Genomic DNA, 40,690 nt, shown 5'->3' with positions numbered 1-40,690 from the left:
GCCGCCACGGCGACCAGCAGCAGCTCGGTGACGGCGATCTGGTGCGCGAGCGGCGCGATCGGCCCGGCGGCCTCGCGCGGCAGCCTGATCAGCACCTCCGCCCGCGCCGCGAGCGGCGACTCCCCGGCGTCGGTGATCAGCGCCAGCCGCGCCCCGCGGGCGCACGCGGCCTCGGTGAAGCGGGCCGTCGCGGGGGAGTAGCGCCGGAAGTCGTACGCGACCACGGCCGCAGAACCGCCCAGGTCGAGCAGCGTACGGGCACGCGCGGACGCCGAGTCGGGCACCCGATGCGCCCCCGGACGCAGGCCGGCGAGCTGTCTGATCAGGTATTCGGCGGCCAGCTCGCTGAGCGGCCCGCCGAGCGCCCAGACCGACGCGGCTCCGGCCAGCAGGTCGCCGACGGCGTCGAGCAGGGGCTCGGTGACGGCGGCGAGGGTGCTGTCGAGCCCGGCACGCAGGTCTTCGGCGGCCCGCTGGGTGCCGGGCGGACGAGCGACGAACTCGCGTAGGCGCGACCGGTCGCGGACGCCGTCGCGCACGGCCGCCTGGAACCCGGCGAACCCCGCGTACCCGAGCCGGTCGAACAGCCGGGAGGCGGTCGGCGGGCTGACCCCGGCACGCTCGGCGAGCGCGCGCAGCGAGCCGAGCGCGGCGAAGGGGTGGTCGTCGAGCAGCGCCCGCACGACGGCCCGCTCGCCCGGTGGCAGCTCGGGGTAGACCGCGCTGAGCCGGCTCGTCACCGGATCCTCATCCATGCTGACAAATGTTACACGTGGCGGAGTGAATGAAACGAATGTTACGGTCGCCGGTATGAGTACCTGGAACGGACTGATCGACAGCGGCTACCGGCGCTGGCTCCCGGTCACCCCCGACACGCCCGCCGTCTCGCTCAACGAGGGCAACACCCCGCTGCTGCGCTCGGCGCACCTGTCCGCGGTGACCGGCTGCGAGGTCTGGCTGAAGGTCGAGGGCGCCAACCCCACGGGGTCGTTCAAGGACCGCGGGATGACCGTGGCGATCAGCAGCGCCGCCGAGGCCGGCGCCGAGCTTGCCGTGTGCGCCTCCACCGGCAACACCAGCGCCTCGGCCGCCGCCTACGCCGCGCGCGCCGGGCTGACGGCCGCCGTGCTCGTGCCGAAGGGGCGGGTCGCGCTCGCCAAGCTGGGGCAGGCGGTCCGTTACGGCGCGCGGATCGTCGAGATCGACGGCACGTTCGACGACTGCCTGCGCGTCGCCCGCGAGCTCGCCGCCCACCACCCGATCGCGCTGGTCAACTCGGTCGGCAACGAGCTGCGCCTGGCGGGGCAGCGCACGGTCGCCTACGAGATCGTTGACGCGCTCGGCGACGCGCCCGACATCCACTGCCTGCCCGTCGGGAACGGCGGCAACATCACCGCCACCTGGGGCGGCTACCGCGCCTACGAGCAGGAGGGGCTGTCCGGCCGGTCGCCGCGCATGTGGGGCTTCCAGGCGGCGGGGGCCGCGCCGCTCGTCCACGGCACGCCGGTCGCCGATCCCGAGACCGCGGCGAGCGCGATCCGCATCGGCAGCCCGGCCACCTGGGACGGCGCGCTCGACGCCCGCGACCGGTCCGGCGGGCTGATCGCCGCGGTGACAGACGCGCAGATCTTCGAGGCGTACGAGCTGGTCGCCAGGCGCGACGGCGTCTTCGCCGAGCCCGCCTCGGCCGCTGGGATCGCCGGCCTCCTCGACCAGCACGCCCGGGGCAACCTCGCGCCGGGCCGGCGGATCGTGATCACGCTGAGCGGCAACGGCCTGAAGGACCAGGACGCCTCCCTGCGCGGCGGCTACACCGCGACGGAAACCAGTTCGGCCACCTCGGCCGTGGCCCGAGCCCTCGGCCTCGCCGCCTGATCCCGGGCGCGCCGATGGGCGCGGGATTCCTGCGTTACTCCTTCGATCGGTCGCGCACGAGCGGCACGCGGATCCGTCTGCTGGCGTGCTCGATGACGGCCAGGATGTACGCGCTGCCCGTTCAGGTGATGGTGTGGTTCTCCCGAACCAGACGCAGGATGAGGGCACGGATGGAGCGGACCGTGGGTGGGCGGCCAGGCCGCTTCGGCCGACAGGTACGAGCGTGACGACGTCTCATCAGATCGCGATGCCGGCGCGACTCGCGCCGCGCCGCGAAGCCTCCGGAGGGCCATGACCTGGACGGATGTCATCATCGGCAGGCGCAGTGTCCCGTCCCGGAGGGAGGACATCGCGTCCAGCAGTGCGGCCGGTCGTCGGTGGCGAGCTTGCCGCCTACAGGTCCGATTCTCGCCGGATGCATCCTGTCGGGGGCGGACATGATGAGCGCATGATGGCAGAAGCAATGACGAATGACGGTCCGGCTTCGGGGGGCGACGGGGGCAGGAGCTCACTGGCAGTGCTGGAGAGGTTCTACCGGGCGGAAGTCGCCTATATCGCCGCAGGGGGCTTCGGCAAGGCCGACTTCGGCCAGCTTGCCGAGTGCCTGGACCCAGAGGTCGTGATGTACCAGGCGGACTCCCTGCCCTACGGGGGCATCTGGCGCGGACCGAGCGGCATCGAGCAGTTCATGGCCGCCATGAGCGAGGCATGGCAGTCCCTGGAGTTCCTGGAGCAGAAGTATGTGGTCGACGGCGACAGTGTCGTGGTCTGGAACCGCGGCATCCTGCGTGCCCGCGCCACCGGCCGGGCCTTGGAGACCTCGGTGATGCAGTTGATGACGATCAAGGATGATCGCATCACCGAGATACACCCGTTCTACCTGGACACGTCTGCGGTCATGAACGCCCTACGCCCGGACGACGACGTCTAGCTGTCCTTGAGTACGTGACCGGCTGGTGGCAGGCCTGCCAGTGCGATGTGGCCGCGGTGGTGGTTGTAGGTGTGCAGTGGCCCGCACCACCGCCTTGGCGATCACACAGAAGCGCGGGCGGTCGCCGACGCCGGTCACCACCCATGCCCGCCGGCACCGCCGACACAGCCCGGTACCGCTGTTCGACAACGGGCATGTCCACCAGGGCCATTCCCGGCTTCCTGACGCGCGACGCCGCAACAACGCACGACAGACGGGCCGAAGGCAGCACCTGTCACCCATGTCTTGGGATCGACGTGTCCAGCATGTCGCGGGACAGGACACGGATGAAAACATGACACAAGGCGTCGGGTTTCAGGGTGATCATCAATGCACCGGTCGGCGCCGATGTGGGTGTGGACCGGGGCCTCATGGATAAGGGGCCCGGTCTTGATCTGCGGCACGGGCCGAATCCGGACCGGCCACGTGCTGAGGGGTCTGATCAAACGGCCGCGTAGTGGCGGAATCGACTTGTTCGACATGGGGGGAGTCCGTCCGCCTGTGTTCTGGTGTGTTGCGAGAGGGTGGATCAAGGTTGACTGCGTTCGTACGGGACGTCGCCAGTATGGGGCGAGAGGCCATCGAGGTGGTGGGGGCTCGTACCAACAATCTGCGGGACGTGTCGGTGAGCATCCCCAAGGGGTGGCTCACCGCCTTCACCGGGGTGAGCGGCAGCGGCAAGACCTCGCTGGCCATCGACACCCTGCACAACGAGGCCCAGCTGCGCTACCTGGAGGGGCTTTCGCCGTTCGTACGGCAGTACATCACCCAGCGCAATCGGCCGAAGGTCGACCGCATCCTGGGACTCGGCGCGACGCTCGCGGTCGACCAGCGCCGCCTGAACCGCAACCCCCGGTCCACGGTCGCGACGATCACCGGCATCGACGGGCATCTGGGACTGCTGTACTCGCGCCTTCCGGGGATCGGCGCGGACCCGGCGGCGCAGAGCGTCAACGGGCATCTGACGACCGCTCATTTCGACCGCAACACCCCGGAAGGCAGCTGCGCGGACTGTCACGGCGTGGGCGGGCGCTGGCAGGCGCAGGAGGACCTCATCATCACCCGTCCGGAGCTTCCCCTCTTCGAGGGGGCCTCGCCCTGGTACGCCAGGTGGCGGTCGGGGGAGCACGCGTTCGTGCCGGCGCTCGCCGACAAGCGCGGCGTGGACCTCGGCCTGCCATGGCGGTCGCTGCCGGAGGAGTTCCGCCACTGCGTGCTGTACGGCACAGGTGAGGAGAAGGTCGAGGCGACCGTCGACATGACCAGCAAGAAGGAGACGGTCTCGGTGACCTACACCTCCAGCCAGCCGCTGCGGGGGGCGCTGGCCGAGGTGGAGCGGGTGTTCCTGAACGCCCAGACCGCCAGCGCCAAGCAGCGCTACCTGCCGTACATGCGCATGCAGCCGTGCGGCACCTGCGGCGGCAGCGGGTACGACCAGGTGGCCCGGTCCGTGCGGCTCGGCGGGCTGACCTTTCCCGACCTGCTCCAGGTGGACGTACGGGAGGTACGCGGCTGGGCCGAGCGGGTGGCCGGCGACCTGGACGTCCGGCAGCGCGAGGTGGGTGAGCCGCTGCTGCAGGACCTGGGCCGCAGACTCGGGATCCTCGACCGCCTCGGCCTGGCCCATCTCCAGCTGTCCCGGAGCGCGGCGACACTGTCCGGGGGCGAGTTGCAGCGAACCCGGCTCGCCGCACAGCTCAGCACCGAGCTCAGCGGCATCGTCTTCGTCCTGGACGAGCCCGGGACCGGGCTGCATCCGGCGGACAAGGCGCACCTGCTCGACATCGCCCTGGAGCTGCGCGAGGCCGGCAACACGGTGCTCCTGGTCGAGCACGACCCCGAACTGATCGCCCGGGCCGACTGGGTGATCGACATGGGGCCGGGCGCGGGCCGTCTCGGCGGTGAGATCCTGGTGTCGGGGCTTCCCGCCGACGCGGCCGCCCACCCCACGTCACTGACCGGACGCTACCTGGCCGGTGAGGGGCCACGGCTGCGCCGGACCCGCCGTCCGGCCGGGGATGACACCGGCTGGGTGGAGCTGCACGGCCTGCGTGCGCACAACGTGACCGCAGACGTGGTGCGTTTCCCCGCCGGCCGGCTCACCTGCCTGACCGGGGTGAGCGGCAGCGGCAAGAGCAGCCTGCTCGGCGCGCTCGCGGTGAGCGTGGAGGCCGCTCTGAACGGGACGACGACCGACGCCGTGCGCCAGGTGACCGGCCTGGAGGGGTTCGACTGGGTCGCCGTCGTCGATCAGGAACCGCTCGGGCGCACGCCGCGATCCAACCCGGCCACCTACAGCAAGGCGTTCGACGTCGTCCGTAAGCTGTTCGCCGAGACCGACATGGCACGCGCCCGTGGGGTCAACGCGTCCTGGTTCAGCTTCAACACCGCGGGCGGTGGCCGCTGCGAACCCTGCACCGGTTATGGCCGCAAGCTGGTCGACATGCACTTCCTGCCGGATGTGTGGGTGGTCTGCGACGCATGCCAGGGGCGGCGCTACACGCCGGAGGCCTTGGAGATCAAGTACCGGGGACTGGCCATCGATCAGGTGCTGGAGCTGACCGTCGCCGAGGCGGTGGAGCAGTTCTCCGAACCCCGGCAACTCGCCGAGACCCTGGGAGCCTTGAACCAGGTCGGGCTCGGCTATCTGCAGCTCGGCCAGAGCGCCACGGAGCTGTCCGGCGGCGAGGCGCAGCGGCTGAAGCTGGCCTCCGCCATCCAGCGCGGGGCCGCGGGCCGCAAGGCCGGTCTTGTCGTTCTCGACGAACCCGTCTCGGGCCTGCACCCCTCTGACGTCCAGCGGGTGGTGGACGCGTTCGACGTGTTGCTCGACTCGGGCAACACCGTCGTCGTTGCCGAACATGACATCCCCGTCGCCGCGTCCGCGGACTGGGTGATCGACCTGGGGCCGGGAGCCGGTCCGGACGGGGGCGCGGTGGTCGCGGAGGGCACCCCGGACGCCGTCGCAACCGCGAACACCCCGACCGCCGGCTTCCTCCGGCGGTACGCGGCGGGCCTGCCGCTCCTGGAAGGGCCGTGGCTCGCTGGAACAGGTCGTCGAGGACGATGAGGCCCTTCCGGCCGGGACGGCTGGTGGTGGGGCGCGAACGTGTCAGACGGCCGGGCGGCCGCAGGTGACGTCCTCACCGGGCAGGACACCGTCGACCAGGTAGCTGGTGACCTTGGTGTCGACGCAGGCGTTGCCTGCCGCGAGGTAGACGCCGTGGCGGAAGGCGTCGTTCAAGGTGATCATGCGGGAGCCGGTCAGCGCCCGGTGCATGGCCTGCTGGCCCGGATAGGGCGTCGCGGGGTCGCCGGCCGCGCCGACGATCAACGCCGGTACGGAGTTGCCGACCCTCGTGGGCGCTTCAATCGGCTTGACCGGCCAGAACGCGCACGGGGAGATGTTGCGGGCGAGCGGCCCGAACAGTGGTTCTGCGGTGCGGTGCCGCTGGATGTCGCGGTAGTAGGTCGCCGGGTCGCGGGGTGCGGCCCGGTCACCGCACAGGATCGCCGTGCCCGCCCGGTCCGAGGCCTCTCCGGAACCGGTGAACAGGCCGTCCAGGAATTCCTTCAGCGAGGCGGGCGGCGGCGTCTCGCCGCCGCGGCTCAGCGCCCGCGCCTCCTCGGCGAGGACGGCATAGGACTGCGGGCCGTCACTGTAGAGGCGTGCGAACAGCCAGTACGGCACGACATGGGCATCGACGCGGTATGCGCCGATCTTCACGGGATGCCGGTTGATCTTCTCCACGGTCGCCAGGACGGCGTCAGGGGTCCCGCCCAGCCCGTACTCCTTGTCATGTGACGCGGCCCAGGACGCCCAGCGGCGCAGCGCGGCGTCCATCGCGGGGGCGGCGCGTGTGAACATGCGCGGGCCGTACACCTGCGGGTCGACGGCGCTGTCGAGCACCACCCGGTCGGCCCGCGAGCCGAACATCTGCAGGTAGGTCGCACCCAGGTAGGTGCCGTAGGAGTAACCGAGGTAGGACAGCTTCTGCTCGCCGAGCGCGGCCCGGATCACGTCCATGTCGCGTGCGGTGTTCCTGGTCGTGGCGTACGGCAGGGTCTGGAGGTTGCCCTTGGCGCAGCCCGCCGCCAACTGTTCGGCCAGGCGCACCCCCTCGTCGAAGGTACGCCGGTCTGGTCCCGCGGAGCGGAGGAAGGTGTCGGTCTGCCACCGGCAGCTGATCGGTGTGCTGCGGCCGACGAATCGGGGGTCCATGCCCACCAGGTCGTAACGGGCCGCGACCTCGGGCATCGCCTTGCCCAGGAGCGTCATCGAGAGGCCGGCGCCGCCCGGGCCGCCGGGGTTGAGCAGCAAGACGCCGCGGCGCCGGGCGGAATCGGTGGCCTTGATCCGGGAGAGCGCGATGGTGAGGGTCCGCCCCTGCGGTCTGCGGTAGTCCATCGGGACCAGGACGGTGGCGCATCGAGCACCGGCGGCGTCCATCTGTTCGCCCAGCTGATCGCCGGGTCCGGTTGCGCAGGAACGCCAGGTGATCGTCTGATGGTGGAAGCGGTCCAGGGGGGTGGCCGCCTGCGCCGGTCCGGCGGCGCCCAATCCGATTCCGGCCGTGAGTGCCACTGCGGCAGCCGTTCCACTCTTGATGAGGAGCATGCGTCGTTCCTTGGTGAAGGGGTTGTTTCCTGCGGATCCGGCGCGCGTCGGATTTCGACGCTCCGGTAGTGATGTGTCCGGTCTCAGGGGCGCCCCCTGTTGATCACTGATCACCGGCTGTATCCAAACTAGGGGCCTGAGCAGCCCCTGGACATCGTGCGGAAGGTCGATCCGGGCCCTGCCACCGGCACACCAACCGCCCGCTTCTCTGCGACCGCTGCCCTAACGACGACTCCTCCCAAAGGAGGACAAAGCGGGTCATGCTGGCGGCTACCTTCGTCTCATGAACGTGGTGCGACGATGGGGCCGCTGGTGGCGCGGCTTGCCGGTGATGGTCGCCGACAGCCTGCTGGCCGGTGTGTCGACCGTGCTGGCGGTGACGCAGGCCGCCTTGTCCGCCCATGACCCGGTCGTGCTGGCGTACCTGCTGGCGGTGCTCACCAGCGCGCCGCTGGTGCTGCGCAGGCGCCACCCCATCGCCGTCCTCGCGGTGATCACGGCGGGCCTGATCGGCTGCGGCCTGGCCGGCTACCCCAACGGATTCCAGGCCCCGCCGGTGCTGGTCAGCCTCTACACCGTCGCGGCCTACCGCCGGGAGGGCTATCGCGACGGCGTCGTGGCCCTGGTGTTGATGGCGGGCATCCTCGTGCCCGACCTCCTCAGGTCCGGGCTGACCTTCACGATCGTCAAGAGCCTGGTCGAGAACGCGCTTCAGCTCGGCGCGGCCTGGGCCATCGGGGAGGGGGTGCGCAGCCGCCGGCTGCGCCACCAGGACCTCGTCGAGCACGCCCGCCACCTGGAGATCGAACGCGAGGAGAAAGCGCTGCGAGCGGTCGCCGAAGAACGCGTGCGCATCGCCAGGGAACTGCACGACGTGGTCGCCCACCACCTGTCGGTCGTCTCGATCCAGTCCGGCGCCGGCGGCCGCCTGATCGACACCGAGCCCGACGCCGCACGTGAGGCATTCACCGCGATCGCCGCCACCACCCGCGAGGCACTGGCCGAACTCCGGAACATGCTGTCGGTCCTGCGCCTCACGTCCGACACCGGCGAGGACTCCTACGCCCCGCAGCCGGGGCTGGCCCAGCTGGACACGCTGCTGGAACGCTCACGCCTGTCCGGCCTGTCGATCCGGCGGGAAACCTCCGGTCAGGTACGCCCGCTGCCGCCCGGCGTGGACCGGTGCCTGTACCGCATCACCCAGGAATCATTGACCAACGTGCTCAAACACGCCCCACACGCCGACGTGACCCTCACCCTGACCTACCAGCCCGCCGCGGTCACGCTGCAGGTCGGCAACAGCGGCCCGGCCACCACCGGGCACAGCGCCGACGGGCACGGCCTGATCGGCATGCGCGAACGAGCCACCCTCTACGGCGGCACCCTCACCGCCGGCCCACGTACGGACGGCGGCTTCACCGTGACCGCGCACCTGCCCGCCTCCCCGCTCGCCGACCCCGCTCTCGCCACGGCCCACCCGCGGCAGAGCGCACCACGACCCGGGGCGCCCCGATGACCGGCCCCGACACCGGCCGCGGGACCATCCGCGTCCTCGTCGTCGACGACCAGGCCCTGGTCCGCGCGGGCCTGGTCGCCCTCCTCCGCACCGACGCCGCTCTCGCGGTCGTCGGCGAGGCCGCCGACGGCCACGAAGCCATCGCCCAGGCCGCGGCGACCGCCCCGGATGTCATCTTGATGGACATCCGCATGCCCGACCTGGACGGCGTCGCCGCCACGCGCCACATCCTCGCCCACGCCGCCGGCCCGGCACCGAAGATCCTCATCCTGACCACCTTCGACCTGGACGAACACGTCTTCGCCGCCCTGCGCGCCGGCGCCTCGGGATTTCTGCTCAAGGACACCCCCGCCGACCAGATGCTGGCCGCGATCGCCACGGTCGCCCGCGGCGAGGTGCTGCTGGCGCCCAGCGTCACCCGGCGCCTGGTCCACCATTTCGTCACCGCGCCCGAACCCGACCGGCGCCGGCCCGCGGAACTCGCCCGGCTCACCAGCCAGGAAACCGCCGTGCTCCACCTGGTCGGCCAGGGCCTGACCAACCAGCAGATCGCCACCCGCCTGAACATCGCCGAGGCCACCGTCAAATCCCACCTGGGCCGCCTCATGACCAAGCTCAAGCTGTCCAGCCGCGCCCAAGCCGTGGTCGTCGCATACGAGACCGGCTTGATCGTCCCTGGAGCCGGAGACCGCCCCTGATGCCCGGCAACTCACCGGTTCGGGAGCACCGGCGACACCGACATCGTTCTATGTCAGTTCTACGAAGGTGGGGTTGGTGTAGCACCAGAGGTCGTGCCAGGGGTTCTCATTGCGGCCTGTGTCCGCCGCCGGCTCCATCCCGCCGGGAGCGCTGCGCCTGCCGTCGGTGCCACGCAGCCGGAAGTAGAACGGCTCGCGCACGTCGCGGAACTTGTAGTGGAACTGGGCGACCCGGCCCTTGCCCTTCGGCATGAACGACTCGACCACACTCACGTCCGGTGCGGTGAAGACGTCGGGGTCGGCGGCCGGCCCGGTGATCGCACCGCGGATCAGATCCAGGCGGGCGAGCCGGGGGATCTCTTCATTGGCGTTGGGACGGCCGGCGAGATCGACGGAGATGGTGATGGTGACGTCGTCGCCGCGCCGCACCGACAGCCGTCCGCCGAACGTGGCCGGGGCGTTGCCGGGGGCGTGCGCGTCGACGTGCAGCCCGTCGATGAGGCCGCCCATCGACACCCAGGATCGCCCGGCCTTGATCGCCTCCATGACCGCGCCATAGCTGCGTGAGGTCGCCCCCACAACCGTGCGGCTGAACTGACCGGGCCAGAAGTCGGCGTGCCGCAGCGGGACGCCGCCGTCGATGGGATCGGGGTATCTACCGTGCTGGTCGTACCAGTCAGCAGGTCGGGAGGGCTCGACGGTCGTGTCACCGTTGTAGAAGTGGCCGTCGGAGTTGGCAGTGATCCACCAGCCCTTGCCCTCGGCGAGCATCGAGTCCCACATGCCGCCCAGGATGCCGGTCATGGAGTCGAAGCCGCCGTACGTCGGGTAGTGTTCCGGCCGCCAGCCGGCCCAGGAGTCGGCGTCGGCGGTGTTGTTGAAGTCGCCGCGGGCCCTGGGCTCGTTCTGGGCGCCAGGCGCGCCCTCCATGCCGACTGCGATGTTCGGCGCCTTGTCGCGATAGGTGCGCAGGTCACGCGGGGAGTACCTGCCGCGCCGCATCACGTGGTTGATCAGGAACAGCGCGGAACTCGCCGAACCCGTGCGCAGCGCGGTCTCCAGCCAGGCGAGCGCCTCCAGCGCCTTGGCCTCGTTCGCCGGGTTGCCCGCGCCGGTGCCGTTGATCCTGGAGTCGAAGAGCCGCTCGAACGCGCGCAGCAGTTGGATCTCATCGCGAGCACCGTCGAAGAACACCGTGGCGTGCTCGCCTCCGGGAACGTTCCATTCCAGCCCCTGCCACAACAGCAGCTCAGGGTGCTTGGCCCGGGAGGTGACGATGTCGGCATAGGTGGACTCGACCGCGAACTTCTCGTGCGCGGCGTGCCCGTGGTCGGTGATGACCAGCCAGTCCAGGCCGTGCTTGAGGGCGCCCGCAGCCTGCTGCTCAATGGTGTACATGCCGTCGTAGCTGTACTGCGTATGAACGTGATGGTCGCCGGCCAGCCAGTTGAGCGCGCGGGAGCCGCCGCTGGTCGCGGCGGCGGGACGCGTGGTCAGCCCTCCCAGAGCGGTGACGGCGAGACTGCTGATGCCGAGCAGCCCACTGTTCAGCAGAAAGCGGCGCCGACCGAGGTCGGCGGGCGACAGTTCGGTCTCTGAGACGGACAGGTCGGCGAACGCAGCCGTTCCTTCCGGTGCGCTGTGGGAGTGTGCATGGGTGCGGCACATGGGACATACCTTTCATCTGGAATACCTGGTGCGTCGTTCTCGGGTGGCCCATGAGCTTGCGCACGAAGTGGGGCGGAGCAGGTGAACCTGCGGCCCTTCGTCACGTTCGCAGAGGAGCGTGACGGCTTGCATGGGGAGGAAGCGAATGCTGGGCGACTTCTTGCCGAACGGCGGAAGGCTCCGGCGAGCCATCCGACCTCCGTGTGTGACGTGCGGCGGTTCGCGCAATGGTCACCCGTGCCTGGTCGCGGTGATATTCGCATGACGGTCTGCGCAATGACCCGATAGAGAGGATCCATGTCGATTCGTGTGCGCCTTGACGACCTGTGCCAGGAGACCTGGGAAGCGGTGGCCGAGCTGAGGGTGGCTGACGACCAGGCTGATCTCATCGCGTCGAACCTGTACTCGATTGCGGAGAGCCGGTTCTTGCCGGGCTTCGTCACCCGTGCGGTGATGCACGATGAGCGCGCCGTGGGCTTCGCGATGTACGGCCCCGATCCCGATGACGGCCGGATCTGGCTCTATCGCTTGATGATCGACAAGGATCACCAGGGGAAGGGGCTGGGCCGAGCGGCCCTCCAACAGGTCATCGCCCATGTGCGGGACGCGTTCGACGCACCGGTGCTGCGGTTGGGAGTGCGTGGCGACAACATCGCGGCCAGGGCGCTCTACACCTCTGCCGGGTTCGTTCCCACCGGGCAGGTCTTCGGCCGGGAGGACGTCCTGGAGCTCCGTCTGCGAACGGGGCACGAGACGGAGCCGGTCCAGTCGCCGTAGGGCGACATCTGTCATGCGGGTGTGGTGCGGCCCCGCCGCCGTGGTGGGCGGAGGGGCCATGAGCCGCTGGGAACCGAGCTATCCGAGCACCGGGTAGTTCGCGCGGAACACGTTGTGCGGGTCACGGGCCCGCTTGATCTCTCGCAGTCGCGCGAGCGCGTCGCCGGAGAAGGACTGCGCCGCCGTGTCACCGGGGGACAGCAGGGTGTACGGCTTGCGGCCGCTGATGTACGCCTCCAGGTCGGCCACGACCTCGGCCTGCTTGGCGCGCGTCGCGTCGGCCGCGTGCGGCAGGCCGAGACCCACCAGTCCGAGCAGGTACGGCTCAGCCACCGCGCCGCTCGCACCGGCCCCGCGGCCCGGCTCGGCGAGCGCCCCGCCCAGGTGCCTGATCTGCACGTTGATGAGCGGTTCGATCGGCTTGGCCAGCAGGAGCTCCACCGTGTCCGCGTTCAGGCCGGTGAGCAGCTCCGCACGAGCGATGGACGGGACCGGATCGGTGGGCTCGGCGGCGATCCTGCCCAGGTCAGCGACCGGGACGACGCCGCGGCTGTCGGAGATCGCGCCCTCGATCTTGTCGATGCGTGCCAGCAGGTCCGCCCCCTGCGCCGCCTCACCCAGGTAGGCCAGATCCAGCGTCACCATCGGCGGCGCGCCGGGGGGCTGGAGCCGGTTGATCCAGAGGCTGAGCTCACGCGGCGCCTCGGCGGTGATCTCCAGGAACGCGTCGTACACCTCCCCGGTCCGGTGCTCCGGCCAGATCACGCGCCCGCCGTACAGGACCGGAGCGGGATACAGGTCGAGTTCGAGGGCGGTCACCACCGCGAAGTCCCCGCCACCGCCGCGCAGCGCCCAGAACAGGTCGGGGTCGGACTCGGCGGTCACCCGGCCCGGCTCGCCGTCGGCGTCCACGATGTCGATGGCCCGCACGCTGTCGGAGGCCAAGCCGTGCTTGCGGCTGAACCAGCCGACCCCACCGCCCAGGGTGTAGCCGGTCACGCTGACCCCCGGCGCGCTGCCGGACAGGCCGGTCAGACCCAGCGGACCGGCCGCCGCCAGCACCTGCCCCCACTTCGCGCCCGCGCCCACCCGGACCACGCGCTCCTGCGGGCGTACCTCCACGTCGTTCAGCAGGCCGGTGCGCAACAGGATCACGCCTTCCACGTCACCCGAGGCGCCATGCCCGCTCGGCTGCGCGGTCACCGTCATGCCCGCCCGCCGCGCGTAACGCACGAGCGCCGCCACGTCATCGGCGTCCGCGGCCTCCGCCACGGCAGCCACCGGCTGCCTGACGGTCAGATTCCACGCGGTGGCCGCCTGTTCGAAGCCGTCGTCGCCGGGCAGGAGCACGCGCCCCTTCAGGACACCGCGCAAATCGTTGATCGTCATTGTCGTCTCCCTTGTCGAGTTGTCAGAAAATGCGACGTCAGGCGGACTGCGCGGCGGTCGCCGGGGTGGCTCCGGCCTCGCGGAGGATCAGCAACCCCGTGACCGCGATCAGCGCCGCGGTCAGGCCGTGGATGCCGAGCGCGGCGGCCGTGGATCCGTGGTGGGCCAGGACGTTGACCATGTCGCCGAACGGCGTGACGGCCGTCATCAGCAGGACCCAGCCCAACGGGCGACGGTGGCCTGTCACCAGCAGGACGCCCATGGCCAGGCCCATCCCGATCTCGCGGCTGCCCTTCACGATGGAGAAGCCGCTGCCGTCGGAGGGCCAGTCCGCCAGCCCCGGGAAGGTCGTCCCGAGGGGCAGGACGAAGGACAACCCGAGGTAGAGGGTGAACAGGACGACGACGGCGGCCAGGACGGTGTTGAGCTTCTTCAGCGACATGGTCGTACTCCTTGTTTGCACGGACGGGCAGGGGTTCAGCCGCGGACACGGCGGATGTGGCGGGCGTAGCGGGGGCGGCCGATGACGTGCCAGATGACGCGGACCGGGACGGGAAGGCCGCCGAGGACGACGGCGCGCTCGGCCGGGTTCGCGTCCTCCAGGACGGCGCCGAAGAGCGTGAGCAGGGTGAGCTTGGGCGTGTTGTTCACCAGGTGGTCGCCCAGGGAGGCCCACTCCTGTCGGGTGATGTGCTCGGCCGCGAGCGGGAGGAGGGTGGCCTCCTCGTCGTGGAGGTGTTCCAGCAGGACCGCGCGGTGCTCGCAGAGGGCGGCCGCCAGGGCGTCGCGTTCGTCGGCGCCCGCGGTGGCCTCCCAGGCGGGAAGCGCGGCGTCCAGCCTGCTCAGGGTGGCCGCGACGCGCTCGTGCTGGGCCTGCATGCGCAGGACGATGTCGGCCTCCAGGTCCACCCGGGACAGCAGCGGCGGCCACAGCAGCTCGTCCTCGCCCTCGTGGTGGTTGTGCAGGCCCAGCCGGTAGACGCGGAAGTGGCCGGCGATCACCCTGGCGCGAGCGGTGTCACCCGGGGCGACGGCCGCGACGAGCTTCACCAGCAGCCGCGACTCACGGCGGAGCGCGCGGTGGACGATCTCCATGTCCCGGGTGTTGACGCTCATCTGTTGCCGCTCCTTCGTCGGTTGCGATGTGTTCAGGCTGCTCCTGGGTGTTTGGAAGGGATTTGGAAGGCATTTGGAACGTCCACCTAGCAGTGCGGATCATGGTCTTCATCCGGGCGCTGGGCTCTTTCGGGGCCGAGGTCGGCGGCGAGCCCGTTCCCCCAGGCAGGCCGCGGCAGCGGGGCGTGCCGGCGTTGCTGGTGGCGGCCTCGGCCTCGGACGCTGATCACCGCTAGAGTGGGTGATCATGACGACTGGACGATGGGCGTTGGGCGGCGACCTGAGCGTCGCCAGGGTCGGGTACGGCGCGATGAAGCTGACCGGCTGGCCGAAAGGCGACCGTCCCAGCAGGGACACCGCACTCGCCGTCCTGCGCCGGGCCGTCGACCTGGGCGTGAACCACATCGACACCTCGCACTACTACGCTCGCGACGGCGTGGCGGCCAACGAGCTGATCCGGGAGGCGCTGCATCCCTACCCGGACGACCTGGTGATCGTGACGAAGGTGGGCGCGCTCGTCGAGGGCTCTGACCTCGCCCTGCCCGCCGAGGGCAAGACCGGCCTCACCCCCGACGGCCTGCGCCGCGGCGTCGAGGCGAACCTGCGCTCGCTCGGCGTGGACCGCCTCGATGTCGTCAACCTGCGCATGGGCGACCTCGACCGCGCCGGGACGCCGCTCGCCGGTCCGCTGGAGACGTTGCTCGCGCTGCGCGAGGAGGGGCTGATCCGCCACCTCGGCGTCTCGAACGTGACACCCGCCGAGTTCGCCGAGGCCCAGAAGATCGCGCCGATCGTCTGCGTCCAGAACCTCTACAACCTGGCCAGGCGCGAGGACGACCCGCTGGTGGACGCCTGCGCCGAGGCGGGCATCGCGTACGTGCCGTTCTTCCCGGTCGGTGGGTTCCGGCCGCTCACGGCCGAGCGCCTGGACGCCGTCGCCGCCCGCCACGGCGCGACCGTGCCGCAGGTGGCGCTGGCCTGGCTGCTGGCCCGGTCGCCGAACATCCTGCTCATCCCCGGCACCGGCTCGCTCGCCCACCTGGAGGAGAACGTCGCCGCCACGTCCCTGCAGCTGACCGAGGAGGACCTGGCCGACCTCGCCGACCAGGCGCACTGACCGCGGAGTCCGAAGCACCACGACAGGTGTCGGCCGCGCTCAGCAGGTGTGTCGTGGGCCCCTCGCCGCCCCGGCGCCTGGCGAACGAGAGCTTCCCGCGCACGAGGTCGGTCCTGGCCCGTTGCCGCATGGGAACTGGTCGCCGGGGCGCCGGCGGGTGAGGCGGCCGTGAGAAGCGTGCCCGCGAGAACCGGTCAGCGCGGGATGGTGTCCCGGTGGGCGGCCAGCCAGGCGTCGAACGTCTGCAGCCGCGGATTGAGTGCACGCAGCAGCTCGAAGTCGATGAGCTCGGCGATGTCGGGGGCGGCCGCGACCAGGTACTGGAGCATGTTGCCGACCTCGCCCGCGCCCGGGAACCCCGCGGCCCGGATCATGTCGGGGCTGACCGCCTGGTACGTGACGGGCTCGCCGAGCGCCTGGCTCAGCGCGGCGGCGTACTGCGCGCCGGTGAGCAGGGCCCCGGCGACGCTCACCCGCCTGCCGGCCATCCCGTTCCCCTGGCGGAAGATCCCCAGCGCGGTCCTGCCGACGTCCTCCGCGGCCTGCGCGGCCACCCTCGCCTCGCCGAACCCGAGCGGCAGCACCAGCGCGCCCGTCTCGTCACGCCGGGGCGCGAACATGTCGCGAAATGCCTCGTAGTACACGTTCGCCTGCAGGAAGGTGGTGGGCACGCCCGACTCCAGGAAGAACCGGTCGGCCTCGGCCTTGCCGTCGGCGTGCGGCACCTTGTACGTGCCCTCGAAGCTCGGCGTCCCGTCGTCCGGACGGAAGTAGCCGCGAGTGTCGGACAGCGTGGACCAGACGAGATGCCGGACGCCGGCCTCCCGGCCCGCCCGCGCGGCGTTGCCGGCCTGCTCCCGCTCCTTGGTGGTCGCGGGCCGTGCCCGCTCCTCCTCGGGCGTGCGCGGCTCCCAGAAGTTCGTCACCACGAAGGCGCCGTGCGCGCCGTCGAAGGCCCTGCGCAGGCTGCCCGCGTCGTCGAGATCGGCCTCCACGACCTCGGCCCCCAGGGCGGCCAGCTCCCTGGCCCGCGCCGAACCCGGGTCCCGGGTCAGGGCAGTCTGGGACTTCGACAGTTGGTCGGTGCTCTCCGCGAGACTGGTCGATCTGGCACGCGAGGCGGGCGCCCTGTCGGTGCTGCCCTCAGCCCTCCACATGCTCGTGTCGAACAGGGTCCTCGCCGGTGAGTTCGCCCTGGCCGACGCGCTGGTCGCCGAGGCGGCGACGATCGGCGAGGTGGGAAGGACTCCAGGGCCCGCAGCACCATCGGCACGCCCGCGGCGGAACCCTCGGTGAGCGCCACGCCCACGCCGTTCAGGAGCAGGTCGTTGCGCTCCGGCGGCGGCCCCGGCGGTGCGGCGAGCAGCGCCTCGGCGATGTCCGCCACCTGGGCGCCGCTCGGCAGCCGGCCCGCGTTCATGGCCGCGTTCAACGTGTCGCGGTAGGTCTCGCGGGCCAGCCCGGCGTCCAGCGGCGCCAGGCGCTCACCGGCTCTGAGCAGCAGCGGGAAGGCGGAACCTGCGCTCCTGGAGGCGAACGCGATCTGACCGCGCAGCAGGTCCGCCTGGGCGCGTTCGCGTTCGTCCAGAGTGCTGAGTTCGGCTGCGTCCAGCAGTTCGAGCGCGGCGTCGTACCCGCCGGCCTGGTACTTGGCCCGTGCCGCCGCCAAGGCCCTGGCGCCGCGGCGCGCGGGATCGGGGGTCAGCTCGGCTGCCCGCTCGTGGAACGCCGCCGCCGCGGCGACTCCGCCGCGCGCCTGCGCCCGATCGGCCGAGCGCTCCAACTCGGCGGCCACCGTCTCGTCAGGGCCGGCCGCCGCGTTGGCGAGGTGCCACGCCCGGCGATCGGGGTCCGCTCGGGGATCGGTCGCGTCGGCCAGCGCCCGGTGGACGTCCTGCCGGTCCTGCGGGGACGCGACGCGGTAGGCCGCCGATCGCATGAGGGGATGGCGGAAACGCACCCGCGTACCGATGGTGATCAGCCCCGCCGCCTCGGCCGGCGACGCGGCGGACACCTCGATGCCCAGCAACTCCGCCGCGCGAGTCAGCAGGGTCACGTCCCCGACCGGCTCGGCCGCCGCGATGAGCAGCAGCCGCTGCGTCTCGGCCGGCAACGACCGGACCCGCCGCAGGAAGCCCTGCTCGATCTGACCGGCCAGCGGTCGCGCGTCGGGCCGCCCGAATCCACCCGCCAGCTCCGCCGGCGCCAGCCCCCGGGGCAGTTCGAGCAGGGCCAGCGGGTTTCCCTGCGTCTCGACGACGATCCGGTCCCGGACCTGCTCGTCGAGCCGTCCGGGAGTCACGGAGTCCAGCAGGGCGCGGGCGTCGCTGTCGCTCAGCCGTCCCACGTCGAGCTGGGGCAGCCCCTTCAGCTCCGGTCCGAGGTGGTGCTCGCGCACCGCGAACACCAGCCCGATCGGCTCCGCGAGCAGGCGCCGCGCGACGAAGGCGAGGGTCTGCGCGGAGACCTGGTCGAGCCACTGCGCGTCATCGACGAGGCAGACCAGCGGCCCTTTCCCGGCCACGTCGGCGAGCAGGCTGAGCACCGCGAGCCCGACCAGGAAGCGGTCCGGAGGAGTTCCCGCGCTCAGGCCGAACGCCGTCCCGAGCGCGTCGCGTTGCGGGCCCGGCAGGCGACCCAGATGCTCCAGGAACGGGGAGCACAGCTGATGCAGCCCGCCGAAGGCCAGCTCCATCTCGGATTCCACGCCGGTCGCCTTGATGATCCGGCAGCCGGACGCGCTGTCCCGCGCGTACTCCAGCAGCGCCGTCTTGCCGATGCCGGCCTCGCCGCGCAGAACCAGGACCGAGCTGTGGCCGTCCTGCACCGTCGCCACGAGCTGATCCAGCGTCTCGCACTCCAGTTGCCGCCCGAGAAGTCGCGACCCGGGACCCCCGCTTGCCATGGCACTGCCCCCGACGATCATCTGTTCGTGGCCCCATGACCGCTGAACATGGGGAGAAACCGGCGCTACATCCTCGATGGAGACGTAACCTACCGTTCTGCCATCAAGCCCAGCAATCTGCTGGTGACACCGGCCGCAGGGTGAGCCGGGCGGTCGCGGAGCATCCCACCGCCCGAGGCGCCTCCGCTGCCCCGACGCCCGCCACGGTGCGGGCCAGGGTACCGACCACGGTGTTCCCAGGGCGCGATGGAGCAGCCCGGACGGCGACCGTGATCGCACTGGCATCACCGGATGCCAGCTGTCGAACGGAGCCGCCATCGTGACCATGAGCCTGTTGGAGTCGTACGAAGACCACGCAGAGCAGACCCGTGACCGGTCGATCACCCATGGGGACGGAGACGATCCGGCGTTCGTCAGCGCCGCGCCCCGGCTTCTCACGATCGGTCTGCGCGTCCTGCAGGACGTGGGCGAAGCCGAGGACGTGGTGCAGGAGACGTGGCTGCGTTGGGCCCGTGCCGATCGGTCGGTCGTCATCAGCCCGCCGGCGTTCCTCGCGCTGACCACCGCGAGGCTCGCCATCAACGTCGCCCGGTCCGCCCGCAGGCGCCGAGAGACCTCCGCCGGCTCCTGGCTCCCGGAGACGGCGGACCTCGCCGCCGGGCCCGAGACGGCAGCCGAACGACGAGAGGCGGTCGACACTGCGATCCGGCTGCTGCTGGAGAGGCTGACGCCCGCCGAACGAGCCGTCTATCTCCTGCGCACGGCCTTCGACTACCCCTACCGCCAGATCTCCGAGCTCCTCCACCTCGGCGAAGACCACGCGCGGCAACTCCAGCGACGCGCGCGCAACCACCTCGCCACCGAGCGACGCCACCAGGTGAGCACCACCGCGCACCGGCGCCTCGTGCGGACGTTCGTCGCCGCCGCCCAGTCCGGCGACCTCGCCGCCCTGGAAGAGGTGCTCACCGCCGACATCGTCCGCTGAGTTCGATCGCTGGTGCGGCGATCTGTCACAGATCACGACGCCGTCCGGTCTTTCGGGTGAATCGGACGCCGAAAGAGCGACAGGAGCGTGAGCGTGCCCTCGACCATGACCACCATCCGGATCCGGGTCAGGATGAGCTCCCGGCCCGTCGACGAGCCGCATCGCGCGTCGAGCCAGCTCGAACTGCTCTTCGATCTCACCTTCGTGGTCGCGGTCGCGGCCGTCACGGCGCAGTTCGCGCACGTCATCGCCGAAGGTCATGGCCTGACCGGGCTGGTCCCGTTCCTCCAGGTGTTCTTCGCCATCTGGTGGGCGTGGATGAACTTCACCTGGTTCGCCTCGTCCTACGACACCGACGACGTTCCCTACCGGCTGCTGACCATGGTGCAGATGGCGGGGGTGCTGGTCCTGGCCGTCGGCGTGCCCGCCGCGGCCGGCCGCTCCGACTACGGGATCATCACCCTGGGCTACCTCATCATGAGGATCGGGCTCGTCGCCCAATGGCTGAGGGCCGCGGTCGAAGACCCGGCGAGCCGCCGTACGGGGCTCCGCTACGCCGCGGGCATCGGTCTGGTCGAGCTGGGCTGGTTGCTCCGGCTCGCCCTCCTGGACGCCGGCCTCCTGCCGGCGTCGCTCCAGCTGCCGTTCTTCGCCTGCCTGGTCGTCCTGGAGCTGGCGGTGCCGTGGTGGGCGGAGCGGGCCAGGGCGACCACCTGGCACCCGCGGCACATCGCCGAGCGCTACGGCCTGTTCACGATCATTCTGCTGGGCGAGAGCGTCCTGGCCGCGAGCAGAGGGGTTGAAGGGGCGCTCGAAGCGGCTCCCCTCGTCGTCATCGCCGGATCCGGTCTCGTCCTGCTGTTCGCCCTGTGGTGGCTGTACTTCCTGGTCGAGGCGGGGGAGGGGCTCAGCGAGCGGCGTCACCGGTCGTACTGGTGGGGGTACGGCCACTTCGGCGTCTTCGCCGCGCTGGCGGCCCTCGGCGCCGGGCTCGAGGTCGCGGTGGAGCAGAGCGGGCGCCAGGTGGCGGCATCGCCGACGGCGATCGGCTACGCGGTCGCCGTCCCGGTCGGGGTGTATCTCATCCTGCTCCGGGCGGTGCACGCGCTGGTCGACGCGGACTCCGTCGTCCCCCGCGCCGCCGTGGCAGGGTGCGTCGGCGCCGTCATGTCGTCGCCGCTCGCGGCGCCGTGGATCGGGGTGGCCGCCGTGGTCGCGCTGATCGCGGCCGCCTGCGTCGCGCTGGTCGCCGTCGCCATCTGGGCGGCACGCGGCCGACACTCTCAAGGAGAGTCACCTGCCGGCCAACCCTGAGACGGTGCGCATCGTCACCGAGGGGATGCGCGACGTCTCAACCGTGGGAAAGCTCGCCGAACAGCCGGATCTTGTCACAAATGCCGAGGCTGCCCTGTCTTAGCTGGCGATCGGACCACATGGGCGCGGGAGTCGGCGGGCTGAGGCCGGATCGCCGGCCGACTGGAGATCCCTTGGAGGAGACATGAGCACCCCGAACGGTGAGAACGAGTTCCTGTACGAGCTCCACGTCGAGATCGAGGAGGAGCTGATCATCGCCGAGGCCAGCCACCCGGAGGACGAGGTGGGGCAGCCGGTCACCGAGTGGCTGTACGACCCGACGGACGTCGAGCGCGAGAAGATCGCTCTGCGGGGGCTGCGCGACGCGGTCGAGGTGCTGGAGGACGGCTGGCGGCCGGGTGACGACGTTGCCTGAGCCGCGGATCGGCACGCTCGGCAGCCTGCGTGAGCATCTGCAGTGGGCGATCGAGCTGGAGCACGCGACGTTGCCGCCGTACCTGACGGCGCTGTACTCGTTGGATCCGGAGCGTAATCCGGTGGCTGTGGAGGTGGTGAGCGGCGTCTTCGTGGAGGAGATGCTGCATCTGGCGCTGGCGGCGAATCTGCTGAACGCGGTTGGTGGCACGCCGCGTCTGGATATGCCGGGGATGTTGCCGCCGTATCCGCGCAGGCTGCCTCATGGTGATCTGGAGGTGTCGCTGGTGCCGTTCGGCGTGCAGGCGCTGGAGATGTTCCTGCGCCTGGAGCGGCCGGCGCCGCCCGGCGCGCCGCCGGAGGACGACGGCTACGAGACGATCGGGCAGTTCTACGCCGCGATCGAGCAGGGGTTGCGCCATCTGTGCGGAACGCTCGGCGAGAAGGAGGTGTTCTGCGGCGACCCGGCCCGGCAGGTGAGCGGCGCCCACTTCCGCCACACCGGCGGCAGACTAGTCGCCGTCACCGACCTCGCCTCCGCGCTGGACGCGCTTGAGGAGATCGTCGAGCAGGGGGAGGGCACCGCCCGCGGCGAGGTCTGGGACGGTGACCAGGACGAGGTCGCCCATTACTACCGTTTCATGGAGCTGAAGCTCGGCCGCCGCTACCGGCGCGGGGACACCCCTGAGTCCGGGCCCACCGGTGAAAGGCTCTCGGTGGATCTCACCGGGGTGTTCCCCATGACGCCCGGCCCTGCCGACCGCGCCGCGCAGGAGGAGTTCGACCACGCCTACTGCGCCATCCTCCATCTGCTGGAGCTGGCCTTCAACGGCAACCCCAGGATGCTCGCCGTCGCCACCGGCGAGATGTACGCGCTCAAGGCCCAGGCGCAGGAGCTGATGCGGCGGGGCGGCCTCACCTTCCAGTACGTCCCGCCTGAGCTGCGCCGCTGGAGCGCGGGCGACCACCAGCGGATCGTCGTGCTCCGGGACGGGCCGTACGTCGTGTACGGTCGCGTCCCCCTGCGGCGCAAGCGGAAGATCGTCTCCGCCGAGCAGAAGAACGCGCTCACCTGGAAGACCGGCGAGCCGCTGGAGACCGAGGAAACCTACGCGCTGTGCCGCTGCGGCCGTTCGGGCGCCAAGCCGTTCTGCGACGGCACCCACGCCGTGATCGGCTTCGACGGCACGGAGGCCGCGCCGATGCGGCCTTACCAGGAGTTGCAGCACGTGCACGACGGCGTCGGCATCTCCGCGCGGCGGGTGGGCGAGCTGTGCGTGCACGCCGCCTTCTGCATCGGCCGGACCAGGCCCATCGCCAAGATGCTCGACGACACCGCCGACAGCGACGTGCGCTCGGACGTCATGGGCCGCATCGATCACTGCCCCTCCGGCTCCTACAGCTATGCCCTCGAACGCGGCGGCGAGACGATCGAGGCCGACCTCCCGCACGCCGTCTCGGTGCTGGAGGAGGAGGACGGCCTCGCCGGCGCGCTGTGGGTGACCGGCGGAATCCCCGTCACCCGATCGGACGGCCTGCCGCTGGAGACCAGGAACCGGATGACGCTGTGCCGTTGCGGTCACTCCGGCAACAAACCGCTCTGCGACGGCACCCATCGCGAGATCGGCTTTCACGAGTGAACAACCAGAGAGGCAATCCCATGAACCGACCAGTCGTTCTCCTCGTCCACGGCGCCTTCGCCGAGTCGGCCAGTTGGAACCGCGTCATCCGGCGCCTGCGCGACAGCCGGCTCACCGCGGTCGCCGTGGCCAACCCGCTGCGCGGCGTGGAGGGCGACGCCACCTACCTGCGGGACGTGATCGACGGCATCGGCGGCCCCGTCGTCCTGGTCGGCCATTCCTACGGCGGCATGGTGATCAGCCAGGCGGCGGCGGGCAACCCGGCCGTGCGTGCCCTGGTCTACGTCGCCGCCTTCGCCCCCGAGCCGGGCGAGAGCGCGCTGCTGCTGTCGAGCAAGTTCGAGGGCAGCACGCTGGGCCAGGCGCTGCAGGCCTACCCGGTGGCCTCCGGCGGCGACGAGTTCCGCATCGACCCCGCCAAGTTCCACCGCCAGTTCTGTGCCGACCTCGACAGCGAGGAGGCCGCGCTGATGGCCGCGACCCAGCGGCCGGTGACCGAGCGCGCCCTGTCCGACGGGCTCGCCGTCGACGAGGCGCCCTGGCGCACCGTCCCGTCCTGGTTCGTCCACGGTGACAAGGACCGCAACATCCCGGCCGCCGCACTGCGCTTCATGGCCGAGCGCGCGGACTCGCGCGGCACCCGCGAGGTCGCCGGCGCCTCCCACGCGCTCGCGGCCTCCCAGCCCGACGCCGTGACAGCGACTATCCTCGACGCCGCGGACCACGCGCGAGGCTGACGAACCCCTGTTCAGGCCGATGGGCGAATCGATGTGGGGCACATGAACACGGAATCCCTTGAACAGGCGGACGCTCTCGATCGGGCGGCGTCCGCCTTCATCGAGCTGCGCCCGCGGCTGTTCGGCATCGCCTACCGGATGCTGGGCAGCGCGGCCGAGGCCGAGGACATCGTCCAGGAGGTGTGGCTGCGCTGGCAGGACACCGACCGCGAGACCATCGAGAACCCGCCGGCCTTCCTGGCGCTGGTCACCACCCGGCTGGCCATCAACCTGGCGCAGTCGGCGCGCGTGCGGCGGGAGTCCTACATCGGCCCCTGGCTGCCGGAGCCCGTGGACACCAGTCTCGACCCCACTGTCGGCGCCGAACGCGGCGAAGCGCTGGAGCTGGCCCTTCTGCTCCTGCTGGAGAGGCTCAATCCCACGGAGCGCGCCGCCTACGTCCTGCGCGAGGCCTTCGACTATCCCTATCCGCAGATAGCGGAGATCCTGCGGCTCACCCCGGTCAACGTCCGGCAGATCGTGAGCCGCGCCCGCAGGCGCGTGACGGCCGTCCGCCACGAGCCCGTCGACAGGCTCCAGCACCGGCGCCTCCTGGAGACGTTCCTCGACGCCGCCCGGACGGGAAACGTCGGCGCCCTGGAGAAGCTCTTCGCCGCCGACGTCGTCAGCTCCTCCGACGGCGACGGCATCAGGGGATCGGCCAAGTTCCCCGTGCTGGGCAACGAGCGGGTGGCCAGGTTCGTGGCCGCGTTCTCGCCGCGGTTCTGGCCGGGCACCGCCGTCACGTGGGTCGAGATGAACGGACTGCCAGGCGTGCTCGTCACCCGGGACGGCACCGGCGTCGCCCTGCTCGCCATGGAGGCCTCCAAGGAGGGGATCCACCACCTGTTGTGGATCCTCAACCCGGCCAAGATCGAGGCCTTCGAGCGCTCTCGCAGCCGCTCTGTCACAACGTAACGGGCTGTCCGGTCTTATCTGCCAACGATGAAGGAGGCGGCAGACCATGACCGAGGCGGGCGCCGAGTCGCTGGCGGAGATGCTCGACGAACGGCAGCACCTGCTCGGGATCGCTCTGTCCATGTTCGGCTCGGACACCACGGCCGAGCACGTCGTCCAGGAGACCTATCGCCGCTGGTACGCCCTCGACGAGGAGGAGCGCGCCGCCATCGCGGTGCCGCGCGCCTGGCTGACGCGGACAGCGGGAAGCATCTGCCTGGAGCTCGTCGCCGACCCCGACCCCGACCCCGACTCCGTGCCCGGCGGCCGGGTGACGCGGGCCCGGCCCGTGCCGTACCCGGCCTCGCACCAGGCCGGGTACGGCCCGGAGGTGCGCGCCGGGCACGAGCGGGTGGCCCGCCGGTTCGCCGCGGCCTGCCAGGCGGGCGACACCGAGGCGCTGCGGGAGGTCCTGGCCGCCGACGCGATCGTCGTCAGCGATGGCGGCGGCAAGGTGCGCGTCGCCGTACGGCCGGCCCACGGTGCGGACGCGGTCGCGCGGGTCGTCACGGCGTTGCTGATCGACCAGCCGGGAACCGAGCCGGCCATCGGATCGGTGAACGGCAGGACGGGGCTCGTGCTGCGGCGGGCGGGCAAGGTCGTGGCGGTGGTCAGCGTGAGCGTGGCCGGAGCCGAGGTCACGGCGGTGTGGATCATCCTGAACCCCGACAAGCTCCAGCGTTGGCACTGAACGGTATACCGGTGCACCACCAGATCCCCCCGGGTACTTCTTCGGGTCGAGCATGGTCTGCGTGCTCTCGCCCTGGCCCAGGCGGCGCGGGATCAGCACGCTCCTCCTCGGACACGAGGCCGCCTGTCACAACCGAGGGGGGCTGCCTTGTCTTAGCTGACGACAAGGGCGCACCACAGCGCCCGGAAAGCCAGAAGGGTGCCAGCAATGAAAATCGTGGTGATCGGCGGGACCGGGCTCATCGGGTCGAAGCTGGTGAGGAAGCTGGGCGAGCACGGCCACGAGGCCGTGGCCGCGTCGCCGAACACCGGCGTCGACACGCTGACCGGGGAGGGCCTGGCCGAGGTGCTGAAGGGCGCCGAGGTGGTGATCGACGTGTCGAACTCGCCCTCGTTCGAGCGCGAGGCCGTCATGAAGTTCTTCCAGACCTCCACCGGCAACCTGCTGGCGGCCGAGGCGGCCGCCGGGGTGGGCCATCACGTGGCGGTGTCGATCGTGGGGACCGAACGGATGCCGGAGAACGGCTACTTCGCGGCGAAGATCGCCCAGGAGCAGCTGATCGAGAAGTCCGGCATCCCGTTCTCGCTGGTGCACTCCACGCAGTTCTTCGAGTTCGCCCGCGGCATCGCCGACGAGGGCACCGTCGACGGCAAGGTGCACATCGCGCCGGTGCTGTTCCAGCCGATCGCGGGCGACGACGTGGCCCAGGCGGTCGGCAGGACCGCGGTGGGGACGCCGCTGAACGGCCGGATCGAGATCGCCGGACCGACCCGGTACAAGATGGACGAGTTCTTCCGCAAGGCGTTGGCCGCCTGGGGCGACACCCGCGAGGTCGTCACCGACCCGCAGGCGCGCTACTTCGGCAGCGTGCTCGGCGAGCGGTCGCTGGTGCCCGCCGACGGCGCGCGGCTCGGCACCATCACCTACAGAGACTGGCTCGACCAGTCCGACGCGAAGTAGGGCGGGCGATGGACAAGCCGCGATCGACCGCGTGGCAGACGGCGCTGACCGTGCTGCAGGAGGCGCAGCCTCCGTTCATCCCCGAGGGCGCGCACGCGATGACCGTGGTCATCGAGTACCCGCCCGGAGACCCTGGCGCGCCGCCGCATCGCCACCCGGGTCCCGCCTTCGGCGTCGTCCTTGAGGGCGAGATGCTGATGGAGCTGGAAGGGGAGCCGGAGCGGGTGATCCGCGCCGGCGAGGCGTTCTGGGAGCCGGGTGGCGACGTCATCCACTACCAGGACGGCAACAATCGCGCCGATGTCCCGGTACGGTTCACGGTCACCATGCTGTGCGAGCCGGGCAAGCCGATGTTCACGCTGGTGGAAGAGGCCGAGCTGGCCCGGCGCAAGGACCGTCGCGCGCCACGCCCGTCCTGAACCCCGGCGAGGTGTCCGCAGCGTGACGGCACGGGCTGCCGTCATCGCCGCCTGATCCCAGGATCGAACCAGGCCGCCGGCCCATCGGCCGGCGGTCCGATCCGCCATGCCGACAACCCGAGGTATGACACGAATGAAGCACGAACGACCGGTCCGGATCGGCACGCTCGGCAGCCTGCGTGAGCATCTGCAGTGGGCGATCGAGCTGGAGCACGCGACGTTGCCGCCGTACCTGACGGCGCTGTACTCGTTGGATCCGGAGCGTAATCCGGTGGCTGTGGAGGTGGTGAGCGGCGTCTTCGTGGAGGAGATGCTGCATCTGGCGCTGGCGGCGAATCTGCTGAACGCGGTCGGTGGCACGCCGCGTCTGGATGTGCCGGGGATGTTGCCGCCGTATCCGCGCAGGCTGCCTCATGGTGATCTGGAGGTGTCGCTGGTGCCGTTCGGCGTGCAGGCGCTGGAGATGTTCCTGCGCCTGGAGCGGCCGGCGCCGCCCGGCGCGCCGCCGGAGGACGACGGCTACGAGACGATCGGGCAGTTCTACGCCGCGATCGAGCAGGGGTTGCGTCATCTGTGCGGAACGCTCGGCGAGAAGGAGGTGTTCTGCGGCGACCGGGCCCGGCAGGTGAGCGGCGCCCACTTCCGCCACACTGCCGGATCGCTGTTCGCCGTCGAGGATCTGGAGTCCGCGCTCGGCGCGCTGAAGGAGATCGTCGAGCAGGGGGAGGGTACCGCCCGCGGCGAGGTCTGGGACGGTGACCAGGACGTCCTCCACCCCGAGCGGAAAGAGGTCGCCCACTACTACCGCTTTCAGGAGCTCAAGCTCGGCCGCCGTTACCAGCGGGGCGACACCCCGAGGACCGGCCCGACCGGCGAGAAGGTCGGCGTCGACCCGGACGGCGTGCTGCCGATGACACCCAACCCGCGGCCCGCCGAGCCGGGCAGTGCCGTACGGGCGGCGCAGGATCTGTTCGACACCACCTACAGCACCCTGCTGAACCTGCTGGAACAGGCGTTCAACGGCGACCCGAAGCGGCTCACGGACGCCACCCGCACCATGTTCGCGCTCAGGGCCCAGGCGCAGGCCCTGATGGCGCTGCCCGGCGGCGCCGGTCCCACCTTCGCCTACGTGCCGCCCGCAGCACGCAGCTGATCGATCCGCTTCTCGTCCACGTCCGGCTTGCCGATCGGGGCGGCCTGCGCGGGCGTGCCGCCGTGATCGAAGTCGTCCTCTCCGCTGCCGCGTGGGCGGCGGAGAGGACGGGAGTCACCGGGTTCGCGTCACCAGCTCGCCGATCTCGGGGAGGACGGCGTCCGCGACCGTGACCTTCCGCTCGATGAGCCCGTTGGCGTGGAACAGGTCGGCGGCGTGCTGCTGCTCGGCGACGAACTCCGGGCTGACCGGGTGCAGCCCCCACGGGCGGGTGCGCAGCGCGTGCTCCCACGCGTCGAGATCGCCGTCGAACAGGGCCGCGGCCTCGCGCGGGTGCTGCTCCGTCCAGCTGTCCGCCCGCTGCAGCGCGGTGACGATCCTGGCCAGCTCCTCCGGCCGTTCCTGGGCGAAGTCGCGGCGGGTGAACCACAGCGAGCGGTGGCTGAACAGGCCCTCGGTCTCCACCAGCGTCCGGGTGCGCGACTCGACCGGCGTCAGGTACGGGTAGGAGCCCACCCAGGCGTCCACGTCGCCGTTCACCAGCAGCTCGGCGGCGTTGCCGTAGGCGTCCACCGGGACGATGTCGCCCCACCCGAGCCCGGCCCGCTCCAGCGCCAGCAGCAGCAGGGTGGTCTGCCAGGAGCCGTGCCCGAGCGCCACCCGCCTGCCCTTCAGCTCGGCCACCGAGCCGATCGGGGAGTCGTCCCGCACCACCAGGCGGCCGTTCTCGACCCGCGGCCCCGAGATCGCCGCGTACACGATGTCGTGCCCCTTGGCCTGGGCGGTGACCGGGGGCGTGGAGCCGGTGCCGATGAAGTCGTATCCGCCGTCGAACAGGTGGTCGCCGTGGGCGGACGGCAGGGCCCGGGTGGGATCGACCCGCCCGTCCCGGCCGAGGGCGTTCAGGTCCACCCATTCGACGCCGGGCAGCAGGTCGCGGTGGCGGGCCACCCAGAGCGTGTTGTTCTGCGGGAAGAAGCCGACCTTGGTGGTCATCAGGAGCGTCCTTTCAGTAGCGGCAGAACGTGGCGGCCCACGCGGCGGGCCTCTTCGAGATGGGGGATCCCGGCCAGGATGAGGGCGTCCACCCCGAGATCCAGCAGCCGGTCGAGGCGGTCGGCGACCTGGTGGTAGTCGCCGACCAGGCCGAAGGCCGGGCCGTCGCGCAGCTGGCTGAACCCGCCCCACACGTGGGGGGCGACCTCCAGGGCGCGGGGGTCGTCACCGGCTCCGGCGAGGAAGGCGCGGCTGCGGCGCACGCCGACGGAGTCGCCCTCGCCGGCGTCGCGCTCGCGCGGCCGGGCCCGCCAGCCGGCCTCGATCTCCGCCCACGCCTCCTCCTCGCTCTCCCGGGCCAGCAGGTCCACCCGCACGGCGAACCGGGGCGGCGTGGCACTGTGCGCGCGCACCGCGTCGAACTTCTCCTCCAGCGCCTCGAACGGCTCCAGCCAGGACAGGTAGTAGTCGGCGTGCCGGCCGGCGGCGTCGATGGCGGCGGGGGAGGAGCCGGAGAAGAAGATCTCGGGGAACGGCTGCCCGGCCAGCTCCTCCGGCAGCCCGGCGTTCTCCACCTGGTAGAAGCGGCCCCGGTGGGTGTGCCCGCCCTGCCAGACGCCCTTGAGCACGTCCAGGAACTCCGAGGTGCGCGCGTAGCGGTCGTCGTGGTCCACCTTGTCGCCCCACCACAGCTGCGCCGGGCCGCCGCCGCCGGAGATGACGTTGTAGACCATCCGGCCGCCGGTGGCCCGTTGCAGCGTGGCCGTCATCCGGGCGGCCTGGACGGGGTGCAGGAAGCCGGGCTGGAAGGCCACCATGAAGCGGTACGACGTGGTCTCGCGGGCCAGCGTCGCGGCGGCGGCCCACGGGTCGTCGGTGTGCGGGAAGTTCGGCAGCAGCCCGCCGGTGAAGCCGCTGTCCTCGGCGGCCCTGGCGACCTCGGCCATGTAGTCGGCGTGGCTGTAGCCGTCGTCCCGGCCGTCCCTGGTGCCGGGGGCGGTGCCGCCGGGGGCGAAACCGCCTCGGCTGCGGACGCGGCGGCGCAGCGAGGGCTGGTCGCCCTCCATGTGGATGCGCCAGTAGATGTCAACGGTCAACAGACCGCTCCTTCACGTGCTCGCCGAGGCGGTAGACGTCCTCGGTCTGGAGGAAGAACTCGGTGACGCCGAGCGCGGCGTACTCGTCGGCGGCCTCGATCGAGGGCAGGTGCACGCCGTAGCGCAGGCCGGGCAGCTCGGGGATGAGGGCCGCCAGGTCGTCGCCGGCCGCGAAGACGTGCACGTCGGCGTGCCGGCGCGACAGCTCCAGGGCCTCGGGCGAGGCGCCCGACAGGTGCACCTCGGGGAAGGGCGGGGACGACAGCGGCGCGCCGAAGCCGCCCTTGACCACCTCGTAGGAGTCCCCGGCGAAGTCGAACGGGCCGCCGCCCCAGACGCCCTTGGCCACGGTGAGGAACTCGTCGGCGCGGGCGAACCGGGCGGCGCCGGTCAGGAAGTCGCCCTGCGCCCTGGCCACGGCCGGGTCCAGCTCCACCGCGAGCCGCCAGCCGAGCCGTCCGGCGGAGAAACGCTGCAGGGACGCCGAGAGCTTGGCCGCGTAGACCGGGGTGGCCACGGCCGGGTGGAACTCGGCGACGACCCGCAGGTGGCGGGTGCGGCGCAGGGCGTTGGCGGCGACGGTGAGGGATTCCTGGCCGGCGGGGTCGAAGGGCGAGAGCGCGCCCGCCCACCCGGACAGGTCCGCGGCCACGGCGGCCCGCCCGGCGGGGTCGGTGAGCGCCGGCCGCACGTCGGTGACGAAGCGCGGCAACGGGACGGGGTCGGGGCTCCGGGTGGGCAGGGCCAGGTGGAAGCGGCCGGTGCGGTGCGCCGTCATGCCGCCGCCCCCAGCGGGACCTCTTCCAGCAGGGCGTCGATGCGCGGGAGCAGCTCCCCGGCCAGCGGCTCGATCTGGCTGTCCAGGACGAACAGGCCGCGCGTGACGTGCCGCGCGCCGAGCACGCTCAGCACCGGGCGCAGGGCGTAGTCCACGGCCAGCAGGTGGGCCGGGGTGCCGCCGGTGGCGATCGGCACCACCGTCTTGCCGGCGAACGCGCCCTGCGGCAGGACGTCCAGGAACGCCTTCAGCAGCCCGGTGTAGGACGCCTTGTAGATCGGGGTGGCGACGACGATCGTGTCGGCCGCGGCCACCTGCGCGGTGGCGCGGGCCAGCTCGGGATGGGCGGTGTCGCCGCGCAGCAGGGCCTCGGCGGGCAGGTCACGAAGGCGCAGTACGGTGGCGGGCCGGCCCAGCCGCCCGGCCAGGTGGTCGAGCAGGCGTACGGTGCGCGAGGCGGCCGATGGGCTGCCGGAGATGAGCAGGACGGACATGTCAGATCTTTCCTAGGGGTTCAGCGGAAACGGGCGGCGTCCGGGTCGGCCGCGGCGATTGCCCCGTCTCGTCGAGGAAGCCGGGCGGCGGCAGGTGGTACGGCGGCTCGGCGGCGGCCGGCAGGAGCGCGGGCTCCCGTTCGCGGGAGTCGAACTCCGCGCTGACCGCGGCCAGCGTCTCGGGCTGCTCGACCAGCGTGACCGCCGCCGTGGCCAGGTAGCGGGCGGCGGCCAGCAGCCCGGCGTGTGCGATCGGGGTGCCGGTCGCCGCGGTGGCCGCCCACGAGTGCAGGGGCACCCCGAGCGGCACCACGGCCGCGACCAGGCTGAGATGCGGCGCCGTCCAGCTCACCTCGGAGGTGTCGCTGGACGGGCCGCCGAGGTCGGGACCGGCGGGCGGGCGCAGCGGCAGCACCTCGCCGGCCAGGCCGGCGGGCGGCCGGCCGATCGCCGCCTGCAGCCGCCGCGCGAACGACTGGTCGGCGTCGGTGAACGCCGGCGGCCCCAGCTCGCTCATCGTGTGGTGCAGCAGCTCGGCTCCCGCCCGGTTGCCGAGCCCCTGCCTGATGGCGGTGACCAGGCGGTGCTCCAGCCGGGTCCCGCTGCCGGCGGCGGCGGCGTGGGCGCAGGTCACGACCTGGTCGTAGAGGGTCCTGGCGGCGGCGGCCGTGGACTCGCGGACGTAGACCCAGACCGTTTGCAGGTCGGGGGTGACGTTGGGGGCGCCGCCGCCGCTGATCGTGTAGCTGACGCGGCCGGAGGGGGAGACGTGGCCGGCGCGCAGGCGCTCGACCATCTCCGTCAGCAGCAGCGCGCCGTCCAGGCCGCTCCGGGTGCCCAGCGGGTTCGAGCCGTGGCCGGGCGAGCCGAGGAAGGAGAACGTGGCCGAGTACAGGGCGCTGGTGACGTCCCAGCCGGTGCCGGTGACGGGGGCGGGGTGCCAGTCGAGGAAGGCGTCCAGCCCGTCGTAGGCGCCGTCGCGCACCGCGTACGCCTTCCCGACCAGGTGCTCCTCGCCGGTGGACGCGAACACCTTGATCGTGGCCCGGCTCCCCAGTGCCGTGGCGGCGGCGATGGCCGCGCCTGCCGACGCCGCCGCCAGGGCGTTGTGGCCGCAGCCGTGGCCGGGGCCGTAGGCGGGGGCGTACTCGTCGCCCTCGAACGCGACCGGTTCGTGCCGGGCCGCGCCGGCCCGCTGGGACAGGCCGGGCAGGGCGTCGTACTCGACGTTGAAGCCCAGCACCGGCCCGCGGTCGCCGTGGGTGGCGACGAACGCGGCAGGCAGGCCGGCCGTGCCCCACGCGATCGTGAAGCCGTGCGCGCGCAGGAGCGCGGCGGTGGCCAGGGCCGAGCGCCATTCGCGCAGCGACGGCTCGGCGTAGGCCCAGATCCGGTCGGCGAGCCCGGTCAGCGCGGCGGCGTTCCCGGCGATCCAGCCGGCCGCCGTCACGGCCCTGCTCCCGGCACTGCTCACGGCCCTGCTCCCGGCACTGCTCCCGGGCGCCGTCATGGCGCCGCTCCCGCGTGGGCGTCCACGCCGAGGTCGGCGAGGAGCCGGCGGCGCAGCTCGACGAAGTCGGGGTCGGTGCGGTCGCGCGGCCGGTCGAGCTCGACCCGCACATCCGTGACGAACGTGCCCGCGCGCAGCACCGCGATCCGGTCGGCGAGCAGGATCGCCTCCTCCACGTCATGCGTGACCAGCACCACGGCCGGGCGGTGCCGGGCGCACAGCTCGGCGATCAGGTCCTGCATGTGCAGCCGGGTCAGGGCGTCCAGCGCGGCGAACGGCTCGTCGAGCAGCAGCAGCTCCGGCTCGCGTACCAGGGCCCTGGCCAGCGCGACCCGCTGGGCCTCGCCGCCGGACAGCGTCGCGGGCCAGGCGTCGGCATGGCTGCTCAGCCCCACCTCGGCCAGGGCCGCCAGGCCCTTGGCGCGGGCGGCGCGGCCCTGCCCGATGATCACGTTGGCGAGGGCGCGCTTGGACGGGACGAGCCGCGGCTCCTGGAAGACGACGGTGCGCACCGGCGGCACCAGCACGCTCCCGCCGCCGGCCGCGTCCAGCCCGGCCAGGATGCGCAGGAGCGTGGTCTTGCCGGTGCCGCTCGCGCCGAGCAGCGCCAGGAACTCGCCGCGCCGCACGTCCAGGTCGACCCCGTCGAGCACGGCCCGCTCGCCGAAGACCTTGCGCAGCCCCCGGGTGCGTACGGCGAGGCTCATCGGATCGTCACCGCCCTGCGCCAGGGCATCGTGACCCGCTCGGCCAGCCGCAGGGCCAGGTCGGCGGCGAGCCCGATCACCGCGTACAGCAGCACGCACAGAGCGAGGATGTCGGTGCGCAGGTAGTCGGTGGCCCGGGCCATGAGGTAGCCGAGCCCGGCCGTCACGTTGATCTCCTCGGCGGCGATGAGCGCGATCACGCTGAGCGTGGTGGACAACCGCAGCCCGGCGAAGATCGACGGCAGCGCGCCCGGCAGCACGACCTCGCGGGCGACGGCCAGCCGGCCCAGTCCGAACGAGCGCGCCGCCTCGACGACCTTGCGGTCCACGTTGCGCACCCCGCTGGAGACGTTGATGTACATGGGGAACGTGCAGGCCACCCCGATCAGCAGGATCTTGGACGCCTCCTCGATCCCGAACCAGACGATGAACAGCGAGGTCAGCGCCAGGAACGGGATGGCCCGCAGGGCCTGCATCGAGGAGTCGACGAGCTCCTCGCCGAGCCGGGTGAAGCCGGAGACGACGCCCAGCGCCAGCCCCGTGGAGGCGCCCAGCAGCAGGCCGAGCCCGGCCCGGGTGACCGACACGCGCAGCGCCTCGGGGAGCTGGCCGTCGGCCCACAGCTCGCCGAAGGTGTTGACGACGTCCTGGGGGCCGGCGAGCACGTCCTGGGTGAGGGCGCCGGTGGCGGTGGCCGCGTACCAGGCGGCGAGCAGCAGGACCGGGCCGGTGGCGCGCAGCGCGAGCGTGACGGCCGGGTGGCGGCCGGACGAGCGCGGCGGCTGGGGCGCGACGAGCCCTTCGACGCCGGCCTCCGTGTGAATGGCCACGCTCATGACCGCGCGCCCCCGAGCGTGTTCACGTCCACGACGTGCTGGGAGACGTCCAGCGGCGCGGTGAGCACCTTCTGGTCGAGAAAGAACCTCGCCACGTCCTGATATTTCGCGATTTCGGCGGCGGTAACCGCCTGGACGGGCCTGCCCTTCTTCTGGATGCCGGCCACGAGCTCCTTCTCCTCGCCCTGCACGGCCTGCGGGCCGGTCTGGGTGAAGACGTTCAGGTACGCCGCCGGATCCGCGATCTCCTTGGCGCTGCCCTCCTTGATGAACGCGAACAGCGCCTTGACCACCTCGGGATGCTCCTGCAGCAGCTTGTTGGCGGCCACGTAGATCACGTAGTTGTCCGACTTGATCGCCTCGCCGTCGGCCAGGACGCGCGCGCCCAGCTGGGTGACGGCGGGGATGAGGAAGGTGGAGAAGGTGGACCAGGCGTCCACCTCGCCCGAGCCGAAGACCGGCGCGGTCTGCGGCGGCGGCAGGTAGACCCGCTTGACCTTCTCGACCGGCACGTCGAACGTCTGCAACGCCTTGAGCAGCAGGTACTCGCTGGTGCCGCCGTGCCCGACGGCCACGCTGCGCCCGGCCAGATCGGCCACGGACCTGATCGGCGAGTCCTTCTTCACCACGATGCCCTCCCCGGCCAGGTCGGGCGGGACGGTGGCGAAGATCTTGAAACTGGGCTTGACGGCCAGCGCGGTGACGCCCGAGGTGATCGAGCCGGTGGCGATGTCGAGCGAGCCCGCGTTGATGGCCTGGGCGGCCGGGGCGAACACGGAGAAGTCACCGGCCCACTTGACCTTGGCGTTGACCTTGGCCAGGGCCGCGTCCAGGCTGCCGTCCTTCTTCGCGACGGCCAGGAAGCCGCTGTTGCCGGGGTCGGAGATGCGCACGACGACCTGCTCCTGGCCGGCGGCGGTGGTGGTGGTGTCCGGGCCGCCGCAGGCCGTGGCCAGGAGGGCGAGCGGAAGGGCGAGCAGCAGCTTACGCATGGGTGACTCCTTGGAGCGGGGTGTGGTCGGCCCAGGCGGCGACGTCCACGGGTGATTCGAGGAAGCCGTGGCCGCGCAGGAAGCGCTCCTGCTCGGCCAGCAGGTCGAGGCGTTCGGCGGACAGGTCGAGGTGGAGCGAGGCGCCGGGACGGTAGGCCGCGGCCACGCCGCTCGCGCCGGCGCCGGTCTCCGCGCCCAGGATCCTGGCCACCTCGGACGGGTGCGCGGCGGCCCAGTCCGCGGCGCGCAGCAGGACGGCCAGGAAGCGGGTGACCACCTGCGGATGCTCGTCCAGCAGGCGCTGGTGGACGGTGATCGGGCGGGGGGTGCCGTTGTTGATCCGCGCGCGCCGGTCCGGCACGGCGTCCAGGTCGATGCCCACCTCCGCGCCGTGGCGCAGGGCGGCCTCGACGGCGAGCGCGCCCTTGACGTAGACCGCGTCCACCCGGCCGGCGGCCAGCGCGGCCAGCTCCGCCTCCCACTGGCCGCCGCCCGGCTCGGCCTCGACGTCCACCAGTTCGGCGTCACCGAGCCCGAGCCCGGCCAGGGAGAGCGCGCCGTGGAAGCCGCGCAGGGCCATGGCCCGCCAGAAGTCGATGGCGATGCGATGCCGGGGCGCCGCCAGCCGCAGGCCCTTGAGCTGCTCGGGGCTCTCCAGGGCGGTGCCGCCGCGCACCAGCACGACCTGCCGCTCCTCGATCCAGGTGAGCCCGATGAGCCTGGTCGCCTCGCCGCGCGAGCGGGCCCACAGCGCCGGCACGTTGCCGCCCTCGCGGAACAGGCCGGTCAGAGCGTGGGTGTAGTGGGTCTCGCGGGGCACGCCGGGGTCGTCGTCCTGCAGCGAGCGGACCTCGATCCCGTCGCCGGCGAACTCTCCGGCCAGCCAGCCCTGGTCGGCCGCGATGCCTGTGGCGGTGGGGACGGGACAGCGGGTGAACCAGATGGCGTCGAGTGCGGCTGTGGTCATGAGCAGAGTTTGCTTGTAAATTGGTAGGGAATGCAAAGATTGTCCCGCGATGCGGGAAGCGTTCCCGGCCGGACCGGCTCCTACCTGGTCCCCGATCTCCCTACTCGGAAGACGGAGTTTCCCGCATGGCAGCAGACGACAGCGTCCAGTCGGTGCGCAGGGCCATCGGCCTGCTCGGCTGCTTCGGGGGCGGTGACGCCTCGCTCGGCCTGTCCGACCTGGCGCGCAGGATGGGGCTGTCCACCTCGACCACCCACCGCCTGGCCAGGACGCTGGCCGCCACGGGCTTCCTGGAGCAGGAGGCGCGCACCGGCCGCTACCGGCTGGGGCCGTCCATCACGGAGCTGGGGCAGCTCTCCTTCCACCGGCGCGGCCTGCACCGCATCGCCCCCGAACTGGCCGAGCTGGCCCGCGTCACCTCCGCCACCGTGGACCTGGCCGTCCGCAACGACCGGCACGCGGTCATCCTGAGCGGCGGCTCGCTCAACCCCGACAGCGGCGCCGGGCTGCGCCGCCCCCTGCACTCCACGGCGCTGGGCAAGGTGCTGCTGGCCTGGGACCCGGAGGGCAGCGCCGACCTGGCGGCGCTCGGCCCGCTGCCGGCGCTGACCGGCCGCACCATCGTGGACCACGCCGAACTGCGCGAGGAGCTGGTCCGCGTGCGCGAGTCCGGGTACGCGCTCAACGACGGGGAGTCGGGCGACGGCGTCCGCACCGTCGCGGTCCCGGTGCTCGACCGGCACAACCACGTCCGCTACGCGCTGGCCGTGCGCTCCACGCCGCTGGTCATCAGCGACGCGCGGATCGACTGGTTCGCCGCGCACGCGCGGGCCTGCGCCCGCGCGCTGGAGGTGCTGCTGATCCCACCGGCCGAGCGCCGCCTGCGCCCCTCCGCCTGAGTCACGACAGGCGTCGCCGGCCGGCGGCGGCGTTCCCGTTCACGTCGCGGGCGAGCCCGTGGGGGATTTACGAGGAAAGCGTGACGGAGGTGAGGAGCGCCAGCTTCTCGGCGCTGCCGGTGCCGGGGTCCGGGTGCAGGACGATGAGCGTCCGGCCCGCCGCGCCGCTCACGGCCAGCCTTTCCCGGTTCAGCCACAGCTCACCGACCTGGGGATGGTCGAGGCGTTTGGGCGCGCCCTCGCACGTGTTCACGTCGTGGCGGGCCCAGAGCCTGCTGAACAGCGGGCTGGCGAGGGAGAGCTCGCCGACGAGTTCGACGAACCGGGGATCGTCGATGTCGGCGCCGACGGACTTGCGGAAGCCGGCGACCATGCCCTGCGCGGCGTCCTCCCAGTCCGGGTAGAGAGCCTGCTCGGCGGGGTCGAGGAACACGTCCCGCAGGCGGTTGCGCCCCGCCGCGAGCCGCGGCGACAGGGCGGTCGCCGGCGCGTTGGCGGCCAGGACGTCGAAGGAGCGGCCCTCCACGTACGCGGGCAGCGCGAGCGCGGCGACGAGCTTGGCGATGCCCGTGGGAACGCTCTCCTTGCGGGGCCGCCGCCGTCGCCGCCGGGGATCGCCCGCCCCGAGGCGCAGCAGATAGGCCGTCGCGTCGTCGTCGAGCCGCAGCACGCGCGCGAGGGACACCAGCACCTGCGCGGACGGGTTGCGGTCGCGGCCCTGCTCCAGGCGCAGGTAGTAGTCGGCGCTGATGCCGGCGAGCATCGCGACCTCCTCCCGGCGCAGGCCCGGCACCCGCCGTACGCCCACGGAAGCGATGCCGGCCTGCTCTGGAGTGACGAGCTCCCGGCGGGCGCGTACGTATTCGCCCAGAAGGTTGGATTCGCCGCCCATGCGTCCCACGGTAATGGCGCAGCTCGGCGCGTGCCTGGCCCCCTCACCCCCAGGATCGCGAGGGCTCTGGCTGCGCCGGCGGACGAGCGGAAACCTCGCTCGGGAACGAACACCCCTTTGATGAGCAAGGAGCCGCACATGTCAACGTACGTGCTGGTACACGGAGCCTGGCACAGCGGACGATGCTGGGAGCGGGTGGTGCCGCTCCTGACCTCGGCCGGGCATCAGGCGGCCGCGCCGTCGCTGACCGGCCACGGCGACAAGGCCCATCTGCTCGGCCCCGAGGTGGGACTGGACACCCACGCCCGCGACATCGTCGAGCTGATCACCGCGAACGACCTCACCGACGTGATCCTCGTCGGCCACAGCTACGCCGGGCTGGTCATCTCCTCCGCCGCCAATCGCATCCCGGAACGCATCGCCCACCTGGTCTACCTCGACGCGATGGTCCCGGAGGACGGCGAGAGCGCGGTGGACGTGCAACCCGTCACCCAGGCCCTCATCGACCGCGCCGCGCAGTCCGGGACCGGCTGGCGGATCCCGCCGATGCCCGAGCTGCCGCCGCCCCTGGGCCTGTTCGGGGTCACCGACCCGGCGGACGTGGCCTGGCTGCGGGCGATGCTGTCGGACCAGCCGGCGCTCTGCCTCCAGCAGCCGGTCCGGCTGGACAACCCCGCCACGCACGCGATCCCGCGGACGCACATCCACTGCGTCGCGGGCGTACCGGAGGGCGTCACGCGGCGGCCCGTTCCGGCGACGCAGCCCAACGGCAGCCCCGCCCAGGTGTGGGAGCTGCCGACGGGCCACGACTGCATGATCACCATGCCGGCCGAGCTCGCCGAACTACTGCTCAAGCTCGCGTGACCCGGTGGCGCCCCGAGTCGGCCACCCGGGGACGCGTCAGGGCTGAGGTCGGAACAGGTACAGGCCGTGGGTGCGGTCCAGCCACCCCGCGTCGATCTCCCGCCCGGTGAGGCGACCTGCACGTGGGCAGTGCCGGCCCACATGCCGGCACGGCCGCCACCGAGACCGGCGATGTCGTCCAGGCCGTACCGGTGAGCAACACTTCAGGTTGACGTACTCCCGTCTTCCGGGCTTCCCTCGTGGACTTGATGGCCGGCATCGTCTCGGCGGAGGCGTAAATCCGTGGTGTGGGCGGCGCGTGCCGTACTACAGTCGGGCACGCCTTCACCTCGCGGCTGCTGAACCACGAGGCCCGCGGCGGCGGCTCCGGTCCGTCGCCTTCTTCGGCGCGCTATCGGTCGCGCCCGCCCCCTTGCATCGCTTTCAGCAGCCCGAAGGACTCACCATCATGCGCATCCGTCAGGACCGCCGTCTCCTGCGCCGCGACGAGCAGTGGCTCACCCTCCCGAACCCTTGGGACATCCCCGTCGACATCTGTGCCGACGAACGCGTGCCTCTCGAACCGGCCGCCGTCGACGAAGTGCTGTCCGTCCTGGAGACCGCCGACACCCTCGACCGCCTCGCCGAGGCCGTACCCGGCCACGACGGTCCGCTGCCCCGCCTGGTCCGCCTCGTCCTCACCCCTGACTTCCACAAGGGCGCGGGCATCCCGATCGGCACCGTCATCGAGACCGAGGGCGCGCTGCTCCCGCAGGCGGTCGGCAACGACGTCAACTGCGGCATGCGGCTGGAGGTGACCTCACTCACCGTGGAGCAGGTACGGCCGCGCCTGGACGCCCTGGAACGGCGGCTGCGGCACCTGTTCTTCGAGGGCGGCCGCCGCATCGCCCTCACCCCCGCCCAGCGCGAGGCACTCCTGCGCGACGGGCTCCCGGGGCTCCTGCACACCGGCGACGCCCCCTGGCAAGGTCACCAGCCGACCGACACCGAGGACTGCCTGCATCGCATGCACGCTCCGGCGCACCCGGCCGGTACCGCCGAGGCGTTCGCCGACTGGATCACCAGCGCGGGCGGCACCGAGGCCGCCAGCCATGACAGCCTCATCGGCAGCATCGGCGGCGGCAACCACTTCGCCGAACTGCAGTACGTGGCACGGGTCCACGATCCCGCCGCCGCGTACGCGTGGGGCCTGACGGCGGGCGCGGTCGTCCTGATGGTGCACAGCGGCTCACTGGCGCTGGGACACCAGGCCAACGCCACGGCGCTGGACCGGCTGCGCCAGACCTGGCCGCCGGGGTTGTCGCGACCCCGCAACCAGATCCTGCCGTTCCTGCTGAACGAGCGCACGGCCGCCGCCCGGCGCCGCTACCTGGACGCCTTCGGCAACGCCGCCAACTTCGCCTCGGGCAATCGGTTCTTCCTCGCCCTCACCATGCGGGCCGGGCTCGCCGCCGAATGCGGTCGGATGACGGCCCGCCTGGTCTACGACGCGCCGCACAACCTGTTCTGGCAGGAGGAGGACCGCGTCGTCCACCGCAAGGGCGCGACGCCGGCGGGTGGTCACGAGCAGATGAGCGGCGGCCCGTACGCGATCTGGGGTGAGCCCGTGATCGTGCCCGGGTCGATGGGGGCGTCCAGCTACCTGCTGCGGGGCCACGGCAACGCCCGCACGTTGGCCAGCGCCTGCCACGGCGCCGGAC

38 protein-coding genes (1 of these 38 running past the window's edge) are annotated in these 40,690 nt (G+C 71.9%); 20 read left to right on the top strand and 18 right to left on the bottom strand.

All coding sequences use genetic code 11. The features are described from left to right. A partial coding sequence (locus ACWEJ6_RS12655) for a MurR/RpiR family transcriptional regulator (RefSeq protein WP_452423526.1) occupies positions 1-755 on the bottom strand: 755 nt, incomplete at its 3' end. 55 nt (positions 756-810) lie between these two features. Between ACWEJ6_RS12655 and thrC the strand changes: the two genes are divergently transcribed. The 3 genes from thrC to ACWEJ6_RS12640 all read left to right on the top strand — a co-directional run bounded on the left by thrC (position 811) and on the right by ACWEJ6_RS12640 (position 5,915). Then, a complete protein-coding gene (gene thrC, locus ACWEJ6_RS12650; RefSeq protein ID WP_452423524.1) occupies positions 811-1,875 on the top strand; it encodes a threonine synthase in 1,065 nt (354 codons plus the stop codon). Positions 1,876-2,392: 517 nt separating this feature from the next. Continuing rightward, positions 2,393-2,806, top strand: a complete 414-nt coding sequence (locus ACWEJ6_RS12645; protein WP_452423522.1) for a nuclear transport factor 2 family protein — start codon at positions 2,393-2,395, stop codon at positions 2,804-2,806. A 604-nt stretch (positions 2,807-3,410) separates the two neighbouring features. Then, positions 3,411-5,915 carry an excinuclease ABC subunit UvrA gene (locus ACWEJ6_RS12640; protein ID WP_452423520.1) on the top strand — a complete coding sequence of 835 codons (2,505 nt, stop codon included), beginning with the start codon at positions 3,411-3,413 and terminating at the stop codon, positions 5,913-5,915. Positions 5,916-5,957: 42 nt separating this feature from the next. Here ACWEJ6_RS12640 and ACWEJ6_RS12635 read toward each other — a convergent pair whose 3' ends face one another. Further along, positions 5,958-7,253 carry an alpha/beta hydrolase gene (locus ACWEJ6_RS12635; protein ID WP_452423518.1) on the bottom strand — a complete coding sequence of 432 codons (1,296 nt, stop codon included), beginning with the start codon at positions 7,251-7,253 and terminating at the stop codon, positions 5,958-5,960. Positions 7,254-7,746: 493 nt separating this feature from the next. On the opposite strand from ACWEJ6_RS12635, the gene ACWEJ6_RS12630 reads away from it, so the two are divergent. Together ACWEJ6_RS12630 and ACWEJ6_RS12625 are read left to right on the top strand one after the other, a co-directional pair. Continuing rightward, on the top strand, positions 7,747-8,979 hold the full coding sequence (locus ACWEJ6_RS12630) for a sensor histidine kinase (RefSeq protein ID WP_452423516.1): 1,233 nt from the start codon (positions 7,747-7,749) through the stop codon (positions 8,977-8,979). Further along, positions 8,976-9,677, top strand: coding sequence for a response regulator (locus ACWEJ6_RS12625; protein WP_452423514.1), 702 nt, complete (start codon positions 8,976-8,978; stop codon positions 9,675-9,677). The genes ACWEJ6_RS12630 and ACWEJ6_RS12625 overlap by 4 nt, the downstream gene beginning before the upstream one ends. A gap of 48 nt (positions 9,678-9,725) precedes the next feature. On the opposite strand, the gene ACWEJ6_RS12620 is transcribed toward ACWEJ6_RS12625, so the two are convergent. Continuing rightward, the gene (locus tag ACWEJ6_RS12620) at positions 9,726-11,345 is read right to left on the bottom strand and encodes a PHP domain-containing protein (protein WP_452423512.1); all 1,620 of its coding nucleotides are present in this window, start codon (positions 11,343-11,345) and stop codon (positions 9,726-9,728) included. A 297-nt stretch (positions 11,346-11,642) separates the two neighbouring features. Between ACWEJ6_RS12620 and ACWEJ6_RS12615 the strand changes: the two genes are divergently transcribed. Beyond that, the gene (locus tag ACWEJ6_RS12615; protein WP_452423510.1) at positions 11,643-12,122 is read left to right on the top strand and encodes a GNAT family N-acetyltransferase; all 480 of its coding nucleotides are present in this window, start codon (positions 11,643-11,645) and stop codon (positions 12,120-12,122) included. 78 nt (positions 12,123-12,200) lie between these two features. On the opposite strand, the gene ACWEJ6_RS12610 is transcribed toward ACWEJ6_RS12615, so the two are convergent. The 3 genes from ACWEJ6_RS12610 to ACWEJ6_RS12600 are packed head-to-tail and all read right to left on the bottom strand — an operon-like array spanning position 12,201 to position 14,627. Next, complete coding sequence (locus ACWEJ6_RS12610; protein WP_452423508.1) at positions 12,201-13,511, bottom strand: FAD-binding oxidoreductase; 1,311 nt, start codon at positions 13,509-13,511, stop codon at positions 12,201-12,203. A 37-nt stretch (positions 13,512-13,548) separates the two neighbouring features. Then, on the bottom strand, positions 13,549-13,953 hold the full coding sequence (locus ACWEJ6_RS12605) for a DUF4267 domain-containing protein (protein WP_452423506.1): 405 nt from the start codon (positions 13,951-13,953) through the stop codon (positions 13,549-13,551). Between the two features lie 35 nt (positions 13,954-13,988). Further along, positions 13,989-14,627 carry a hemerythrin domain-containing protein gene (locus ACWEJ6_RS12600; RefSeq protein WP_452423504.1) on the bottom strand — a complete coding sequence of 213 codons (639 nt, stop codon included), beginning with the start codon at positions 14,625-14,627 and terminating at the stop codon, positions 13,989-13,991. Between the two features lie 247 nt (positions 14,628-14,874). On the opposite strand from ACWEJ6_RS12600, the gene ACWEJ6_RS12595 reads away from it, so the two are divergent. Next, positions 14,875-15,744: an oxidoreductase gene (locus ACWEJ6_RS12595; RefSeq protein WP_452423502.1), complete on the top strand. Its 870-nt coding sequence runs from the start codon at positions 14,875-14,877 to the stop codon at positions 15,742-15,744. Between the two features lie 194 nt (positions 15,745-15,938). Here ACWEJ6_RS12595 and ACWEJ6_RS12590 read toward each other — a convergent pair whose 3' ends face one another. Both ACWEJ6_RS12590 and ACWEJ6_RS12585 read right to left on the bottom strand, forming a co-directional pair. After that, the gene (locus ACWEJ6_RS12590; protein WP_452423500.1) at positions 15,939-16,901 is read right to left on the bottom strand and encodes an NmrA/HSCARG family protein; all 963 of its coding nucleotides are present in this window, start codon (positions 16,899-16,901) and stop codon (positions 15,939-15,941) included. Next, positions 16,796-18,649, bottom strand: a complete 1,854-nt coding sequence (locus tag ACWEJ6_RS12585; RefSeq protein ID WP_452423498.1) for an ATP-binding protein — start codon at positions 18,647-18,649, stop codon at positions 16,796-16,798. The genes ACWEJ6_RS12590 and ACWEJ6_RS12585 overlap by 106 nt, the downstream gene beginning before the upstream one ends. Before the next feature lie 325 nt (positions 18,650-18,974). On the opposite strand from ACWEJ6_RS12585, the gene ACWEJ6_RS12580 reads away from it, so the two are divergent. From ACWEJ6_RS12580 to ACWEJ6_RS12535, 10 genes are all read left to right on the top strand, one after another. Beyond that, the gene (locus tag ACWEJ6_RS12580) at positions 18,975-19,634 is read left to right on the top strand and encodes a sigma-70 family RNA polymerase sigma factor (protein ID WP_452423496.1); all 660 of its coding nucleotides are present in this window, start codon (positions 18,975-18,977) and stop codon (positions 19,632-19,634) included. 87 nt (positions 19,635-19,721) lie between these two features. Then, positions 19,722-20,948: a low temperature requirement protein A gene (locus ACWEJ6_RS12575; RefSeq protein WP_452423494.1), complete on the top strand. Its 1,227-nt coding sequence runs from the start codon at positions 19,722-19,724 to the stop codon at positions 20,946-20,948. Positions 20,949-21,132: 184 nt separating this feature from the next. Then, positions 21,133-21,363 carry a hypothetical protein gene (locus tag ACWEJ6_RS12570; RefSeq protein WP_452423492.1) on the top strand — a complete coding sequence of 77 codons (231 nt, stop codon included), beginning with the start codon at positions 21,133-21,135 and terminating at the stop codon, positions 21,361-21,363. Beyond that, positions 21,347-23,002, top strand: a complete 1,656-nt coding sequence (locus tag ACWEJ6_RS12565) for a ferritin-like domain-containing protein (RefSeq protein WP_452423490.1) — start codon at positions 21,347-21,349, stop codon at positions 23,000-23,002. The genes ACWEJ6_RS12570 and ACWEJ6_RS12565 overlap by 17 nt, the downstream gene beginning before the upstream one ends. A gap of 20 nt (positions 23,003-23,022) precedes the next feature. Beyond that, a complete protein-coding gene (locus tag ACWEJ6_RS12560) occupies positions 23,023-23,739 on the top strand; it encodes an alpha/beta fold hydrolase (RefSeq protein WP_452423488.1) in 717 nt (238 codons plus the stop codon). 42 nt (positions 23,740-23,781) lie between these two features. Further along, a complete protein-coding gene (locus ACWEJ6_RS12555) occupies positions 23,782-24,696 on the top strand; it encodes an RNA polymerase sigma-70 factor (protein WP_387667322.1) in 915 nt (304 codons plus the stop codon). A 46-nt stretch (positions 24,697-24,742) separates the two neighbouring features. Further along, a complete protein-coding gene (locus ACWEJ6_RS12550) occupies positions 24,743-25,426 on the top strand; it encodes a sigma factor (RefSeq protein WP_452423486.1) in 684 nt (227 codons plus the stop codon). Between the two features lie 207 nt (positions 25,427-25,633). Further along, on the top strand, positions 25,634-26,386 hold the full coding sequence (locus tag ACWEJ6_RS12545; protein ID WP_452423484.1) for an SDR family oxidoreductase: 753 nt from the start codon (positions 25,634-25,636) through the stop codon (positions 26,384-26,386). A gap of 8 nt (positions 26,387-26,394) precedes the next feature. Continuing rightward, positions 26,395-26,805 carry a cupin domain-containing protein gene (locus tag ACWEJ6_RS12540; protein ID WP_387667330.1) on the top strand — a complete coding sequence of 137 codons (411 nt, stop codon included), beginning with the start codon at positions 26,395-26,397 and terminating at the stop codon, positions 26,803-26,805. Positions 26,806-26,938: 133 nt separating this feature from the next. Then, positions 26,939-27,958, top strand: coding sequence for a ferritin-like domain-containing protein (locus ACWEJ6_RS12535; RefSeq protein ID WP_452423481.1), 1,020 nt, complete (start codon positions 26,939-26,941; stop codon positions 27,956-27,958). A 114-nt stretch (positions 27,959-28,072) separates the two neighbouring features. Here ACWEJ6_RS12535 and ACWEJ6_RS12530 read toward each other — a convergent pair whose 3' ends face one another. Genes ACWEJ6_RS12530 through ACWEJ6_RS12490 form a run of 9 tightly spaced genes read right to left on the bottom strand, consistent with a single transcriptional unit; the run spans position 28,073 to position 36,335 of the window. Next, positions 28,073-28,954: an ABC transporter substrate-binding protein gene (locus ACWEJ6_RS12530; RefSeq protein WP_452423479.1), complete on the bottom strand. Its 882-nt coding sequence runs from the start codon at positions 28,952-28,954 to the stop codon at positions 28,073-28,075. Beyond that, a complete protein-coding gene (locus ACWEJ6_RS12525) occupies positions 28,954-30,051 on the bottom strand; it encodes an LLM class flavin-dependent oxidoreductase (protein ID WP_452423477.1) in 1,098 nt (365 codons plus the stop codon). The genes ACWEJ6_RS12530 and ACWEJ6_RS12525 overlap by 1 nt, the downstream gene beginning before the upstream one ends. After that, positions 30,041-30,829, bottom strand: coding sequence for an LLM class flavin-dependent oxidoreductase (locus tag ACWEJ6_RS12520; RefSeq protein WP_452423475.1), 789 nt, complete (start codon positions 30,827-30,829; stop codon positions 30,041-30,043). The genes ACWEJ6_RS12525 and ACWEJ6_RS12520 overlap by 11 nt, the downstream gene beginning before the upstream one ends. Next, positions 30,826-31,323 carry an NADPH-dependent FMN reductase gene (gene ssuE / locus ACWEJ6_RS12515; RefSeq protein ID WP_387667342.1) on the bottom strand — a complete coding sequence of 166 codons (498 nt, stop codon included), beginning with the start codon at positions 31,321-31,323 and terminating at the stop codon, positions 30,826-30,828. The genes ACWEJ6_RS12520 and ssuE overlap by 4 nt, the downstream gene beginning before the upstream one ends. Position 31,324: 1 nt before the next feature. Further along, complete coding sequence (locus ACWEJ6_RS12510) at positions 31,325-32,797, bottom strand: hypothetical protein (RefSeq protein ID WP_452423473.1); 1,473 nt, start codon at positions 32,795-32,797, stop codon at positions 31,325-31,327. Between the two features lie 32 nt (positions 32,798-32,829). Further along, a complete protein-coding gene (locus ACWEJ6_RS12505; RefSeq protein WP_125629991.1) occupies positions 32,830-33,540 on the bottom strand; it encodes an ABC transporter ATP-binding protein in 711 nt (236 codons plus the stop codon). Further along, complete coding sequence (locus tag ACWEJ6_RS12500) at positions 33,537-34,370, bottom strand: ABC transporter permease (RefSeq protein ID WP_452423470.1); 834 nt, start codon at positions 34,368-34,370, stop codon at positions 33,537-33,539. Before ACWEJ6_RS12500 ends, ACWEJ6_RS12505 begins: the two co-directional genes overlap by 4 nt. 2 nt (positions 34,371-34,372) lie before the next feature. Continuing rightward, the gene (locus ACWEJ6_RS12495) at positions 34,373-35,368 is read right to left on the bottom strand and encodes an ABC transporter substrate-binding protein (protein ID WP_452423468.1); all 996 of its coding nucleotides are present in this window, start codon (positions 35,366-35,368) and stop codon (positions 34,373-34,375) included. Further along, complete coding sequence (locus ACWEJ6_RS12490; protein WP_452423466.1) at positions 35,361-36,335, bottom strand: ABC transporter substrate-binding protein; 975 nt, start codon at positions 36,333-36,335, stop codon at positions 35,361-35,363. The genes ACWEJ6_RS12495 and ACWEJ6_RS12490 overlap by 8 nt, the downstream gene beginning before the upstream one ends. 125 nt (positions 36,336-36,460) lie before the next feature. Here ACWEJ6_RS12490 and ACWEJ6_RS12485 point away from each other — a divergent pair, with 125 nt between their 5' ends. Beyond that, positions 36,461-37,234, top strand: a complete 774-nt coding sequence (locus ACWEJ6_RS12485) for an IclR family transcriptional regulator (RefSeq protein ID WP_452423465.1) — start codon at positions 36,461-36,463, stop codon at positions 37,232-37,234. 67 nt (positions 37,235-37,301) lie between these two features. Here ACWEJ6_RS12485 and ACWEJ6_RS12480 read toward each other — a convergent pair whose 3' ends face one another. Next, positions 37,302-38,126, bottom strand: a complete 825-nt coding sequence (locus tag ACWEJ6_RS12480; protein ID WP_452423463.1) for a helix-turn-helix domain-containing protein — start codon at positions 38,124-38,126, stop codon at positions 37,302-37,304. Positions 38,127-38,264: 138 nt separating this feature from the next. Here ACWEJ6_RS12480 and ACWEJ6_RS12475 point away from each other — a divergent pair, with 138 nt between their 5' ends. Together ACWEJ6_RS12475 and ACWEJ6_RS12470 are read left to right on the top strand one after the other, a co-directional pair. Beyond that, entirely contained in the window at positions 38,265-38,990 is a 726-nt protein-coding gene (locus ACWEJ6_RS12475) for an alpha/beta fold hydrolase (protein ID WP_452423461.1), read from the top strand. 448 nt (positions 38,991-39,438) lie between these two features. Continuing rightward, positions 39,439-40,690: the 5' portion of an RtcB family protein gene (locus ACWEJ6_RS12470; RefSeq protein ID WP_452423459.1), read on the top strand. 266 nt of this gene lie beyond the right edge of the window; 1,252 of the gene's 1,518 nt are visible here — the first part of the coding sequence; its start codon is at positions 39,439-39,441; the stop codon falls past the right edge of the window.

Source organism: Nonomuraea sp. NPDC004702, from assembly GCF_053601695.1.
Note: the sequence above shows the minus strand (reverse complement) of the source record. Positions and strands in the feature narration are given on the sequence as shown.

Bases quoted from the DNA above. Each gene is read 5' to 3' on its own strand.
- thrC (WP_452423524.1), top strand. From the start codon at position 811: ATGAGTACCTGGAACGGACTGATCGACAGCGGCTACCGGCGCTGGCTC.
- ACWEJ6_RS12640 (WP_452423520.1), top strand. From the start codon at position 3,411: ATGGGGCGAGAGGCCATCGAGGTGGTGGGGGCTCGTACCAACAATCTG.
- ACWEJ6_RS12635 (WP_452423518.1), bottom strand. From the start codon at position 7,253: ATGGACTACCGCAGACCGCAGGGGCGGACCCTCACCATCGCGCTCTCC.
- ACWEJ6_RS12630 (WP_452423516.1), top strand. From the start codon at position 7,747: ATGAACGTGGTGCGACGATGGGGCCGCTGGTGGCGCGGCTTGCCGGTG.
- ACWEJ6_RS12625 (WP_452423514.1), top strand. From the start codon at position 8,976: ATGACCGGCCCCGACACCGGCCGCGGGACCATCCGCGTCCTCGTCGTC.
- ACWEJ6_RS12620 (WP_452423512.1), bottom strand. From the start codon at position 11,345: ATGTGCCGCACCCATGCACACTCCCACAGCGCACCGGAAGGAACGGCT.
- ACWEJ6_RS12615 (WP_452423510.1), top strand. From the start codon at position 11,643: ATGTCGATTCGTGTGCGCCTTGACGACCTGTGCCAGGAGACCTGGGAA.
- ACWEJ6_RS12610 (WP_452423508.1), bottom strand. From the start codon at position 13,511: ATGACGATCAACGATTTGCGCGGTGTCCTGAAGGGGCGCGTGCTCCTG.
- ACWEJ6_RS12605 (WP_452423506.1), bottom strand. From the start codon at position 13,953: ATGTCGCTGAAGAAGCTCAACACCGTCCTGGCCGCCGTCGTCGTCCTG.
- ACWEJ6_RS12600 (WP_452423504.1), bottom strand. From the start codon at position 14,627: ATGAGCGTCAACACCCGGGACATGGAGATCGTCCACCGCGCGCTCCGC.
- ACWEJ6_RS12595 (WP_452423502.1), top strand. From the start codon at position 14,875: ATGACGACTGGACGATGGGCGTTGGGCGGCGACCTGAGCGTCGCCAGG.
- ACWEJ6_RS12590 (WP_452423500.1), bottom strand. From the start codon at position 16,901: ATGTGGAGGGCTGAGGGCAGCACCGACAGGGCGCCCGCCTCGCGTGCC.
- ACWEJ6_RS12585 (WP_452423498.1), bottom strand. From the start codon at position 18,649: ATGGCAAGCGGGGGTCCCGGGTCGCGACTTCTCGGGCGGCAACTGGAG.
- ACWEJ6_RS12580 (WP_452423496.1), top strand. From the start codon at position 18,975: ATGAGCCTGTTGGAGTCGTACGAAGACCACGCAGAGCAGACCCGTGAC.
- ACWEJ6_RS12570 (WP_452423492.1), top strand. From the start codon at position 21,133: ATGAGCACCCCGAACGGTGAGAACGAGTTCCTGTACGAGCTCCACGTC.
- ACWEJ6_RS12560 (WP_452423488.1), top strand. From the start codon at position 23,023: ATGAACCGACCAGTCGTTCTCCTCGTCCACGGCGCCTTCGCCGAGTCG.
- ACWEJ6_RS12555 (WP_387667322.1), top strand. From the start codon at position 23,782: ATGAACACGGAATCCCTTGAACAGGCGGACGCTCTCGATCGGGCGGCG.
- ACWEJ6_RS12550 (WP_452423486.1), top strand. From the start codon at position 24,743: ATGACCGAGGCGGGCGCCGAGTCGCTGGCGGAGATGCTCGACGAACGG.
- ACWEJ6_RS12545 (WP_452423484.1), top strand. From the start codon at position 25,634: ATGAAAATCGTGGTGATCGGCGGGACCGGGCTCATCGGGTCGAAGCTG.
- ACWEJ6_RS12540 (WP_387667330.1), top strand. From the start codon at position 26,395: ATGGACAAGCCGCGATCGACCGCGTGGCAGACGGCGCTGACCGTGCTG.
- ACWEJ6_RS12535 (WP_452423481.1), top strand. From the start codon at position 26,939: ATGAAGCACGAACGACCGGTCCGGATCGGCACGCTCGGCAGCCTGCGT.
- ACWEJ6_RS12530 (WP_452423479.1), bottom strand. From the start codon at position 28,954: ATGACCACCAAGGTCGGCTTCTTCCCGCAGAACAACACGCTCTGGGTG.
- ACWEJ6_RS12520 (WP_452423475.1), bottom strand. From the start codon at position 30,829: ATGACGGCGCACCGCACCGGCCGCTTCCACCTGGCCCTGCCCACCCGG.
- ssuE (WP_387667342.1), bottom strand. From the start codon at position 31,323: ATGTCCGTCCTGCTCATCTCCGGCAGCCCATCGGCCGCCTCGCGCACC.
- ACWEJ6_RS12505 (WP_125629991.1), bottom strand. From the start codon at position 33,540: ATGAGCCTCGCCGTACGCACCCGGGGGCTGCGCAAGGTCTTCGGCGAG.
- ACWEJ6_RS12495 (WP_452423468.1), bottom strand. From the start codon at position 35,368: ATGCGTAAGCTGCTGCTCGCCCTTCCGCTCGCCCTCCTGGCCACGGCC.
- ACWEJ6_RS12490 (WP_452423466.1), bottom strand. From the start codon at position 36,335: ATGACCACAGCCGCACTCGACGCCATCTGGTTCACCCGCTGTCCCGTC.
- ACWEJ6_RS12485 (WP_452423465.1), top strand. From the start codon at position 36,461: ATGGCAGCAGACGACAGCGTCCAGTCGGTGCGCAGGGCCATCGGCCTG.
- ACWEJ6_RS12480 (WP_452423463.1), bottom strand. From the start codon at position 38,126: ATGGGCGGCGAATCCAACCTTCTGGGCGAATACGTACGCGCCCGCCGG.
- ACWEJ6_RS12475 (WP_452423461.1), top strand. From the start codon at position 38,265: ATGTCAACGTACGTGCTGGTACACGGAGCCTGGCACAGCGGACGATGC.